Raw genomic sequence first — 55542 nt, forward strand, 5'->3', positions numbered from 1 at the left:
TATTGGTTTTCGCCATGTTGCGGCTGTGGATTTGCGCGGCTTTGAGCAAAGGGGCCTGTGTGTGCAGCGGTTGTTTGCTTGCGATGCAGCGTTCAAAGTTGACGGCGATTAAGAGTGCCTCTGTGAACAGGGATTGATCCGGTGTTTCCGGGATGGGTTGCAAGAAACGCGGGGCGAAAACAGGCGGCGTACAGGTTTGCGCCTGCATGGGGGAGGCTGCGAGGGCGAGGAACATCAACAGGGCTTTCATCCTGTTATGATGGCCTGCGGCGCGGTAAAGCGCAAAGGATTATCATGTGGTTAACCTGTTTAGCGCCGCTACAGGTTGTCTTGTGCTGTTCTGGGGGGTAGATGCCTTGGTATCACAGGCGAGGGTGTGGCATGACGGACGAGACATCATTGGCATTTGAAGCGCCAGAAGCGCGGGCCATTGCGACGGCGGAAACCGGGGCAGGCGCTGCGCCGCTGGATCGTATTTCGGTGCGCGATTACACGACATCTGTGGAAATCGGTGCGTTTCAGGCGGAACGGGATGTGGAACAGCGCATCCGGTTCAATGTGGTGTTGGAAGTGGCGCGCCACGGGGCTGCGGATACTGATGATGTGGATCAGGTGCTGTCCTATGACACCATCATCGAGGCGATCCAGTTCGAGTTGGCAGCAGAGCGGTTGAACCTGTTGGAAACTTTGGCTGAACGGATTGCCGAGCGGATTTTAGGTCATGCCAAGGCGGTTCGGGTGTTTGTGCGGATTGAAAAGCTGGATCGGATACCAGGCACGCTGGGCATTGAAATTGTGCGCAGTCGGTCTGATGCTGGTGCCAATGTAGATGCGCTGGTGGCGCGGCCTTTGGTGGTGTTTATCCCGAACCCTGTGCTGGCGTCGTCAGAATTGCCTGATTGGCTGGACGCGATTGCAGGGCATGACCAGCCTGCGCTGATTTGTTTGCAAGAGGTTGCGCGCGCGGTGGCTGACACGGGCAATGCCAAGGTGGATCGCCGCTTGGGGCTATTATCCATTGAGCAAAACGCTTGGGTCTTGTCGGGAGTGGACAAGCGTTGCGTGGTGGTTGGCAGCCGGACCGAGTTGGATTGGGCGATGAAAAACGGGCAGTTGTCGGTTTGGGCGCCGTCAAAGATGGTATTGGATGCCGTGAATGCGCCGATTGCAGATAGCCGCGATCCCCTAGCGTTGGCGCAGTGGATTGCGCAGGAATTCGGCGCGGATCATCTGACGGTTGCAGGTGGGTTCGACGGGGGAATGGTCGATGCGACTTGTGTCGTGGTGCAAACGCCGAACGCGCTTTAGTCGGTTTCGGATCGGAATAAGGCTCCCCCTCCATGCGATTTGATCCCGTCAGCTCTGAACGCAGCCTGCTTGTGTTGTTGGCAGTGGTTGTGATGTTGGCGCCGTTTGCTGTGGATGCCTATTTGCCAGCGCTTGGGTTGATTGCAAGGGATTTGCAGGCCTCCGAGGCGATGGTGCAATATTCTATCGGTGCGTTTTTGTTTGGCACGGCCTTGGGACCGTTGTTTGCCGGACCGCTTTCGGATGCTATCGGGCGTCGGCCTGTCTTGGTCTGGGGGCTGGCAGGGTTCACCGTATTTTCAATTTCTTGTGCGCTGGTCAGCAGTGCACAGACGCTGGTGGTGTTTCGGTTTTTTCAAGCGGTGACGGGCAGTGCGTCCCTTTTGGCTGGGCGGGCGTTGTTAGCGGATCTTTATGCGGGCGATAAGCTGTCACAGCGCCAGTCTGCCATTATGATGGTGATGGTTATTGCGCCGATGGTGGCCCCTGTCTTTGGCGGTTGGGTGTCCGAGGGGTGGGGCTGGCGTTGGATTTTCTGGGGGTTGGCCGCAGGGGCGGTTGCGGCCTTTGCTGTAAGTGCGGTGAAGCTGCCTGAAACTTTAGTGCCGGAAAAGCGGCAGTCCTTGCATCTGGGGCGGGTTTTATCCGGCTATTTCGGGCTGCTGCGCAATCCGGTTGCGATGATGTACACGGTGGCACTGTCGTCCATGTCGGGTATGTTTTTTGTCTTCGTTTCAGCCACGCCGTTTTTGTACATCCAAACCTATGGGCTGTCGCTGTCAGCCTATGCGTGGATGTTTACGGCGGGGGCGGCAATTGCGGGGGCGGCGAATTTCGTCAATATTTATCTGGTGGGGCGGATCGGCTATCGCACGGCGTTGATGGGACAGGGAATCGCGGCGCTGGCTTGCGGTGTGCTGTTGTTTTGCGGCACCTTTGGGCTGTTGGGACGCTGGGCGGTCTATGCGCCGGGATTGGCGATGATGGCCTTGTTGCATGTGATCGGATCAAATGCTTTGACAGGGATTATGGATCAGTTTGATGCGCGCAAGGGCATTGCCTCGGCCTTTGCAATGGCGGCGCGCTTTGGCGTCGGCATGATCGGTGTCGCCATTGTCGGGCTGTTCCACGGGTCAGAAGAAACGCGCTACGGCTTGATTTTCTTTGTATTTGCTGCTTTTGCAGGGGTAAGTGCACAGATGGCCGTGCGCTGGGACAGAAGCGGATAATATTTTTGGATTTGGATGTAACAATCAGGGAAATGCGCGGGCTGGATCAAGAGGTCTGGCTGGGCATGTACCGTAAATTATGGCCGAAATTTTCCAACGAGGCTTTGTTGGCGGAAATCAACCGGATTAACAAATCGTCCAAACGCTCGGCCTTTCTGGCAGAGGCGAACGGGCAGGCGGTTGGCTTTGCAGAATACGGATTGCGGGATTATGCCAATGGCTGCAATTCGCAGCCTGTTCCGTTTCTTGAGGGTGTTTGGGTAGATGAGGCCTATCGTGGCGAAGGGATTGCGCGGGCGTTGATTGAATTCCTGTTGATGCGGGCAAAGCGGGCGGGGTTTGTGGAGTTCGGGTCGGATGTGGAGCTGTCGAATTATTCTTCGCAGTTGATGCATGAACGCCTTGGGTTTGAGCAGACCGAGAAGGTGATTTATTATCGAAAGGTTCTGGAGCCATGACGCAGGCCAGCTATTATCGCCCGATTGTGCAAACCGACCGGCACCGCCCCAACGGGGCTTTGACGCTGGCGGGCGGCTGGTCTTGGTTTACCCATGTAGAAAAGCTGTCTCGCGGTGCGCCGCCCGAGGTTATTCCTGCGGCTTTGGTGCCAGAAGCGGAGTTGCGCAATTTTGTAGCACCGCGGGGTTTGATTTGCGGGTTGGCGATGGATAAGCCCCGGATTATGGGGATTTTAAACACCACGCCCGACAGTTTTTCCGATGGCGGGCTGCACAGCGGGTTTGACAGTGCGGTGGCCCGTGGTTTTGACATGGCTGCGAAAGGTGCTGATATTTTTGATATTGGCGGGGAAAGCACGCGGCCGGGGGCGGCTTTTGTTCCGGCGGAGGATGAAATTGCGCGCACGGTTCCTGTGATTGCGGCCTTGCGGGCGGGTGGGTTTGACCTGCCGATTTCCATTGATACCCGCAAATCAGAGGTGGCCGAGGCCGCTTTGACTGCGGGGGCGTCCATGTTCAACGATGTGACGGCGTTTTGTTATGACCCCAAAAGTGCGGATGTGGCTGCAAGCCATAATGTATCGGTTTGTTTGATGCATGCGCAGGGGGATCCCAAGACTATGCAGGATGATCCGTGCTATGATGATGTGTTGCTGGATGTCTATGATCATCTGGCCGAACGGGTTGCCTATGCTGAAAACCACGGCATTGCGCGGGGTCAGATCGTGGTGGATGTGGGTATTGGTTTTGGCAAGACCATCGAACACAATCTGGCGCTGATCCGGGGCATGTCGCTGTTTCACGGTCTGGGATGTGTCATTTTACTGGGTGTTTCGCGCAAAGGTTTCATTGGCGTGATCGGAAATGCGCCAGAAGCCGCCGAGCGGGGGGCGGGTTCCATTGCGCTGGGGCTTGAGGCTTTGCGTCAAGGTGTGCAGATACTACGGGTTCATGATATTCAAGACACCAAGCAAGCAATCGCTTTGTGGCAAGCGACGCTGTAAACGGCGTATTGGGGGACAGATGACACGGAAACTATTTGGCACCGATGGTGTGCGCGGGCGGGCGAACAGCTATCCGATGACGGCCGATATGGCGTTAAAGCTGGGGGCTGCGGCGGGGCGATATTTTCGGCGGGACCAAAAAGAGCATCGCGTGGTGATCGGCAAGGACACGCGGCGGTCCAGTTACATGTTTGAATATGCGATGACGGGGGGGTTTACCTCTACGGGGATGAACGTGTTTTTGCTGGGGCCTGTGCCGACTCCTGCTGTGGGGATGCTGACGCGCTCCATGCGGGCGGATGTGGGGGTGATGATTTCGGCGTCACACAATCCACACCACGACAATGGGATCAAATTCTTTGGCCCTGACGGATATAAACTGTCGGATGCGGCGGAGGCCGAGATCGAAGAGATGGTCATGGGCGAGGTTGATCTGGCGCGACCTGAAAACATCGGCAGTGCCAAGCGGATCGACGATGCGTTGGGGCGGTATATGGAATTCGCCAAGACCGCCTTTCCCCGTCAACGGTTGTTGAACGGGTTAAAGGTGGTTGTGGATTGCGCAAACGGGGCGGCTTATAAGGCGGCGCCGATTGTATTGTGGGAATTGGGCGCAGAGGTGATCCCGATTGGGGTGTCCCCGAACGGGTTCAATATCAATGACGGCTGTGGGTCTACCCATCCTGAAACAGCGGCGCAGGCTGTGTTAAAGCACGGCGCAGATGTGGGGATTTGTCTGGACGGGGATGCGGATCGTGTGATGCTGATCGACGAAAAAGGTCGTGTGGCGGATGGCGATCAGATCATGGGGTTGATTGCGCAGCAGTGGTCGGCATCCGGCCGTTTGGCCCATGATACTTTGGTGGCGACTGTGATGTCCAATATGGGATTGGAAAAACATCTGACCGGCAAGGGCATGAATATGCTGCGCACCAATGTGGGGGATCGTTACGTGGTAGAGGCCATGCGCAAGGGCGGGTTTAACCTTGGCGGGGAGCAATCGGGGCATATTGTGATGCGCGATTATGTGACCACGGGGGATGGTTTGATCGCGGCTTTGCAGTTTCTGGGTGCGTTGGTGCAAAGCGGGAAACCTGCCAGTGAACTGGCGCGGGTGTTTGAACCCTATCCCCAGTTGTTGGAAAACGTGCGCTACGGGGACGGGCCTGATCCGATGTTGTCTGGCTCTGTGAAGCAGGCAATCGCCGAGGGCGAGGCGGCTTTGGCGGGGAACGGGCGGTTGTTGATCCGCAAGTCTGGCACGGAACCTTTGGTGCGTGTCATGGGCGAGTGCGAGGACGCGGGATTGCTGAAGCAGGTTGTCGGGGATATTTCGGCGGCTGTGCGTGCGGCGGCCTAAACCGGCTTGCTGACGCTGCTTTTGGGGCAGCGTCAGGATTTGGATATTTGACCCAAAAAGAGACTTGGGGTGGGCGCGTAGATTAGAGCGCGCGCCAGCCGATGTCTTTGCGGTGGAAGCCTTCGGGCCAGTCGATATCTTTGATCATGGCATAGGCGTTGTCGCGGGCCTGTTGCAGGGTGTCGCCGCGCGCCGTGACGTTCAGGACGCGGCCCCCTGTGGCAAGGATTGCATCGCCGCTTTGGGCTGTGCCTGCGTGAAAAACGTGGGATTTCGAGGTTTGCTCGATGGTGTCGAGGCCTTTGATTTCCGTGTTCTTTTGATATTCGCCCGGGTAGCCTTTGGCGGCGAGCACCACTGTGAGTGCGTGGTCATCTGCCCAGTTGAGGCGGGCTTTTTCAAGGCGTTGTTCGGCGCAGGCGAGCAGCGCGTCGAGGGCTTGGGCCCCTAGGCGCATCATGATGACCTGACATTCCGGATCGCCAAAGCGGGCGTTATATTCCACAAGGCGGGGTTGGCCGTCTTTGATCATGAAGCCTGCGTAGAGCACGCCTTCATAGGGGGTGCCGCGAATGGCCATTTCGTCGATGGTGGGCTGGATGATTTCGTCGATGGCTTTTTGTTGCAGCGCGGCTGTCAGCACAGGGGCGGGGGAATAAGCGCCCATACCGCCTGTGTTTGGGCCTTCGTCGCCGTCGTAGGCGCGTTTGTGGTCTTGGGCGGTGCCAATGGGCAGAATGGATGTGCCGTCAGACAGGATAAAGAAGGAGGCTTCTTCGCCTTCCATGAATTCCTCGATCACCACTTCTGCGCCGGCTTCGCCGAAGGATCCGTCGAACATATCGTCTACGGCAGCGAGGGCTTCGGAGACTGTCATGGCGACGATGACGCCTTTGCCAGCGGCAAGACCATCTGCTTTGACCACAATGGGTGCGCCTTGTTCGGTGATATAGGTTTTGGCGGCATCGGCATCGGTGAAATGGGCGTAGGCGGCGGTTGGGGCGCCGCAAGCATCGCAGATTTCTTTGGTGAAGGCTTTGGAGGCTTCGAGCCGTGCAGCCGCAGCCGATGGGCCGAAGGTCAAGATGTCTGCGGCGCGCAGGGCGTCAGCGACCCCAGCGGCGAGGGGGGCTTCGGGGCCGATGATGCAAAAGTCGATTTTATGGGTTCGGCAAAAGGCGACAACAGCCGCGCCGTCTAGGATGTCGAGGGGCATGCAGGTTGCGACCTCGGCCATTCCGGCGTTGCCCGGGGCGCAGATCAGGTGATCGCATTTGGGGTTTTGCTTTACGGCCCAAGCGATGCTGTGCTCGCGCCCACCGCTGCCTAAAATAAGGATGTTCATGGCTGCTCTCCGCTCTTGCCCCTTGGGTTGCGGTTCTTTTATTGTTGCCTGATGCGAACCGCAAGAGAAGCTGACAATGTCTGACCTGATTGATGATCCCGAGCCGGGGCAAAACGCCCCTGAATTCAGTGTTTCCGAAATTTCGGGGGCTGTGAAGCGCACAATTGAAGGGCAGTTTTCCTATGTGCGGGTACGTGGAGAGATCGGGCGGGTGAATCGGTATAGTTCAGGGCATATTTATTATGACCTGAAAGACGATGGCGCGGTGCTGAATGCGGTCACTTGGAAGGGGCAGGCGGGTAAATTGTCTGTCCAGCCCGAGGAAGGCATGGAGGTTGTGGCCGTTGGCAAGCTGACCAGCTTTCCAAAGCAGTCGAAATACCAGATGAACGTGATGGAATTGCGTGTGGCGGGTGTGGGCGCGTTGATGGCCATGCTGGAAAAACGCAAGAAGGCCTTGGCAGCGGAGGGGTTGTTTGACGGGGATCGCAAGCAGCCGATTCCCTATCTGCCAGAGGTGATCGGGGTTGTGACCTCTCCGTCCGGTGCGGTGATCAGGGATATTCTGCACAGGTTAAGGGATCGGTTTCCGCGAAAGGTTCTGATCTGGCCTGTGGCTGTACAGGGGGATCGCTGTGCGCCCGAAGTGGCCGCAGCGATTGACGGATTTAATCGAATGGAGCCGGGCGGGGCGATGCCACGGCCTGATTTGTTGATCGTGGCGCGGGGCGGCGGATCTATTGAGGATTTATGGGGGTTTAACGAGGAAGCGGTTGTGCGTGCGGCAGCGGCGTCGAAAATTCCGCTGATTTCGGCTGTTGGGCATGAAACGGATACCACGCTGATTGATTATGCGTCAGACCAGCGCGCGCCAACCCCAACGGCGGCGGCGGAACTGGCGGTTCCTGTGCGCAGTGAGTTGATGGCTTGGCTGGCATCCATGGAGCAGCGGCGGGTGCGGGCGTTGAGCGATGGATTGGCGCGGCGGCAACAGCGGCTGCGCGATCTGTCTCGGGCTTTGCCGAATCCGGCGGATTTGCTGACGATGCAGGCGCAGCGGTTGGATATGCTGGGCAGTCGATTGCCCCGAGCGTTGCAAGCGGTAACGGAGCGCCGCCGTGCGCGGTTGGTGGAACAGGGCGCTGGATTGCGCCCGCAGGTTCTGGTGCGCGCGGTTGAGGTGAAACGGGATCGTCTGGCCAGTGTCAGCCGCAGTTTTGCGCGCGCAGCAGATACGCAGGGCAGGCAATGGCGCAACAAGCTGGACGGGTTGGAACGCTTGCGCGAAACGCTTGGCTATCAGGCCACGCTGGAGCGCGGCTATGCGGTGGTGCGCGACAATTCCGGTGTGTTGGTGTCGGACGCTGTGGCGGCTGGGGCGTCGGAAAGTTTAGAGATACAATTCAAGGATGGGCGGGTTTCTACAAAGCTGAGTGGCGCGGTGAGGGAGGCCGATCAAAAGCCTGAGGCACCAAAGCCAGCGAAGAAGAAGCCCGCACAGAAAAAGATCGACAAAACGCCTGAAGGTGGGCAGGGCAGTTTGTTTTAAGCGCCGTAGGCAGGCCCTTTGCAATCAAGGGGTTTGGTGTCGATGTTGTTCATTAAGATATCAAACTGGGCAGTGGAGCCTTCGGCGCGGGCGGAATAGTTGCCGGATTTCTTGATGAAATGCCAGCATTGCGGGTCAAGTTCTGTGTTGTAGTCAAAGCAGATCAGGTCACCTTTGGCGAACCACTCGCCGTCCTGACATTGGTTTGCGCCGTTCATCCAAAGGGATCGGCGGCGGGTGTAGAATTGCTCTGCCCCGAAAAAGCGGCCATCCCGTTCAAAATAGAGCGTTTTTCCAGTCGAAAGGGTTTCGAATTCTTGCGGGGTGACGATGGTTTCCCCTGTAGATTGCGCCTGTGCCGTCGTGGTGAGGAACACGGACAGGCAGGACGATAAAAGGGCTGTTTTGAACATGGGATTACTGCCGACAGATTGGGATAATAGTTTTGCCAGAGTATGCGAAATGCCGGGCTAATTGGCAATTCCCCAAACCTGTCACCCAAGTTTTCGGTGGCGCATAGCCCATTCAGCGACTTTGGGGTTCATGATGCGCCGCCAGTGGATCGGGTTCAGGGCAATGATCGACATGATACCGGGACTGTAGGGCAGTTGGGGTGCAACCTCGGCCGGGTGGTTTTGCAGTTCAGTATAGGGGCGTGCGGGCTTTGCGTGGTGATCGGAATGCAAAGGAGCGTTCAGTGTAAGGTTGCGGGTGAACCAATGGGGGGCGTTCCAGCTGTGGTGCGGCGCGATCGGATCAAAGCGGCCGTCTTGCCCCTCGGATCGGGTCAGGCCGTAGTGTTGGACGTAATCCGTTAACAAAAGCCCGCTTTGGGCCATAAAAGCAAGGCCGAGGTAGACGAGGAAGCCCTTCCAGCCGCCAAATGCTGTTGCAAGACCCAGAAAGATAACGCCGCCGAGTATATAAGTGAAATAGGGGTTGGAGAAATCCACCTCGCGGCTGTGGGGGGGGAATCCACGGCGGGTGTTTTCAGCGCTGAGCCCCATAAGGAAAGACCCCCGCCAAGCGCGTGCAAAGAAGGTGTAGAAACTTTCGTTGTAGCGGGCGGTGTTCGGGTCATAGCGCGTGGCCACATAGGGGTGGTGGACAAGGCGGTGCGCAGAAGTGTGATGACCAAAGAGATGAGAGATGAAGATCCATTTGCCCAGTGTAAAGGCAAGGCGGCTGCGGCGGTGGATCAGTTCATGACCGTTTGCGTTGGATACTGTTGCAAAATAGAGGCCGAAGGCGAGAAAGAGGGGGATTTTCGCGGTCAGGGGATCGGGTTTGAGGGCCAGTGACCAGACCGCCAGTCCCAGTAGGGCGAAGTGGCAAAAGGCTAGGATGGCCGGCAGGATGGTTGCGAGGTTTCGTTCCGACGGGCTGTCGGGGCGGTTTTCAAACAGGCCGTCGATCAGGTGATTGAGGCCGCCAAGCAGAAACAACGGGAGAAGCGGCCAGAGCCCGCCTTTGACTGCGGCCAAAGCAAGCAGGAAGGTCGGGAGCAGAGTGATGAACGCGAAAGCGCTAAGATAGCGGGGCATAGGGCGATTTTCGTTAGACTGTGGGGGTAAGCATAAATTGGTTTGGGTCAGACACAAGTTTTACACCTGCAACAGCGTTATTACCTTGAAACCTGTCGCTTTTCGGTTTCGCATGGGAATGGCTTTCGGCATATGATCGGGGCGAATTCAGGGAGATATGGGCATGGCACTCGACGAGCGTAAAGGCGTTTGGAAATCCGGTAAGGGTAAGGGGCGGCATACGCCCAAAGGGCGTCAGGTTCAGGACGGGGCGCTGGAAACGGTGAAATCCCTGCTGGGCACACGGCCCCGGCGTCGGGACTTGCTGATTGAGCATTTGCATTTGATTCAGGATGAATTTGGCTGTTTATCGGCTGAAAACCTTGCAGCTTTGGCGGATGAAATGCAGTTGGCGCAGTCCGAGGTTTACGAAGTTGCAACCTTTTACGCCCATTTTGATGTGGTCAAGGAAGGCGAGTCGGCACCACCTGATCTGACTATTCGGGTTTGTGATTCCCTGTCTTGTGAATTGGCGGGATCAGAAGCGTTGTTGCGTGAATTGGCCGGTAAATACGCAGGCGGGGCTGACGTGCGGGTGCTGCGTGCGCCTTGTATGGGGCGGTGTGATACGGCCCCGGTGTTAGAGTTGGGGCATCATCATATAGATCATGCCACGGTCGAAAAGGTCGAGGCTGCTGTTTTAGCTGGGAACACCCATGCGCATGTGCCCGAGTATGAGGCATTTGACGCCTATCGCGGAGCTGGTGGCTATCAGACGTTGGAAGCTTTGCGAGGTGGGGCAAAGACGCCCGATGCCTTGCAAGCGGAAGTGTTGGAAAGTGGTCTGCGTGGAATGGGTGGTGCTGGGTTTCCGTCTGGCAAGAAGTGGTCGTTCGTGCGGATGAACGAAGGGCCGCGGTATTTGGCGGTGAACGGGGATGAAGGGGAACCCGGGACGTTTAAAGACCGGTATTTTCTGGAGCGGGATCCTCATGTGTTTCTGGAAGGGATGCTGATCGCGGCTTGGGCGGTCGAGGCGGAGACTTGTTTCATCTATATGCGGGACGAATATCCTGCGGTTTTGGAAATTTTGGCCCGTGAAATCGCTGCTTTGGTTTCTGCTGGCATTGTGGACGAGGGCTATATTGATCTGCGCCGCGGGGCGGGGGCGTATATCTGTGGCGAAGAAAGCGCGATGATCGAATCCATTGAGGGGAAACGGGGGATGCCACGGCATCGGCCGCCGTTTGTCGCCTCGGTCGGGATCTTTAACAGGCCGACTTTGGTCCATAACGTGGAAACTCTGTACTGGATTGCCAAGGTCGCGCGGTCTGGTCCTGCGGTTTTTGGCGAGCACGGGGTGAACGGGCGTAAAGGGATGCGGAGCTATTCTGTATCTGGGCGCGTTCGCAATCCGGGGGTGAAAATCGCGCCAGCGGGGACGACGATCAAGGAATTGATTGACGACCATTGCGGCGGGATGTTGGAGGGGCATGTGTTTAAGGCCTATCAACCCGGGGGGCCGTCTTCGGGGCTGTTGCCTGCAAGTCTGGATGATATTCCGCTCGATTTTGATACGTTGCAGGACTACGGCACGTTTATCGGGTCTGCGGCAGTGGTGGTTCTAAGTGATCAAGACAGCGCGCGGGGGGCGGCTTTGAATATGCTGAAGTTCTTTGAGGACGAAAGCTGTGGTCAATGTACGCCGTGCCGCGTGGGCTGTGAAAAGGCTGTGAAGCTGATGCAGAAGGATCGCTGGGACCAAGGGCTGCTGGAAGAGCTGTCAGTGGCGATGGTGGATGCGTCTATTTGCGGTCTGGGGCAGGCGGCACCCAATCCGATCCGTTCGGTTATGAAGCACTTCCCTGACGAGATTTAATCGGCTTGCCCCTTACAGGGGGGGCGGATTTTGGTGAATGACAGGTGATTTTATCATATTTTCCGCGCTGTTTGCGACGGCGTGGGTGTTTGGCCTGATCTATTGGGTGGGCTTTTGCTATCGCGCGGCCAGCCTGTCTAAATCTGTTGTGAAAACGGCGAGTGTTTTACTGCTGGCGCTTGCTGCATTGGTGGTTGCAGCCCCTTGGGCGCTGATAGGTGCTTTGGTGTTGTGTGCGCTGGGCGATTACTTGTTGTCGCTTGACAGGGAAAGCGCCTTTTTGGCGGGCGTTGGGGCCTTTGCGCTGGGCCATGTCCTTTATATTGCAGCGTTTTGGGGGCATCCGTTTTCGGATATTACCATACTGTTGCAGGGGGGCAGACTGATCACCGCAGGGGGGCTGTTGGTGCTTGCAGTGGTTATGGCTTTTGTGCTGTTTCGCACGGCAGGCGCGTTGCGTTTTGCAGTTTTGGGTTATGTTCCGGTCATTGTTTTTATGGGCATATCAGCATTGACCCTGCCGCTTGTGGGCCTCCTTGAACTGGCGGTGTTCGGGGCCTTGGTCTTTGTATTTTCGGACTTTGTTCTGGCGCTTGAACTGTTTGTGCTGCCGAAAGACAGTGGATTGCGCAGGATAACGCCATTTTTGGTCTGGGGCAGCTATTGGGGAGCGCAGGGCTTGTTGTTGATAGGGCTGGCATTGTCTGTCTGAGGCTAGACGGCAGTTTTAATAACCTCGAGACGGTAAGGGCTGCCGCGTGTGAAAATCCGGCTTACATGAAACCGCCCGACGACCTGTCCGTTCAGGCGGTAGGTTTGGATGAAGGTCCAGCCTATTCCGCGCCGCAATGCTTCATCCGTGAACCAGAACACTAGATTGCGTTGGCCTGATAAGCCGTTGCCGCCGTGAAAATCAAAGAAAGTTGCATTCTCTTCGACTTTGAAACGTCCGGCTCGTCCGGTTTCCATGCGGGAACAAACATAGCTGGCGCTGCCCCGGTGGGCGGTTTCGAATTGGGGATCCAGGTCGGAATCGCGCAATCTGTTACGATAGATTCGCGGGCGGCCAAAGCTTTCAACAACACGGCTGCCAGCCAGTTGCGTGGCATCCGAGCCGTCATCGTTGCATAAGAGCATGGTATATTTCCATTCAAATGCATTGGTTCGTTGGCGATTGGTTATGTCTAAATAAGGCATTGCAGGCTCACACTTTTGAAAATGGCCGAATTTGGCGGCTGGAACATTAGAAATTGGGTGACCTTGGGGAAGTTTATCCGATTTTTTGTTTTGAAGCAAAGTGGCTGTGGATTGAGGGCATTTATGGTGGTGCGCGAAAATGGGTGGGAGACATCTGTGCTGGTGATTCCCGTTGTGTTGTCTTTTAGCTTGGGGTTGGTGGAAAAATATTTGGCAAGGGCGACCTGTCCTTGGGTTCGCGATTGTCGTTTTCGGGCCGACAAGGGTGTTTAACGGATTGCAGAAATGGAAAAAATCCTCGAATATCCCCCGACTGCCGAGCGCAATAGCTGCTATTGGAAACCATTTGCGTACAGAGTAACTTATGGTATAGCGCGGCACGAGTTAACCGGTGAACGTGGGCCATGTGGCTTCGTGATCATCTTTTGTGGTGCCTGCTTGCGGGCCAAAGGCGGAAGCGGCGCTTTCGCGTAATATGAGGATAGAAAACATGAGCGACATCTCAGATCGCGTGAAGAAAATCGTTGTCGAGCACCTGAGCGTTGACGAAGACAAAGTTGTTGAAGGTGCGTCCTTCATTGACGATCTGGGCGCAGACAGCCTTGACACTGTTGAGCTGGTTATGGCGTTTGAAGAAGAATTCGGTATCGAAATTCCTGACGACGCTGCAGAAACCATCCAGTCTTTTGGCGATGCGGTTAAGTTCATCACAGAAGCTTCCTAAGACCGAATTTTCGGTTTTACAGAGTTAGAGAACGCGGTTCCAATCGGGGCCGCGTTTTTCGTTTTGGAACTGTGATGTCGGTGCTGTGTTAGGGAAGACGGGCCATTTCTGGTACTATGATTCTTGTGAATGCTGGAATTGGGAGGTTACGACATGATCATTTATCCAACGATTGAATTGAAGAATGGCAAATGTGTCAGCCTGACTCGCGGGCGTATGGACGAGTCGGCGGTTTGGCATGTGGACCCTTTAGAGTTTGCCCGTGGATTTGCGCAGGCTGGTGCGTCCTGGATGCAGATCACGGATTTTAATGCCATTGACGGGGATAACAGTAATGTCGCGCTGGTTGAGGAAATCATCCGCGCGGTCGGTATTCCGGTTCAAGTGGGCGGCGGTATTCGCAGTATTGAGGCGGCGGAGCGTTGGATAGATCGCGGGGCGGGGCGTGTTGTGATTGGCACCGCTGCGGTGAAACAGCCTGACATGGTTCGCAAGATGGCCGAACTGCACCCCGATCAGATTGTCGTGGCGGTGGATGTTTGGCGCGGGCGGGTTCTGACGGATGGCTGGCGTGAAGAAAGCATGTTTGCGCCGATTCCCTTTCTGCGCAGTTATGCGGATACGCCTTTGGCGGCATTTGTGGTGACGGATGTGGACGCGGATGTCGAGGATATCGAAGTGGGCGCGTCAGAGATGTCTGTTCTGGCGGCGAGCACGCGGCATCCGGTTATTGCCAGTGGATTGGTGCGCAGTCTGGACGATGTTTCTACGCTGAAATACGCGGGCCACTGCGATGGTGTCATTATCGGGCGGGCTTTGTTCAATAAATCGGTGGATTTGCGTAAGGCGCTTGCGATTGCTGTACCCCAAGTTGAGGAGATCGCCGCCTTTGTTTAAAGGCTTTTGGCTTTGATGTGATAGGCCGTTGCCTTGATTTATCTGTTAGGGGGGCCGTTTGGAGGCCCCAATTACTTGCCCAGACTGGCGTGACGCTGTACAGAGACTGAGAATTAAATAACCAAGAAACGAGGGCTAATATGCGTCGGGTTGTTGTCACAGGTTTGGGTATGGTTTCACCACTGGCATGTGGTGTGGAAGAAACGTGGAAACGGCTGCTGGCGGCCGAAAGTGCTGCGGGTACAATTACGCGGTTTGACGCGGATCATTTGGCTACGAACTATGCTTGCGAAATTCCTCGTGGTGATGGGACCAACGGCACGTTTAATCCTGATGATTGGATGGAGCCCAAGGAACAGCGCAAGGTTGACGATTTCATCTTGTACGGGATCGCTGCGGCGACGCAGGCGGTTTCTGACAGTGGATGGGCCCCTGCGACCGATGAAGAGTTTTATCGCACAGGTGTTTTGATCGGGTCCGGGATCGGTGGGCTTGATTCCATTGCCAAGACCGCGATCACGCTTAAGGAAAAGGGGCCGCGGCGGGTGTCTCCGTTCTTTATTCCCGGGGCTTTGATCAATCTGGTGTCTGGTCAGGTTTCGATCAAATACGGCTTTAAGGGGCCGAACCATTCGGTTGTGACAGCCTGTTCTACAGGCGCCCATGCGATTGGGGATGCAGCGCGGATTATTGCGCTGGATGATGCGGATGTGATGGTTGCCGGTGGGGCCGAGGGTGCGATTTGTGAAATCGGCATGGCCGGGTTCAACGCCTGTAAAGCGCTGAGCACCAAACGGCGGGATGATCCGAAAAGCGCGAGCCGCCCTTATGATAACGACCGTGACGGGTTCGTTATGGGCGAGGGTGCGGGGATTGTTGTGTTGGAAGAATACGAGCACGCCAAAGCACGGGGTGCCAAGATTTACGCCGAGATTCTAGGCTATGGCATGTCGGGCGATGCCTATCACATCACGGCACCATCCGAGGATGGTGAAGGCGGGTTCCGCGCCATGCAAGCTGCGCTGAAACGCGCAGGGCTAGAGCCGGATGCGGTGGATTACATCAACGCCCACGGCACCTCGACTATGGCGGATACTATTGAGTTGGGTGCGGTTGAGCGGTTGCTGGGCGATCATGCGAAATCTGCGACTATGTCTTCGACGAAATCGTCTATCGGGCATTTGTTGGGGGCTGCCGGTGCGGTTGAGGCGATTTTCTCGATCCTTGCGCTGCGGGATCAGATTGCGCCGCCAACAATCAATCTGGATAACCCTGCTGTGGATAGCCAGTTGGACCTTGCGCCGAATTCCGCGCGCAAACGTGAGATCAACGTGGCCTTGTCGAACTCTTTCGGGTTTGGTGGTACGAATGCCTGCCTGATTATGGGGCGCGCGTCCTAAGCGCGACCCTGACAGGTTCGGTAAAGATAACTTGCCGGTCTGGATCACCAGACCGCAGCAAAGCGGAAAGCGCATAAATGGCACGGCATATAGCGGCGAATTTCGTCAATTTGTTGATTGTATTGTTGGTGATTGCCGGCGGTGTGTTCTATTGGGCGAAGTCGGAATTTTCCAAGCCCGGACCGCTGGAAAATTCGATCTATATCGAAGTGCCGCGCGGTGGGACGGTTAAAGGTTTGTCCAATCAACTGGAAGAGCAGGGTGCTGTGTCTCATGGGCTGATTATGCGCATTGCTTCGGATTATAACGGGCAAGCCAGCCAGTTAAAGTTCGGGAACTATGAGATTCCGGCCCATGCCTCGATGGCGGATATTTTGAATATCGTGACCAAAGGCGGGGCGGGGTCTTTCCGGTTTGTGGCCAATTATCGGGTTGGTATTCGCGGCGCAAAGATGATCCTGTCAGAGCGGGAAGCCGGATCTGGCGAGGTCACTAAACTGGCTGAATTTGACGAGGGCGGTGAACTTCCCAAAGCCTATACCGATCTGGTCGCGGCAAAGACCCCTATTGTTTACCGTATTACTGCGGCTGAAGGGGCGACCAGTTGGCAGATTGTCGAAAGTCTGAAACTGGCTGATTTTCTGGACGGCGCGTTTGAGAATATCCCCCCTGAGGGGATGCTCTCGCCCAATACCTATGAGGTGCGTCGGGGCACGTTGATTGCAGATGTAATCGAGCAGATGTTTGAGGCGCAGAAAAGGATTTTGGCCGAGGAATGGGAGAACCGTTCAGAGGGGCTGCCGTTTGATACGCCAGAGGATGCTTTGGCGCTTGCGTCGATCATTGAGAAGGAAACCGGAGTTGCCGAAGAACGGGCTGAAGTTGCGGCTGTCTTTGTGAACCGGTTGAACAAAGGTATGAAGCTGCAAATGGATTCCACTGTGGAATACGGGATCACCGAGGGGAAAGGCTTTTTGAATCGGGGTTTGCGGCGCAGTGAGATGTCAAAGACGACACCGTATAACACCTATATCATCGAAGGTCTGCCGCCCGGACCAATTGGAAATCCGGGGCGCGAGGCAATTCATGCAACCTTGCACCCCAATGTTTCCAACAATCTGTTCTTTGTGGCAGACGGGTCTGGTGGGCATTCTTTTGCGGAAACTCTGGTGGAACATAACGCAAATGTCGCGAAATGGCGTAAAATTGAGGCTGAAAAGCGGCGTCAGGATCAGCAGAACAGCGGAAACTGATCCGTTGCGTGCGGTGTATTGTTGTTTTTTATCAATGGCTTGATGTCCTTGTTGCGCCTTGGGTGTTGCGTGGGCATTGCGCGTTTGATTGACTTTGCGAACGCTCGCGGATATACCTTTGGACAAGATGGAAGAATTGGGTAACGATCCTAGCGGGTGATGCTGTGGGTCGTTTACTTTTTTCCACGGTGATGCCACCGTTAGGACCCCATACTATGACAGATATTGAGAATGCGGACGCGCAAGCGTTACCGCTGCTTTTGCATGCGGCACGCAGAGAAGTTGCCAACCTGCGTCACCTGATTATTCGCGATCTCTCGGGCGGGGAGTCGCCAACTGACCCGAGCACAACCGCGCAATTGTTGTCATATGTTGGCGACTATAGCGCGGCGGTTTTAAATGTAACGTCGCTTGAGGCCCAAATTGAAAAACACAGCAGTGCCATTCCAGACGGCGACGACAGTGTCGCAGTCAACCTTGAAGATGCCAGACGTGAAGTCCTTGCCCGAATTGCTCGGTTCCGCGAGCGAAACGGAGATTGACGGGTTTTTAGCTAGCCTCGGCGATCAGACGTTGATGGCTTTGCCGTTTCTTTTCGAATTCTGGGCGCTGCCCCATCAGCGGGAACCTGTCGGGGCGTGGGCAAGCTGGGTGATTATGGGCGGGCGCGGTGCGGGGAAAACCCGCGCAGGTGCGGAATGGGTGCGCCAGCAGGTTGAAGGAGCGGCGTCAATTGATGCGGGGGCTTGTCGGCGTGTGGCGTTGATTGGCGAAACGCTGGATCAGGTTCGCGAGGTGATGGTGTTTGGGGAAAGTGGTATCATGGCCTGTAGCCCGCCAGATCGAAAACCGGAATGGCAAGCGGCGCGGCGGGTTTTGGTTTGGCCAAACGGGGCAGAGGCTTGGGCCATGTCGGCCAGCAGCCCAGAGGCGTTGCGCGGCCCGCAGTTTGACTGTGCTTGGGCCGATGAATTGGGCAAGTGGCGGCGTGGGCGCGATACGTGGGATATGTTGCAGTTTGCTTTGCGTTTGGGCGATGCGCCAAAAACGCTGGTGACGACAACGCCCCGAAATATCGGGGTGCTGAAAGAGATTTTAGAGGCCGCCGACACGGTTGTGACCCATGCACCTACAGAGGCGAATAGGGCAAATTTGGCGCCCGGTTTTTTGAAGAAAGTTTATGCGGATTACAGTGGGTCTCGGCTGGGCCAGCAAGAATTGGACGGCAAGATGCTGGAAGATGTTGAGGGCGCGTTGTGGTCGTTGGAGTGCTTGGATGCTGTCAGACGGCCCGAAGCGCCCGAATTGGACCGGATTGTTGTTGCAGTTGATCCGCCTGCATCAAGCAAATCTACGGCGGATGCATGTGGGATTGTTGTGGCGGGCTTGCAGCAGATCGGCGAGGGGCCGCAGGATTGGCGGGCTTGGGTTTTAGAGGATGCAAGTGTGCGCGGGGCGAGCCCTGCCCAATGGGCGGGGCGGGTGGTGGATGCGGCCCGCAGTTGGCAGGCGGATCGGGTGGTGGCCGAGGTCAATCAGGGCGGTGACATGGTGGAAACCGTGCTGCGCCAGCAGGATCCGCTGCTGTCCTATCGCGGGGTACACGCATCGCGGGGCAAGGCGGTTCGGGCCGAGCCTGTGGCCGCGCTTTATGAACAGGGGCGGGTGTTTCATCTGCCGAGTTTGCGTGAATTAGAGGCGCAGATGGGGGAAATGACCATTGTGGGTTTTGAAGGAAAAGGGTCGCCAGACCGTGTGGATGCACTGGTTTGGGCCTTAACCGATTTGATGATTGAGCCCGCTGCCACCTTTCGAAGGCCCCAGATCAGGCGGTTGTAGCTGCGCTGATACTGAATTGAATTTAAACAATATTAGGAGCGATACCAGATGGTTCTGCAATTTTTACGCAGCGCGTCCCAAAGGGATGTGCCCGAAGAGAAAGCCTCGGCCACGGGGCCGGTGATTGCGTTTCATGGTGCGGGGCGGCCTGCCTGGTCTGCGCGGGATGTGGGCAGTTTGACACGCAGCGGCTTTATGGCCAATCCGGTGGGGTTTCGCTGTGTGAAAATGATCGCCGAGGCGGCTGCGGCGGTGCCGTTTGTTTTGAAAGACGCCGAGCGACGGTACGAGGTGCATCCGCTTGCCGATCTGATCGCGCGGCCCAATCCGATGCAAGGCGGGGCTGACCTGCTTGAGAGTTTTTACGGGCAGTTTTTGCTGTCTGGTGATGGTTATCTTGAGGCGGCGGGGGAAAAACCAAACGGTGGTCCGGCGGAACTATATGTGCTGCGGTCTGATCGTATGAAGGTTGTTCCCGGTGCGGATGGGTGGCCAATTGCCTATGAGTATAGCGTCGGGGCGCGCAAGGTGCGGTTTGATATGCGGGCCGATATTGCGCCGATCTGTCATGTTCGGGCGTTTCACCCGCAGGACGATCACTATGGCTTGTCGCCTATTCAGGCCGCGGCCACGGCGATTGATGTGCATAATTCGGCCTGTCGCTGGTCTAAGGCGTTGTTGGACAATGCGGCGCGGCCAAGTGGTGCGATTGTCTATCGCGGGGCGGACGGACAGGGCAGTTTGCAGGCGGATCAGTATGATCGTTTGGTCGAAGAAATTGAGGCAAACCATCAAGGTGCGCGCAATGCGGGGCGGCCGATGTTGCTGGAGGGCGGGTTGGATTGGAAGCCGATGGGGTTCTCTCCGTCTGATATGGAATTCCAGAAAACCAAAGAGAGTGCAGCGCGGGAAATTGCTTTGGCCTTTGGGGTGCCGCCCATGTTGTTGGGGCTGCCGGGGGATGCGACCTATGCCAATTACGCCGAGGCGAACCGTGCGTTTTATCGCCTGACGGTTTTGCCTTTGGTGCAGAAAGTTGCGGCGGCGCTGTCTGCTTGGTTGCCGGAGTATTATTCCGAAGATTTGCGTTTGTCGGCGGATTTGGACGGGATTCCAGCCCTTGCCATTGAACGCGAGGCGCAGTGGCGTCGTGTGGCTGAGGCGGGTTTCCTGTCTGATCGGGAAAAGCGGAGGCTGCTTGGTTTGCCGACAGAAGTGGATGAGTAGAGGTGTTGGATCACGCTATTTATACGAACCGTTCGAGGCCGCCGCAAAGTTAGAAACACATCGGCAGGTGACCGATGAACGCTGGATCGCGTTAGAGCGGCGTTTGGACATGATTGAAACCGCATTGGAACGGCTGGAACGGCGTTTGTGGCTGGCGGTTTACGGGGTTGTCGGGTTCGTTCTGACCCGCGGTGTGTTGGTTGTTCTGGAGATGACGCAACACGTTTGATGCTGGTTTCAGTATCCGAAATCAAAGGAAAAGAGAATGAGCTATGCAAACAGCGGCGTGTCGCTGGAGACGAAGTTTTGCCGTTTTGACGATGAAATTGATGTGAAGGGCGGGTGCGAAATCGCAGGGTATGCGTCTGTTTTTGGAACGTCGGATCAGGGCGGGGACGTGGTTCAAAACGGTGCTTATGGCGCAAGTTTAAAGGCGATGATGCAGGCTGGGCGGCGCGTGAAAATGTTGTGGCAGCATGACCCGACCAAGCCGATTGGGGTTTGGGACGAGGTGCGCGAGGACAAGAAAGGCCTGTTTGTTAAGGGGCGCATTCTGGCCGATGTACAGGCCGGCGCAGAGGCTTTGGCCTTGGTCAAGGCTGGGGCTATTGAAGGCCTTTCTATTGGATATCGAACAATTCGTGCGGAAAAATCGCAAAAAGGTACGCGATTGTTGCATGAACTTGATCTTTGGGAAGTTTCATTGGTGACGTTCCCAATGCTGCCCGAAGCGCGAGTTGAAACAGAGGCGAAGGCCTTGGATCAACTGGCACAAGAGCTGGTCGCGAAATTGCACGCGGCCCGAGAACAGTTGTTGGCCTGATGGCCTGCACGGAAATTTCAAAACAGTACAGGATTGGGCCATGAGCACATTAAAAACCAAATCCCGGGCAGGTGAGAGCGTGCCCGGAGACGCGACATCGCTGGAGGTGAAAACCGCCATGGATGAATTTTTGCATGACGTCACAAAAGTTAACACCGATTTGAAAACCCGACTTCAGGAACAGGACAAGAGATTGAACATGCTGGAACGTAAAAACATTGGAACCCGTCGCCCCGCACTTTCTGCCGTGGCGGAAATTGAAGTGCCTCATAAAAAGGCCTTTGGTGCCTATCTTCGCTGTGGTGATGATGACGGGATGCGCGCGTTGGAAGTTGAAGAAAAGGCGCTGTCTACGGCTGTGTCTGCGGATGGCGGTTATTTGGTTGATCCCCAAACGGCGAGCCAGATTGCTGGCGTGCTGCATGCGACGGCTTCTATTCGGTCTATTGCCAGTGTCGTGGCGGTGGAATCCACGGCCTATGATGTGCTGGTGGATCATACGGAACTGGGCGCGGGTTGGGCCACGGAAACCGGGTCGGCGTCAGAAACGGGCACACCGCAACTGGAGCGGATTTCTATTCCGCTGCACGAACTGTCGGCCCTGCCCAAAGCGTCACAGCGGTTGCTGGATGACAGTGCGTTTGATGTAGAAGGCTGGCTGGCCACGCGGATTGCGGATAAGTTTTCGCGCGCTGAAGGTGTGGCCTTTGTGTCTGGTGACGGGATTGATAAGCCGACGGGTTTTCTGACCTATACGTCGGTGGTTAACAACAGCTGGAGCTGGGGCAATCTGGGCTATGTGGCCACCGGTGCGGATGGTGATTTCGCGGCGACTGATCCTGCCGATGCCATCGTGGATCTGGTCTATTCACTGGGTGCCCGTTACCGCGCGAATGCGACCTTTGTGATGAATTCCAAAACAGCGGGTGCGGTTCGCAAGATGAAAGATGCGGATGGTCGTTTCCTGTGGTCTGACGGTTTGGCGGCGGGGGAGCCTGCGCGTTTGATGGGGTATGCGGTACTGGTTGCCGAGGACATGCCGGACATTGCAAGTGATGCGAATGCCATTGCTTTTGGCGATTTCAAGGCGGGCTATACTGTGGCCGAACGTCCTGACCTGCGTATCCTGCGTGATCCGTTCAGCGCCAAGCCCCATGTTCTGTTCTATGCCACGAAGCGGGTTGGCGGCGATGTTAGCGATTTTTCTGCAATCAAACTGCTGAAATTCGCGGCCTCTTAAGGCTGTGATCTTGGATCATCCCTTTTGGGGGGTGTGAGCAACGGTGTCACGTTGCTGGCGGGGCTTTGCCCCTGATGTTCCCCGAGCCTGTTCTGCTCTCCTCCGTCCGACTGGTTCGGGGGCATCGAAATTTATCCGTATTTGGAGACGTATCCCTATGATTTTGACAGAATTGACGACAATCCCAAGCGTTTCGTTGCCGCTGGGGCTTTTGAAACAGCATTTGCGCCTTGGGACCGGTTTTTCGTCTGATATGGAACAGGATGACTTGCTGGATGCCTATCTGCGCGCTGCGATTTCAGCGGTTGAGGGGCGTACCGGGCTTGTTTTGTTGGAAAAGACATTTCGCTGGGGGCTGACGTCCTGGCGGCATTATGACCGGCAAGTTTTGCCGGTGCGTCCCGTTCAGTCGGTGGGTGAATTGCGGTTGGTAGACCAATCTGGCGGTGAGACGGTTATGCCTGTTGAGCGTTACTTTCTGGAAAAAGACAGCCAGAACCCTGCTTTGGTTGCTGTTGGGTCGGCCTTGTCGGTGATCCCGCAGAACGGGACGGCAGAGGTTACGTTTACGGCGGGGTACGGGCCGGATTGGGCTGATATTCCGGACGATCTGGCGCGGGCTGTGTTGCTGTTGGCGGCGGATTTTTATGAGAACCGTGCGAGCCGTGAAGGGGCGTCTTTGCCCGCAGCAATTTTGTCGTTGCTGGAGCGGTTTCGCAAAGTGCGGCTGTTGGGGGGCGTGTGAATGGCGCGTCCTGTCTTATTGAATTGGCGGTTGTTGCTGGAGGAACGCCAGAGGGTGTCTGACGGTGCGGGCGGGTTTTCGGAAACTTGGGTGCAACTGGGTCAATTATGGGGTGAAATCCAGACCCGCAGCGTTCGGGCGACTGAGGTTTCTGCGGGGGGAACTGCGCTGGAACGGCATCGAATTTTGGTGCGCGGTGCGGTTGAAGGGGATCCCAGACGGCCTTCGGCGGGGCAGCGGTTTCGCAATGGAAGCAAGGCCTATACCATTGATTCCGTTTCTGAAAACGATGCTTCAGGCAAGTATCTTTTGTGTTGGACGCGGGAAGAGGTGCTGACATGACTTATGCGGTTTCTTATGCGTTGCAGCAGGCAATTTTTGGGGTTTTGTCAAATGACGCCGCTTTGGGCGCTTTGGTTGGTAGCAATGTTTTTGATGCGCCGCCAAGTGGCAGTATTCCGAACAACTACGTGGTTTTGGGCGATGAAATTGCGAAGGATAAATCAAGTAAAACCAGTGGCGGAGCGACCCATGAGTTGGACATCAAAGTGGTGTCTGATGCGGCTGGGTTTGCCACGGCGAAGCAAGTCTCGGCGGCGATTTGTGATGCTTTGATTGATGCGGATTTGACGCTGACGCGGGGTAATCTAGTGTCGTTGGCATTCAAATCGGCCCGTGCTTTGCGCGAAGACAGTCCCGGAATTCGGCAGATCAGTCTGAAGTTTCTTGCGTTTGTCGAGGATAGCTAAGCCAGCCGGTTGGCGCGGTTTGGCGAGAATATTTATTACTTACATTTTGGAGAAGAACATGGCGGCTCAGAACGGGAAAGACCTGCTGATCAAGGTGGATATGGATGATGGGGGGACGTTTGAAACCCTTGCGGGTCTTCGGGCTTCGCGGATTTCGTTTAACACGGAAACGGTGGATGTTACGGCACTGGATAGCGCGGGTGGCTGGCGCGAATTACTGTCGGGGGGCGGTGTGAAAACTGCCAGTATCAGCGGGTCAGGTGTGTTTCGCGATGACAGTACGGACGAACGGGCGCGGCAGATTTTCTTTGACGGGCATATCCCGAATTTTCAGGTGGTTATTCCTGATTTTGGCATCGTTGAAGGGGCGTTTCAGATCACATCGCTGGAATATGCAGGGAACTATGATGGGGAGGCCACCTATGAGATGTCGTTCTCTTCGGCTGGGTCTTTGGCGTTTTCGGCGATCTGATGGCGAATCCTTATCGGGGTGAAGTGTGCCTGACCGTCGATGGGGTGGACTGCGCAATGCGGTTGAGCCTTGGGGCGCTGGCGCAGTTGGAAGTTCGGTTGGGGGCGGAGGGGCTTCTGCCCTTGATCGAGCGGTTTGAAACGGGGCAATTCAAGGCCGATGATCTGATCGCCTTATTGTGGGCTGGCCTAAGCGCAGCAGGCTGGGCTGGGTCCGAGGCTGATTTGAGCAAGGCTGAAATTGCAGGTGGTCCAATGGTTGCGGCGCGCTGTGCGGCGCAATTGTTGCGTTTGACCTTTACCTTACCAGAGTCCGGCGATGATTGATTGGGCGGGGTTGATGCGGTTGGGATTGCACCAACTGCGTCTGACGCCGGATCAGTTTTGGGCGCTAACGCCTGTGGAATTAATGCTGATGGCGGGGATTTCACCTGGTGTGACGCCGACCCTGACCCGCGCGCGACTTGATGCGCTTTGTGCGCAATTTCCTGACATTTAAGATGAGAAATGAGGAGTGGTTATGACCGATTACGGGGCTGACTTGGACGCGTTGGAGAACCAGCTTGGGTCTTTGGAGAGCAATATTTCTGCGACAGCGCAAATGACAGCGGTGTTTCAGCAGGAATTAAACGGGATGCAGACGAGTATTTCCTTGGCTGAAAAAGAAGCGCGGGGGTTGTCTACGTCGTTGAGCAAAGGGCTGCGCGGGGCTTTTGGGGATGTGATCCTTGAGGGGGCCAAGTTTTCGGACGTGCTGGGGTCATTGGCGCAGCGGATGATCCGAAACTCTTTCAATCAGGCGGTGTCGCCTGTGACGGATGCGCTGGGTGGGTTCCTGACGGGGGGCGTTAATTCGATCCTTGGGAGTATTTTACCAAGCGCAAATGGCAATGCGTTTAGTGGTGGGCGGGTTAGGGCCTTTGCCAATGGTGGTGTTGTGGGTGGTCCGACCTTGTTTCCCATGCGCGGGGGCACCGGGCTGATGGGCGAGGCCGGGCCAGAGGCAATTATGCCGCTTAAGCGAGGTGCGGACGGGCGGCTTGGGGTTGAGGGTGCGGGGGGTGCTGGTGTGACGGTGACCATGAACATTACCACGCCGGATGCGGATAGTTTCAGGCGGTCTCAGACGCAGGTGGCGGCGGGGATCAGTCGGGCGATTTCCCGTGGCAGCAGAAATCAATAAGGGAAATAGTGATGAACTTTCATGAAGTTAGATTTCCTGCGGGGCTGTCCTTTGGGTCCACTGGCGGGCCTGAGCGGCGCACCGAAATTGTGACGTTGAACAGCGGTTTTGAAGAGCGCAACAGCCCTTGGGAGCATGCGCGGCGGCGCTATGATGCGGGGGTTGCGATGCGATCTACCGATGATCTGGAGGCTGTGATTGCGTTCTTTGAAGCGCGCAGCGGGCGGTTGTACGGGTTTCGTTGGAAGGACTGGACGGATTTTAAAAGCTGTCTGCCATCCCGTGAACCTGCGTTTGAGGATCAAGAAATTGCGGTGGGGGACAGTGTGACCCGTGTTGTGCCCCTGTGTAAGACCTATCGTTCTGGGGCCACGCGGTATTGCCGTATGATCACCAAGCCGAATGAGGGCACGGTATCTGTCGGGGTGGCGGGGGCTGAGGTGTTTGAGGGGGAACATTTTGATGTGGATTATGCAACCGGCCTGTTGACGCTTTATGAAGCGCCGCCAGAGGATGCTTTGGTGACGGCGGGGTTTGCGTTTGATGTGCCGGTTCGGTTTGACACGGATCGGTTGGAAATGAGCATGGCCAGTTTTGCGGCGGGGTCGGTTCCGAACATTCCAGTGGTGGAGGTGCGTGTCTGATGCGGGAAATTGATGCAAATTTACGCGAACATCTGGACAGCGGAGCAACAACGCTGTGCCGCGCCTGGATTGTGCGGCGCGGCGATGGTCAGACTTTGGGATTTACCGACCATGACAAGGCTTTGGTGGTGGACGGTGTTGTCTGCGAGGCGGCGTCGAGCATGGATGCAACGGCAGTTGAAAGCACCACTGGTTTGGCCGTTGATAATTCACAGGCGGTTGGGGCGCTCAGTTCTGCGGGGATCACTGATCTGGATGTGGAAACGGGCAAGTTTGACGGGGCCGAGGTGTGGCACTGGCTGGTGAACTGGCGCGATACAAGCCAAGTGATTTTGCAGTTTCGCGGTACTTTGGGGGAAATCCGTCGTGGTGGCGGCGGGTTTGAAGCCGAGCTGCGTGGTTTGAGCGAGGCTTTGAACAAACCGATTGGGCGCGCCTATTTGCGCCAGTGTGATCGGGTTTTGGGGGATAACAAATGTGGCGTGGACCTGTTTGCAGACGGGTTTGTGGCTGAAGATGTTGTGGATACCTCAAAAGGGCGGCGGGTGATTGAGCTGAAGCATCTGGGTGATTTTGCGCAGGACTGGTTTTTGCACGGCAAGGTCCGTTGGTTGACGGGGGCGAATGCGGGGGGCGAGGGGCTGGTGAAAGTGGATTACAAGCGCGGTTTGGTGCGGGTGATAGAGCTGTGGGAAGAAACCAAATTTCCCATTGAAAACGGCGATACACTGCGGCTGCATGCGGGCTGTGACAAACATGCGGAAACCTGCAAGGCGAAGTTTGCCAACTTTCTGAATTTCCGCGGGTTTCCCCATATGCCGGGTGAAGACTGGAGCCTTGCCTATCCGATCACGGGCAGCGCTATGGACGGCGCGAGCCGCGAATAGATGACATTGGATTTACGAGTAGAGATCCTGCGCGCGGCGCGGGGCTGGATTGGTACGCCCTATCGCCATCAAAGTAGCGTTCGGGGGCAGGGCGCCGATTGCTTGGGTCTGTTGCGCGGCGTTTGGCGTGAGGTTTTGGGGCAGGAACCCGAGGCGGTTCCAAGCTATACGGCGGATTGGTCCGAACCTTCGGGGCAGGAACGTTTGTGGCGTGCGGCGGGGCGGCATTTATGCCTTGTTCCTATAACGCCCGATGCTGCTGGGGATGTGGTTTTGTTTCGCATGCGCAGCCGCGCAGTGGCCAAACATCTGGCGATTTTGGGGGATGGTTCCCAAGGCTTTAAGACAATTATTCACGCCTATAGCGGCGCTGGTGTGGTGGAAACCGCGCTGACGGATGCTTGGGCACGCCGCATTGTGGCGCAATTTGAATTTCCCGACAGGAGGGGCTGATGGCGACAATACTGTTATCAACGGTAGGGGCTGCCATTGGCGGCACATTCGGGGGCACTGTACTGGGATTAACCGGTGCGGCTATTGGGAAGGCGGTTGGGGCAAGCCTCGGCGGGATGATCGATCAAAAGATCATGGGCAGTGGCAGCCGTGTGGTTGAAACGGGGCGGCTTGAGACGTTTCGCTTGCAGGGTGTGTCTGAGGGGACGCCCGTGCCTCGGGTGATGGGGCGTACACGGATTGCGGGGCATTTGATCTGGTCGAGCCGGTTTCAGGAACACGTCAGCTCTGCGTCTTCGGGGGGAGGCAAAGGGGCTGGTGGGCCAAGTGTGACCACCAACACCTATTCCTACACAGTGAATGTAGCTTTTGCGGTGGGCGAGGGCGTGGTTGATAAAATCGGGCGTATCTGGGCGGATGGTCAGGAAATCAGCCGCGACGGGCTGTCGATTGCGTTTTACCCCGGCGATGACGTGCAGTCCCCTGATCCGACCATTGCGGCGATCGAAGGGCTGGAAAATGCGCCAAGTTATCGGGGCACGGCCTATATTGTGTTTGAGAACCTTGATCTGGCGCCCTTTGGCAACCGGATTCCGCAGTTCAATTTTGAAGTGTTTCGCAAGGCGCAACCCGAGCATTACACGGTGGATGATCCGTCAAAAGACATCACTGGGGTTTGTCTGATTCCGGGAACGGGGGAATATTCCCTTGCCACAACTGTTGTCGAATACCCCGGTGATTTTGCCGACGGGCGAGTGGCGAATGTGAACTCCCCCCGTGGAGAGACCGATTTGGTTCATGCGCTGGAGGATTTGCGCAGTGAGGTGCCGAACATCGGATCTGTGTCCCTTGTTGTCAGTTGGTTCGGGGATGATCTGCGCTGCGGTGAATGTACCTTGTCGCCAAAGGTCGAGCAGGTTGAGGTGGATGGCGATCCGATGCCTTGGGTCGTGTCAGGTGTTTCGCGCGGGGCTGCGCAACTGGTCAGTACGTTGGAGGGACGGCCAGTGTTTGGCGGCACACCGGCAGATGCGTCTGTGGTTGAGGCAATTGCCGAGATTAAGAGTGGGGGGCAGGACGTTGTTTTTTATCCTTTTATTCTGATGGACGTGCAGGATGGGAATGGGTTGCCTGATCCGTATTCGTCTAATTTTGACCAGCCGATAATGCCGTGGCGCGGGCGGATCACAACCGCCAAAGTGGCTGGTTTGGCAGGAAGCACGGATCAAACCAGTGCGGCGGCTGATGAGGTTGCGGCCTTTTTTGGCAGTGCTGAAGTGGGGCACTTTGAAGTTGTTGACGGGGCTGTGGTCTATTCGGGGCCAGCGGAGTGGAGCTATCGCAGATTCATATTGCATTACGCCCATTTGTGCGTTGCTGCGGGCGGGGTTGAGGCATTCAACATCGGATCGGAAATGCGCGGTCTGACGCAAATTCGCGATGGTGTGGCCAGTTTCCCTGCGGTTCTGGCGTTTCAGCAACTGGCGGCTGATGTGCGCGCAGTTCTGGGGACAGAGACAAAAATCGGCTATGCAGCGGACTGGTCGGAGTATTTTGGTTTTCATCCGCAAGACGGGTCCGGGGATGTGTTCTTTCATCTTGATCCTTTATGGGCGCAGGCCGAGATCGACTATATCGGGATCGACAATTACATGCCGCTTTCGGATTGGCGCGATGAGCTGGGGCATTTGGACGAAGGCGAGGGGTCGATCTATTCCGTGGACTATCTGCGCAAAAATGTTGCAGGGGGCGAGGGGTTTGATTGGTACTATGCGGACCAATTGGGACGCGATGCACAGGCACGTTTGCCGATTACAGACGGGGCATACGGGGAGCCTTGGGTGTTTCGCTACAAGGATTTGGTCAGCTGGTGGAGTAAGGAACATTACAACCGCGTGGGGGGGCTGCGCCAAAGCGTGCCAACCCAGTGGCAACGAAAGTCAAAGCCGATCCGCTTTACCGAATTGGGTTGTCCTGCGGTGGACAAAGGGGCGAACCAGCCGAATGTGTTTTTCGATCCGAAATCGTCTGAATCTGCGTTGCCGTATTATTCGAACGGGTCGGTTGATACGCTGATGCAGGCGCAATATTTGCGTGCGATCTATGGCCATTGGATGGGCGGGGCGAATAATCCGCAGTCGGATGTGTATTTCGCCCCGATGGTGGATATTGCGAACAGTCATGTCTGGGCGTGGGACGCGCGGCCTTGGCCGGATTTCCCGAACCGTTTGGATGTGTGGAGCGACGGCGACAACCACGGGCGTGGGCATTGGATCACGGGGCGATTTGCCGAGCAATCCTTGGCAGCGATTGTATCTGAAGTCTGTGAAATTGCTGGATTGCGCGATATTGATGTGTCGCAGCTTTATGGTTCTACCATCGGATTTGCGATGAAATCGGTTGAAACGGGGCGGCAGAGTTTGCAGCCGTTGATGTTGGCATATGATTTTTCCTGTGTTGAGGTTGATGGAAAATTGACCTTTAAGAACCGCAGTGAACGTATTGAATATACTGCACTTCCTGCTGATTTGGTTGTGCTGGGGGCTGATCCGGTAGTCGGTAAAACCCGCGCGCCCGAGGCGGAAACGGTTGGTCGCGTGCGGGTGTCTTATTGGGATGAAACACGGGATTATCAGACCGGAACGTCAGAGTTTATTTTGGCGGATGATACCAGCAAGGCCACGTCACATGTGGAATTGCCGATTGCATTGCGCCCCGGTGCGGGGGCAAATCTGGCAAGCCGTTGGCTGGTTTCAGCACGGGTGGCACAGGATGAACTGAAGCTGGCTCTGCCGCCAAGTTTGCAGCAGATCGTTCCTGGCGATGTGATCAAGCTGGAGGATGGCGCAACGGGGGCGACCTATCGTGTGGAGCGGATCGAGGAGCAGGGCGCGCGGGCGATCGAGGCTGTTCGGGTTGAGCAGGCGGTTTACAAACAAAAAGATGTTAGTTCGATCATTGGGACAAGTCGTGCGGTCAATCCCGCGCGGGCTGTTGCGGTACGCTTTCTGGATTTGCCGGTTCTGAAGTCGGATCAAACCTCGGGCGCGCCTTATGTGGTGGCGACGGCGCAGCCTTGGCCGGGTGGGGTGGCGGTCTATCACTCGGCCAGCGATGAGGGCTATGTGTTGAACAAGGTGATCGAAACGCCCTCAAAATTTGGTAAATCCTTAAGCCCGTTGCCTGAAGCAGCGATTGGGCTGTGGGATGAAGTGAACAGTTTGACCGTTAAAATTTCTGGCGGGGCCCTTGAAAGCCGGTCTGCGATAGATGTTTTGAACGGCGCGAATGCCATTGCCATTGGCGATGGTGCTAGTGCGGGCTGGGAAGTGTTCCAGTTCCGCACGGCGAACCTGCAAGGGGATGGCAGTTATGAATTGCGCGGGCTGTTGCGCGGACAGTTGGGCAGTGATGCGGATATACCATCTGTATGGCCAATTGGGTCAGAGGTTGTGTTTCTGGAGACTGTTCCAACGCAGATTGCCTTTTCAGACGGGGATCGCGGGTTGAAACGGTATTACCGCAGCGGTCCGTCGGCCAAGCCCGTGAGCGATCCATCTTATAAGACAGCAACGCAATCCTTTGATTTAATTGCCTTTCGCCCGCTTTCCCCTGTGCATGTAAATGCGCAACTTGGGGGGGGCGGGGTTTTGAATGTCGATTGGATCAGGCGTACGCGTCTTGATGGAGACAGTTGGCAAGGGCTGGAAGTGCCGCTGGCTGAAACTGTCGAGCAATATCGGGTTCGTGTTTTGGATGGTACAACGGAACTGCGCAGTGTGTTTGTTTCAACACCGCAGTGGGCTTATTCCGTTGCAGATCAGTCCGAAGATGGGGCGGCTGGTGCTCTTTCCCTAGAGGTCGCGCAGGTTTCCGATAAATTCGGAATCGGTGCCATCGCACGCATAGATTTTACATTGTAAATCAGTGCAGTAACGGGGGAAGTTGATGCGGGCAGTCTTACATCAAGATGTGGTTGCGCTGGCGCGGTGCTTGTTGCCGCTTGCGCCAGCGGATCGTCGTAGATTTGCTGATTTGCAGATCGTGCTGTCAAATCAAGCAGATGTCTTTCGCGCGGAATTTGGCCGAATACATCCGTTTTTTGGGAATGGCACGCTGATGTCCTGTTGTAGCGGGCATCAACAGGATGCGGAAAGGCGGATTGATGATCCAGACTATGCTGATTGTATGATCAAGGCGTTGGAGGCAATCTTGGCTTTTCGCTCGAATACGCCACAGCAGTGATCCGCTCGGCAGATCCCGTCATGTTGCATCAAGTAATAGGATTTTTCTACGCGGGGAAGGCTGCTGAGTTCAGTATTTGTGATCGCGTTCATCAAAACTCCAAAATTGTATTCTGCGCGTCAATCGCGTAAACCTTGACCAACCAATCTATTCATGAGGTCACGTGATGACACTAAAAGCCAACAAAATTGCGGAATTGGATCCGGTCTGGTCGCGTATTCGCACCGATGCAGCACAGATGGTGGAAGAAGAGCCGATTCTGGGGGGGCTGGTCCATTCGGGCGTGCTGCACCACAGTTCGCTTGAGAAAGTTTTAAGCTATCGTATGGCGTTCAAAATCTCCTCCGAAGAGATGCCGACGCAAATCCTGCGCGAGCTGATTGACGAAGCCTATGCCAGCGATCCGTCATTGGGAGAGGCGGCACGGGCCGATCTAACAGCGGTTTTTGAACGGGACCCGGCCTGCCACCGCCTGATCCAGCCGATCCTGTTTTTCAAAGGATTTCAAGCGGTTCAGGTCTACCGAGTGGCCCATTGGCTGTGGATCAACGGGCGCAAGGGCATGGCGCAGTTTTTCCAAATGCGGTCTTCCGAGGTTTTTGGCGTTGATATTCACCCAGGGGCGGTTGTGGGCCGTGGGATCATGATTGACCACGCCCATTCTATCGTCATTGGCGAAACAGCGGTTGTGGGGGACAATGTGTCCATGCTGCATTCCGTGACTTTGGGCGGGACAGGTAAGGCTGATGGCGACCGTCATCCCAAGATTGAAAACGGTGTGTTGATCGGGGCGGGTGCCAAGGTTCTTGGCAATATCCGTATCGGCTATTGCAGCCGTATTGCTGCGGGTTCAGTGGTCTTGCAGGAAATCCCACCATGTAAAACAGTTGCAGGGGTTCCAGCCAAGATTGTGGGCGAGGCGGGGTGTTCCCAGCCATCGCAATCCATGGATCAATTGCTAAGTTACCAGTGAGTTTAGTCTTTTAACTTGTTGAAATCACTGTGGGAAATCAATCCGAACTCCTCCGCTGTGGATAGTGCCACAATGGGGGAGTCTACATCCAGTTTGCGCTGGTACAGCTTGACGGCAATATTGGTTTGCTCGTCCATCCAGCCGGTCAAAGCCCCGGAATAAAAGCCGCGCGCCTTTAGGGCCCGCTGCAGGCTTTGCACAAAATCCTCTGTATATTTATGCGGACACACGGCCGGGAACCACTGTTCCTGGCGGGGTGTCACAATGCGCTGCATGGTCACGGTTTTAAACGTGGCTTCGCGGATTACCGTGGTTTTTCCTGTTTCCAGATCTACGGCCAGACGTGCGGGTTTCAGGGGTGTTTTCTCGGTGATCGTTTCAATCACGGCTGGCGTGAATTCATGAGCGAAACAATCGGTTAGCTCGGCATCTGCGGGCAGTCTCGGGTCGTCCGGATGGGTGAGTTTTGATAAAATCTGTCCGCCCTGTGCAACGGGCGCACAGGTTAAAAGCGCCATAACGGCGAGGGAGAATATGTGCCTGTTTGATGCCATTTTTGGTCTCGTTTTGCTAGAAGCTAGACCTTGGCCCTTATAAAACAAGTGGTTTCTGTTTCGAGCGGTGTTTTGGGCGGATTATGTTGCGGTGTTGTCTTGCGGTACAACCAGCTGATCCAGCATGTAGGAAATATCCTCGACCTGTTGTGCGATCACATGTACCACTGTGTCGTCCCGCTGAACCTTGCCCGTCACCCGCAATAACCGCCCCGAAATCACCGCGCGGCGATACTGTTGATAGACGTTCTGCCAGACGATAATATTGGAAATTCCCGTTTCATCTTCGAGGGTTAGGAAAATTACGCCTTTGGCTGTACCTGGCCTTTGACGCACCAAAACCAGCCCCGCCACCGTGATGCGCGCACCCTGCGGCGGCTCTGTCAGGCGGTTGTGGGGCAGGGCGTGGGGCGGTCTGGGCCATGGTGTGTGTTTGGGCATGGGAACAAATGTAGAACGAAATCGCCCAAATATCAAGAAACCTTATCGAATTCTGACAAAAAGCACTGGCCCTCAAATCTCTCACTGTTACAAAAGACGGCAACAGACTCTGACCAGCCAAGGGACCGATAGCATGGCCAAGATCACATATGTTGAACACAACGGAACAAAGCACGAAGTTGACGTGGCCAATGGCCTGACCGTGATGGAAGGTGCGCGCGACAATAATATTCCCGGAATCGAAGCGGATTGCGGCGGGGCCTGTGCCTGTTCCACCTGCCACGTCTATGTGGATGCGGCTTGGACGGATAAGCTGCCAGCCAAAGATGCGATGGAAGAAGACATGCTCGATTTTGCATGGGAGCCTGACGCCGATCGCTCGCGTTTGACCTGCCAGTTGAAGGTAACGGATGAGCTGGATGGTTTGGTTGTCCAGATGCCAGAAAAACAGATTTGATAAAGGTTTGTTGCTGCGATCTTTCACAATAGCGACGGCCGTCCTTTTGGGCGGCCTTCCTGTTTTAGGTCAAGACCAAAGTCCAGAGGCAGAGAAATTCTGCGCTAACGGCCAAAACCGGTGTTTTGGAGCGTATGACGCCAGATTTATCGGCCCAACCGACCGCTACCGCCACGGCGTTCTGGGGGATGATCTGGAATGGAGCGGGCTGCTGTTAACAGGACCGCGAAAAAGCGACACATTTCTAATCGGCCTAACCGATGAGGTGTTTGAAGACGTCGCCCCAAGGCTCGCAGATTTTGACGGTGACGGCGTGCCAGAGGCGGTTGTGGTGCAATCCCACCCCGAAAAAGGCGCGCAACTGGCGATTTACAGTCGCCACGGGAAAATTGCAGCAACTCCTTATATTGGCACGCGCTATCGTTGGCTGGCCCCGATTGGGATTGCCGATTTCAACGGGGACGGGGATATGGACGTGGCCTATGTGGATCGCCCCCATTTGGCTAAAACCTTGCGGGTCTGGACCTTTCGCAAAGCCGCATTGATAGAGATTGCCGCGATGAAAGGGGTCACAAACCACAGGATTGGCGAAGAAACCATCACCAGCGCCATCCGCCATTGCAGCGGGCGCCCCGAAATGGTGCTCACCGACGGAAACCGCGAACATATCCTATCAGTGTATTTTGAAAACGGCGCGCTGACATGGGTAAATCTTGGCCCCTACAGCGACCCCAGATCAGTGACCCAGCCACCTGCCTGCTAAACGCTGCGCCGAAACCGAACTTGACTGACAGCCAGCCCTAGCAAAATCAGTACCAGCGCCCCAAGGAACTGGCCGGGCAGGTTTTCCCCCAACAGAACCACACCAAAAACCACAGCCCAGACAGGCACCTGATAATTCACCATAGACAGAAAGCTAGGTCCGGCGGAATTGATCACGCTCACCAGCATGATCGTCGCCAGCGCTGTGGGGAATACCCCCAGATAAATCACCGCCCAAATCGCCGTTGGCGCAACATCTACGGGCACCCCTTCGACCCAAAGTGCAGTTGGGATCATAACAAGGCTGGCCAACAATAACGCCCCCGCCGCAAACCCCATATTTGACACGGGCGGCGACAACCGCGTGATGATCGAGCCTATGGCATAACATCCAGCCGCTGCAACGCAGGCCAGCCGCGCCAACCCTTCAAGGTCAGTGCCGCGCGGATCAAATGCGTCCAGCCCGATCAGCACAACCGTTCCGGCAAATCCGATGCAAAACCCGATAACCTTGCGCGGGCTTAGAAGTTCACCCGGCACCAGCAAAAAGGCCAATGGCAGAACCAGCAACGGCACAACAGCCATCGTGATACCCGCGAACCCAGAGGTGACCCACAGTTGCCCCCAGCTAAGCAATGTGAAAGGAATAGCGTTTGAAAACAGCGCCATGCCCAAGCAATGCAGCCAGATGCGCTTGTCATTCGGACCACTCCACCCAGGCAAACGCCGCCCCAGCCCATAGGCCATAGCGGTCAGTGCAACCGCCCCCAAAGAAATCCGGATCGCTGCCACCGTAAACGGCCCAAACCCCTGCAAGGCAAATTTTGAGCCCATAAAAGAAGCGCCCCAAATCATCGCCAGCAAAAGCAATAAAATCCAGTTCTTCAAACCGGGGGATTGGGGCTGTGTCATGGGGGTATCCTCGCAAAAGTGATACCCCCTTAACCTGTTATTGATCACTCGGCAACGTGCAGTCAATACTGCATCAATGTTCCCCAAATACTCGGAATCTAAACCCGTTAATGGGACAGTTTACTTGCCAGATAATCTACAAACACCCGGATTTTCGGGGATAAGTTACGTTTCTCGGCGTAGATCACAGCCAAGTCCGCATGGGGCTGCACAAACTCTGGCAAAACCCGCACCAGACGGCCAATCTCAAAATCATTATCCACAATAAAATATGACAGACGGGAAATCCCCAAACCGTTTAGCGTGGCGCGGTAAATTACATCTGCGGAATTGCCAAAGAAATTGCCCGTTACGTCAATCTGCGCGGCCCCGTCCGGCCCCATCATATCCCAAGTGTTCCGGCGCCTGATTTTTGTCACTTGCAGACAATTGTGCTGGCTCAACTGTTCCAGACTGCTCGGCATTCCATGTTTTTCCAGATATTCGGGCGCGGCACACATCACCCGTTCATTGGTGAAGATCCGCCGTGCGATGACCTTTGGGTCGTCCATCTGCTCGGCAAAACGCACGGCGGCGTCAATATCCTCGGCCTCAATATCCGCACGTCGGTCGGACAGTTCCAATTGCAAGGTTAACTCGGGATACATCTCCAGAAACTCTGGCATCAGGGGGATCAACCGCGCCTTGCCAAAAGCGACCGAGCAGATCACCCGCAGCATTCCGCGCGGTTGGCCTTCAGCCAGATCAACATCTTCGGTGGCATTGCGCACCAGCAGCGCAATTTCAGCGCATTTTGAATGGAAATCCCGTCCCGTGTCAGTCAACAGGATGCCATCATTGGTGCGGTGCAGCAATCTTGTGTGCATCCGGTCTTCCAATTGGCTGATTTGTTTACTGATCGCCGAGGGCGTCCGCCCGAAACTGCGCGCAGCCGCAGAAAAGCTTCCGCTTTCAACGACTTTCGCAAAAACCACCATTAATCCTGCAGTATCCATGCCTCGTGACCCGTTTCCAAATTGGCATACCCCTTGTGAGCATAACTAGCGTTGTTTGCGCCGAAGTCCCACGCTAATGTTGCGGTGCAGCATGGAATACTGCGTTGCGGCATAAATAACAGGCAGTGCGTCTAGCACCGCCACATTAGATTGCAGAATACAAACACATCCACCTCCTCCCGGATGATGTTTGTGGTAAGTGGCCCTCCCGTATCCTCCTCCCACGGGAGGGCTATTTCTTCCAGAATGCCAGTAAAGCCCGACTTTGGCTGATGCCGATTCCCCCCAGAATCAATCCCATTCCAGCATACATAGGTGTCGTGATTGTTTCACCGATAAACACCATTCCAAAGATCACAGACCAGACTGGCACCATGTAGCTGGTCAAGCTCATGAAAACGGACCCCGCGGATTTGATGATTTTCACCCGTAGGATTGCGCCGATGGCTGTCGGTACTAAAGCTGCATAGATCAGGGCATATCCTGCGCTGCTGTTTAAAGATGCAGGCGTACCTTCAAACCAAAAGGCGAGGGGGAGCAGAATGATCACCCCGACCCAAAGTGTAGCAGCGGCAAAGGCAAGTTGGGGCATTGTCGGGCTGCGTCGCGTCAGAATGGACCCGATGGCATACATGCAGCCCGTGCCGATACAGGCCAGTTGGCCCAATGTTTCCAGATCGCGCCCGCTGGATGAAAACGCACGGGGGCCAACCAGCACCAACAAGCCGATGAACCCCACAACAAACCCCGCAATACGGCGCGGGCCGATGCCTTCATCTTTGGAAAAAATCGCGGCCAATGGCAGGATCAGCAGCGGCACCGCCCCCATGGAAATCCCAGCAAAGGCCGACAGTACATGCTGCTGTCCCCATGTCAGCAGCGCCATACCCATCGCCACCGAAGTCAGCCCGAAGGCGCAGACATAGGTCCAACTGTGCAAGCCGGTGATCCGGTGCATGCCTTGCCCCATACTTGCCCCCAGCACGGTAATCGCCAAAGCAGCAATACCCACGCGCCCCGTGGCCACCCACCACGGCCCAAACCCGCCCAAGGCAAGTTTGGTGGACAGGAAAGCCCCGCCCCAGATTGCCCCCAAGACGATGATTAATAGCCAGTTTTTCAGGCCCGGATGTTCAGGAGATGCTGTCATAGCGTTACGCTAAACAAAAAGGGCATCGCTGACGATGCCCTTTTCACATACTTCGGTCTTTACCGAAGTGCGTTTAGTTTTTGGTTTTATCAACCATTTTACCAGCAGAAATCCAAGGCATCATGCCGCGCAGGGTTTCACCCACTTTTTCGATCTGGTGCTCGTCGTTGATCCGGCGTGTCGCTTTGAACGACGGCTGGCCAACAGCGTTTTCCAGCATGAAGTCACGCACGAATTTACCCGTTTGAATGTCTGTCAGAACGTCTTTCATGCGTTGTTTTGTTTCAGCGTAGGGCAGAATGCGCGGGCCGGAAACATATTCGCCATATTCCGCAGTATTAGAGATGGAATAGTTCATGTTGGCGATACCGCCTTCATAGATCAGGTCCACGATCAGCTTGGTTTCGTGCAGGCACTCGAAATAGGCCATTTCAGGCTCGTAACCGGCTTCAACCAGCGTTTCAAAGCCCATGCGGATCAATTCAACGATACCGCCACACAGAACCGCTTGTTCACCGAACAGATCGGTTTCGCATTCTTCGCGGAAGTTGGTCTCAATAACACCGGACCGGCCGCCACCGATTGCGGAACAGTAGGACAAGCCGATTTCCAGCGCTTTGCCGGATGCGTTTTGATCCACAGCCACCAGACAAGGCACACCGCCACCTTTGGTGAATTCGCCGCGTACCGTGTGACCCGGGCCTTTTGGCGCCATCATGATCACGTCAACACCAGCTTTTGGTTCGATCAGGCCGAAGTGTACGTTCAAACCGTGGGCAAACGCGATGGCTGCGCCGTCTTTCAGGTTGTCGTGAACGTATTTTTTATATGTTTCTGCCTGCAATTCGTCGGGCATTGTGAACATGATCAGGTCACACCAAGCAGCGGCTTCGGCGATACCCATAACGGTCAGGCCTTCGCCTTCAGCTTTGGCAGCCGAGGCAGAGCCTTCGCGCAGCGCCACAACAAGGTTCTTCGCGCCAGAATCACGCAGGTTCAGCGCATGGGCATGCCCTTGCGAGCCATAGCCCAGAATAGCGACCTTCATGTCCTTGATCAGGTTGATGTCGCAATCGCGATCGTAATATACACGCATGATATTCTCCTTAGGGTGCAGTATCTGGCCACAGATTACGGGAAACCACACGAGAGAGGGTTCAAAACATCACAAATTCCCGTGCTTTCTGCAATTGTTATTCGTCATGCGTGCTGATACTGAGTAATTCATGCAAACACTCGACGATACAGACAGAAGATTGCTGCGCCTGATGCAGCATGACCCCTCTGCCAGCACCGCCCAATTGGCAGAGCAGGCAGGCCTGACTGCGGCTTCTTGCTGGCGGCGGATTGAACGGCTTGAAACATCGGGCATCATCCAAGGGCGTGATATCCGCATCGACCCCAAAGCATTGGGATATGAAGTCGAGGTCTCTTTGCGTATCACCTTGGATAAAACCCAGTCCAACGCCTTTGATGCCTTTATCGCAGACGCCCGTAAAATCCCCGAAGTCAATGAAATTCAAACCTTTTTAGGCCGTGTCGATGTGCGCCTGAACGTATTGGCCCGTGACATGGCCCATTACCAAGACATCTACCGCACCCGCATTCTCGCCTTGCCCCATATTGACGATATCGAAGCCTTGATGCTGATCTCCAACCTCAAAAACTCTGACATTTTGCCGTTATGATAGATCTGGATGACACCGACCGTGCGATTCTGCGGGCCTTGCAAAAAGACGGCTCTTTAAATGCGGCGGCCGTGGCCAAGCGGGTCGGCCTGTCGCAACCCGCCTGTTGGCGCCGCATCCGTAAACTGGAAGAGGGCGGCGTCATCACAGGCCGTAGCATCCGCCTCAACCAAGAGGCTTTAGGCTTCGGCGTCACCGTCTTCCTCGGCATCAAACTCGCTACCAAAGGCCGCGTCAGCGTCGAAGACTTTGAACGGGCCGTGACCGCCATCCCCGAGGTCCAAGTGGTGCAACACGTGCTTGGACTTTACGATTACCGACTCAAAGTGGTCGCCCGCGACATCGCCGATTTCGAACGTGTGCTGCGCCGCCGCATCATGACCCTGCCGGGCGCTGGTAACGTCGACGCCAATGTCCTGCTCAGCGAAGAAACCAGCCCAATTCTGCTCTGATCATCTTCTTTCGAGCCAAAAATACCTGCGGGGGAGCCAAAGGCGGGGGCCGGCGAGGCCCCTAAACCAAGCCTCATGCGCCGCGTTTGGCGATAAAATAGACCTGCGGTGCGGCGTCTACATCGCTTGCCACCAAAACATGCCCTTGTTCCGCGCAAAAATGCGGCATGTCGATGACCGCAGCAGGGTCATCTGCCGTTACACGCAAAATCTGCCCCGCGGCCAAAGCCTGCAAGCGTTTTCGCGCCTTTAAAACGGGCAAGGGGCATAACAAACCCGTGGCATCAAGATCAGCATCATAGTCCATACCCGCCAGTTAATCGGCTTTGTTGCAAGAGTCCACGCAAGCGTGATCGCTTCTGGGATGACGGGGGTGCGCGCTTGCAGTAAGGCTGTGTCATGTTTGGAATTGACGTCATAGATGCAGCCCTGCTGCCCTCGCTGCTGGTCGCTTTGCTGGCTGGCGTTATTTCCTTTCTCAGCCCCTGCGTGCTGCCGATTGTGCCCCCCTATATTGCCTATATGGGCGGCATCACCATGGCGGATATGACCGAAGGTAAACAATCGAACCGCCCTGCGATCATCGCGGCCATCTTCTTCGCGCTTGGCCTGTCTACGGTGTTTATTTTCCTCGGCTTTACATCTTCCTTGCTGGGCCAGATTTTCCTGCAAAACCAACGGGTTTTCGGAATGGTTGCAGGCGGGATCATTATTCTGTTCGGCCTGCATTTCATCGGCCTGATCCGCATTCCCTTCCTGTACCGTGAAGCCCGCATCGACGCAGGCGATCAAGGCGGCAGCGCCTTTGGGGCCTATGTTCTTGGGCTGGCTTTCGCCTTTGGCTGGACCCCCTGCATCGGCCCGATCCTCGGCGCGATCCTGTCTGTGGCCGCCCAAGAGGGTTCTATCGCGCGGGGCACAATCCTGATGGGGTTCTACGCGCTTGGCCTTGGCCTGCCGTTCATTCTCGCCGCTGTTTTCATCAACCGCGCCGTGACCATCATGAACCGCTTCAAACGCCATATGGCTTTGATCGAAAAGATCATGGGTGTCCTGTTGATCTGCGTCGGCCTGATGCTGGTGTTTGATCTGTTCTCGCGGTTTTCCTACTGGCTGCTGGAAATGTTCCCCGCTTTGGCCTTGGTGGGTTAACCGCCTTACTTTCGCTAGAATTCCTGCCTATAGTGACAGGGATTTAGCAGTATCAGGTCCGAATAATGCCCGAAGAGGCAAGACACACCGTCAAAACCCGCCAGATGTTCTATATTCCTGGTTACGATCCGGTGCCCCCGCGCCGGTATCGCGAGTTGTATCGTAAGGAAGGCGCAGAGCAGGCTGAAATTTCGGGCTACCAATTGAAACTTGTCCCCAAAGCCAGAGGTGTTGAATATTTCGGCTGGGGGGTTGAGTCTGAAATCGACGGGAAATTCACCAAAACCGAGGCTCAAGTGCTGTTTTGGGCTGATATTGTGCAAACCTCGATGGATCAGAACATCGCCCGCACCTATCTTTTGCTGCTGACCACGGCATGGGAATACATCGGTTCCGGTGCGCTGTTTGGCCTGATGAAACTGCGCATTGGTCCGGTTCTGGCCGCGCTTTATCCCGTTGCAATGCTGTTGGTTCAACTTTTTCTGGCCCTTGGGTTGGCGGCGGCGGCCTATTTTCTGTCGGTTCAATATCTCCACTGGTTGTCAGGCCTGATTGCTGCGCCGCTGATACTCATCGGCCTGTTGACCTGGTTCAAACGCAAAGACGCCCATCTGTTTGCCTATTACCTGATGCATGATTACGGCTATTCCGCCCGCTTCAAAGGGGAAAATCCGCCCGAATTGGAACTGCGCATGGCTGGCTTTGCCGACCGCATTGCGCACGCCCTGCAATCTGATGTGGATGAGGTTCTGGTGGTCGGCCATTCATCGGGCGCGCATCTGGCGGTCAGTATTCTGGCCGATCTGATCCGTCAGGGCAGGGTGCCGGACCACGGCCCGCGGCTGGCCCTTTTGACCCTTGGGCAGGTGATCCCCATGGTCAGTTTTTTGCGCAATGCCAGTCGCTTACGCGGCGATCTGAATTTCCTGTGCCAACAAAAGTGCCTGTCTTGGGTAGATGTGTCCGCCCCCAGTGACGGCGCCACCTTTGCACTTTGTGATCCGGTTTCTGTGTCAGGCGTGGCCCCCGAAAACGGAAAAATCCACCCGCTGGTGCTGTCAGCGGCCTTTACCCAAACCCTGTCAGAGGCCCGACAGAAAGAAATCAAAAACAAATTCTTCCGCCTGCACTTTCAGTATCTTTGCGCCTTTGATCTGCCCAAAGAATACGATTATTTCAAAATCACTGCCGGACCCGAGTTTTTGGCGGATCGTTTTGCCCGCCGCAACCACTCTCCCTCGCGGATCAGCCGCGCCGTGAACCCACATACGAGCATGTCTGGATGAGTGATTTCACCCCGCCCAAACCAGCCTCACGCCCTGACAAAGTATCCCTGTGGCAGCATATCCAATTGTTCCGTAAAGACATTTTTGCCAGTCAACCCGAACGGCTGTACCGCGCTTGGATGGCTGAATTCCGCATGCCTTTTTTTCGCAGTTATTTTGTAAACCAACCCGAACTGGTTAAAACCGTCCTAAACGAACGCCCCGATGATTTCCCTAAATCCGAAATTATCCGTGGCGCGCTGTTTTCCTTGCTGGGGGACGGGGTTTTTGTGTCAAACGGCGAAAAATGGAAACATCAGCGCCGTATCATTGATCCCGCTTTTGAGGGCGGGCGTCTGCGCGATGTGTTTCCATCCATGCTAGACGCTGGCCATGCAGCGGTTGAACGGTTGACCCCGCTTGCCACAGGGGCCTCGCTTGAAATCGAAGAACAAACCTCGCAACTGGCCGCCGACGTTATCTTTCGCACACTGTTTTCCATCCCGATCACCGATAATGACGCCAAAGGTGTATTCGAAAATTTCCGCAATTATCAACGTACCCAGCCTTTGATGAATGTGGCAAGTTTCTTTAAAATGCCCCGTTGGATGCCTGCGTTTCAACGGACCAGCACCAAAGACACCAGCGCCAAAATTCGGGCTTTGCTGACCAAACTGACCGACGACCGCGCGGCGGAAATTGCCGCTGGCACAGCGCCCGACGATCTGGCCACCAAAATCATGACCACTGCCGATCCTCTGACGGGGGAAAAATTTACTGGTGCGGATATGGTGGATCAGGTGGCGATTTTCTTTCTGGCTGGCCATGAAACATCCGCCTCGGCGCTGGCTTGGACGCTGTATTTGCTGGCAGTAGACCAATCCGCACAGGCCCGCGTCGCAGCCGAGGCCCGTACCGCCAGTGCTGATGGGGATTTCAGCTTTAAAAACCTTTCAAAAATGCCTTTCACCCGCAATGTCTTTCGCGAAGCCTTGCGCCTGTATCCCCCCGTGCCCATGATGGTACGTGAGAACCTGAAACAGGAAACCTTTCGCAAACGTAAGATCAAAGTGGGCAGTCAGATCGTGATTTCGCCTTGGCATATGGGCCGACATCAGCGGTTTTGGGACAAACCCGATGTGTTTGATCCGGATCGCTGGGACCGCCCCGAAACCAAGAAGCCCGCGCGCGAGGCGTATATCCCGTTTTCCACTGGCCCGCGGGTCTGTACTGGCGCCGGGTTCGCCATGGTGGAAGGCGTGCTGCTGCTGGCTATTCTAGCAAAATCGTTTGAATTCAGGGTGGTGGATGGTAAAGTGCCTGTTCCCGCTGCTCATTTGACAGTGCGGGCCAAAGACGGAATTCACCTTAGCTTGCGGCCCCGTGGTCCCGATACCAGCGAAACACAAACAGTCGAATAGCAGAGGCCAGGCCGCAATCAATTCCCCGTTCCGCATCAATACGCGCCGCTAAAGCGTTCAGTGCGGTGCCCTCTGCTTTGGCAATTTCGCGAAAGCCATCCCAAAATTCCTGCTCTAGGGATACGCTGGTGCGATGACCTTTTAGGGAAAGTGAATGTTTGCTGGGCCGATCATATCCCATCATGCCGCCTTAAACTGCGATAAATCCACTGGCAAGACAGGCCGCGCGCAGGGGCCGTAGCTTAGCGGGTGGGATTCAAGATGCGGCATCAGGGAAAACACCAACCTGCGATCCTCGGGTGTCAGGGACATCAGCGAACTGGGGCAGGGATAAAAGCTTTCGGTTGGGATGCCGTCGGCAAAGATGATCTGGTGATCGTCGAACAGCAGGTGGATATAGCGGGTGTCTTTGGCGACGGGGTCCAACTGGATATTGCCGTCATTCACCAGAATTGCGGCGGGGGCTAGAATGCCGCTAGTGCCATAAACTTGCAGGATTTCATCGGTTTCCAGAACCATCCGATGCTTTTGGGAAACACGCATGTCGCTGATTGGCAGGCCTGGTCCAAAAGTATCACGACGAATAACCACAGGGCGTAAATGGGGGGCAAGATTGATGCGGGTTTGTGTCACCTCACGGGAGCCGATCCAGCGGATTGGTTGCAGCCCGTTGTCAGCTGTATGCACCAGATCACCCACCCGCAGGTTCTGAATTGGCAGATCGCCAAATGCGGTCAGGATGTTGCAGCCTTGGGTGAAACAAACCAGCCCGTCGTGATCCAGCGTGACCGAATTCTGGCTTGCGGTGACGTTTAAAATGGCTTCACCGCGGGCTAATTTGCCTTTGATCAATACAATCCGTGTTGGGCAGCGTTGTCCGTCGATGCGGCGCAATTGGGCGAATTGAACGCGGCGTTGGCGGCGGGTGTTGGGATTGACCACACCTGACCAGACTGCCCCTTGGGCAGGGCCGGATAGTAGGTATTCAACGCCGTCTATCTGGCAGCGGCTTTGATCCGCGCCTAAATTCATCAATGTGTCAGGGGCCACAGCCAGTTCGGCAAGACCCTCACGCAGAGTCGTGCATTCCCCGTCTACCTCGGGTTTTCCTAAGGTTTCGTAAAAGGTGATGTTCACATCACACCTATATGTTCTGGATGCCGCCCCCGCCTCGTCGCGGGGGCGTAATCGCCTGCCTCATGTCTGTCCAGCTTGTGCCAGATCATTTTATGTTTTTATCTTGCGCCAAGGTTTGGGTTCGTTCAATTCCCTGTGCGCAATGTATTTCTAATTTTGCTGGATTGAGTCTTTCGCGTCACAACCCCAGCCCCATGCCAGCAAAAGCACCGCGCCGCATCAGTGAACGGGTTTCCTGTACCTTCAGGCTTAGTCGGGCGGTGGGGCCGTATTCGGTTGGTTTTTGTTCCAGCTCTGGGAAGATTTCAAACAATTCACTGCGAGCGTCGTCTTCGATGGTGTCGAGCGCATGATGCCCGGGGTGAAAGCTTTCGGTCGGGGTGGCATTGGCAAAAATCACCTCATGTCGGTCAAACAGGATGTGGACGTATTCGGTTTCGCGCAAGCCATAGTCGATTGTAACCGATAAATCGTTAAGCAATCCCTTCGCAGGCACCAAGGCCTCGGTCTCGCCGTAATCAAGCGCTGTCCGTTCAGAGCGTACTAACATGCGATGTTGTGGCGAAACCCACATATCCCGTTCTGGCAGACCGTTTCCAAAGGCGTCTTTGCGGATGCGTACGGGGCGCAGTTCGGGATAGGCCTGCAATCGCGCACCAGTCATGCGTTTGCGGCCAACCCAGCGAATGGCCTGTAAACCGTTATCTGCCGTAATCACCAGATCGCCTACCCGCAGGTTTTCCACCGCAACTTGCCCCCGTGGTGTTGTGATCATAGCACCCGGCGTGAAGCAGATGATGGACGGGATAGAGTTATAGGGAATATCCGAGTTGCCGTCTTTCAAGCGGATATTGCGCAGGCGCATACCTGGGTAGAATTCCGGACCAGAAAGCTGCACCAGTCTGTCTACACGGTCATCCACGCCATCGTTTTCGGCAGTAAGATAGGCGAAGGTTACGGTTTGATTGTACCAACCGTGCCGGATGGTGGCGCTGAAAATTTCAACATTGTCACCGGTGGATTCATAGTCAGGCCAGGCTGAAGATTCAAAATCCACCCCGTTGATGGAAAACTGTATGCCCGTATCGTCGGCACCAGATTGAAGAAAACCGTCATTATCCTCAACCACGGCCTGCCCGCTGGAACCCAGCGTTAGGCTACTGTAGTTCAACGGATCGCCGTTCACTTCAAAAAAGGTAAATTGTCCCAATCACCCGCCCGATACCCTAGGGCAGATAGACCCTCACCTTATGCTGGTGATGTTATCCGCTGCCCGCCTCTTGACCTTTGACCTCTCTGACGGAGGTTCTGGTTCTTGCCTAAATATTAGGTCAGGAGGGGGAATCAGACAAGGTTTTTTCCCAAAACAGCGGCTATATAGTGGTGTTATGTCGTTATTTTACTATATACCTGCTATTTTAGCTGCATCTTGTGGTGCATGTGTCCACCTTAGGTAGTTGAACGTCATACCTGAAGTTTTTTCCAAACCCTGTTGGGGGATTGCGACAGGCTATGTGTTGACCCATTTATCGTTCCAGTGTTCGGGCCGTTTGGATGTCTGTCAGCGGCCTGTTTGGCGAAAGAGGCGCTCATCTCTGTGAATTCAAGCCTGAGGGTGCCATTGCCCAACCAATCGACCCCAGCGCGCTGTTTGACAAAGCTCTGACACTTTGGTGGCGCTGGAAAGCCCTTACCCCCGTGTCGTTTTGGATAAACCGCCGCGCCAGCGGTTTCGCTGCCAATTGCCCCTATAGCACCCAAGTGTTTGGTCCAGCTGCCAAAGCTGTGTTTCATCAAACTACCCCCGTAATTTTAAAGTCGTAAGTTATTCAGCGTGAAAACTGACTGCGCCCAGTCTTACAGGGAAGTGGCGTGGATGCGGTTAATCGGCAATTCGAAAATACTTAGGTTTTGAGTCAAAAAGAGCCGCACCTGCGGGGCAGGGCGGCTCTTATCGGGGTGAAATACAGCTTATTTAGGGCCGATCATATCCGCTGGCTGTACCACTTCGTCAAAGCGTTCTGCGGTGACAAAGCCCAGTTTCACGGCTTCTTCTTTCAGGGTGGTGCGGTTCTTATGGGCGGTCTTGGCAACCTTCGTGGCATTATCATAACCGATTTCAGGCGCCAGCGCTGTGACCAGCATCAGGCTTTCCCACATCAGGGTTGAAATCCGTTCCTCGTCAGCCTCAATGCCCACAACACAATTGTCGGTAAACGCAACTGACGCATCGCCCAGCAATTGCATGGATTGCAGCACGTTATAAGCCATCATCGGTTTATAGACGTTCAGTTCAAAATGCCCTTGCGAGCCTGCAAAGCCAACGGCGGCGTCATTGCCAAACACATGGGCGCAAACCTGTGTCAGCGCCTCACACTGGGTGGGGTTCACTTTGCCCGGCATAATGCTGGAACCTGGTTCGTTTTCAGGCAACATCAATTCGCCCAAGCCGCAGCGCGGACCGGAACCCAGCAAGCGAATATCATTGGCAATTTTGAACAGGGACGCGGCGACAGTTTTCAACGCGCCTGACATTTCCACATGGGCGTCATGGGCGGCCAGAGCCTCAAACTTATTCGGGGCGGTGATGAACGGCAGGCCGGTGATCTCTGCCATGTTCTTGGCAACCATTTCCCCCCAACCGATTGGCGTGTTCAGACCAGTGCCCACAGCCGTACCACCTTGGGCCAGTGGATAGATGTTTTCCAGCGCGTGTTTCACCCGCTTGATGCCTTGTTCCACCTGATAAGCATAGCCGCCAAATTCCTGACCCAGTGTCAGGGGCGTTGCATCCTGTGTGTGGGTGCGGCCGATTTTAATGATGTCTTTGAAGGCTTCGGCCTTGGCTGCCAGTGCGGCGTGCAGTTTTTCCAGACCGGGGATCAGCACGTCATGGGCTGTCATAGCCGCGGAAATATGCATGGCGGTGGGGAAGGTATCGTTCGAGGACTGACCCATGTTGCAATGGTCGTTGGGGTGAACGGGTGTCTTGGTGCCCAATGCGCCGCCCAGCATTTCGATGGCACGGTTGGACACAACTTCATTTGCGTTCATGTTGGACTGGGTGCCAGACCCTGTTTGCCAAACCACCAGCGGGAAATGATCGTCCAGCTTGCCTTCAACCACTTCACCAGCGGCCGCAATCATCGCATCAGCCAGTTCAGCGGGGATTTTACCCAATTCTTTATTCGCCTGCGCACAGGCTTTCTTGATCACACCAAGGGCGCGTACCACCGCAACCGGTTGTTTTTCCCATCCAATCGGAAAGTTCTTCAGGCTGCGCTGGGTTTGTGCGCCCCAATATTTGTCGGAAGGAACCTCCAACGGGCCAAAACTGTCGGTTTCTGTGCGGGTATCGGTCATCTCGGGCTCCAATGTAAAAAACTTGGCTACCATATACTGCTGCCAATGATGCTTGCCAACGTCCAAAAGTCATATCACTGTCACAGGATGAACACCTATTATAATCTGGGCGGGCACAGCCGCGCCATTACCACCCCATCCCCGCAAGCCCAGCTTTGGTTTGATCGGGGATTGAACTGGACTTTCGGCTTTAATCACAACGAGGCGATAGCCTGTTTTGAAAAAGCACTGGCCGCTGATCCCGCCTGCGTCATGGCCCATTGGGGCATCTGTTATGCCATCGGGCCAAACTATAATTATACTTGGCCCGACTATCCCTACCGTGAGAAACAAAAGGCGGTTGCCGTCTTTGGAGAACATTATGCTGGGGCGCTGAAAGGTCTGGACGGTGCCACCCCGATGGAACAAGCCTTGATCCGCGCCCTTGCAGCCCGCAATATTACTGCCGCTGAGGAAGAGGATTTCCAACCCTATACCGAGGCATACGCCCAAGCGATGCGCAGCGTTTACCGCGATCACCCCACTGATCTGGACATCTGTGCGCTGACAGCCGAGGCCTTGATGAGCCGTTCCCCTTGGGCCTTGTGGGATCTGCAATCAGGTGCGCCTGCCCAAAATGCCAGTACCGCCGAGGCGATGACCCTGATGGAAACCGCTTTTGCCAATGACCCCGCCGCCATGACGCACCCCGGTCTGCTGCACATGTATATCCACCTGATGGAAATGTCGCCGCACCCTGAAAAAGCACTGAAAGCGGGCGATGCGTTAACCGGATTAGTGCCAGACGCTGGGCATCTGCAACATATGGCCACCCATATTGATGTGCTGTGCGGGCAATATCAAAACGTGGTCACCCGCAATGGGGTGGCGTGGAAAGCGGATCAGAAGTATCTGGCAGAAAACGGCCCGTTTACCTTTTACACCACCTATATGTGCCACAACCTGCATTTCCAGCTGTATGGTGCCATGTTTCTAGGCCAGATTGGCCCCGCGTTACAGGCGGCGGATTTTCTGGAAAACCTGTTGACCCCTGACGTGATTGAACCCGCGGCCGACTGGATCGAAAGCTATTTTCCCATGCGCCTGCATGCGCTGATCCGCTTTGGCCAGTGGGATGCGATCAAAGCCTATGTACCACCTGAAAACGCAGAATTATTTGCCTTTACCCACGCAGTTTCCGCCTATGCCAAGGCGGTTGCATGTGCGGCCAGCGGTGATGTGGCACAGGCTGAAATCCACCGCGCGGCGTTTTATCCCGCCAAAGCCGCCGTGCCCGAAACGCGGGTTTTGTTTAACAATCTATGTTCGGACATCCTGAATATCGGCACCCAAATGCTGGAAGGCGAGCTGGCCTACCGCAAAGGCGATTATGATCTGGCTTTTGATCATCTGCGCAAATCTGTCGAACTGGATGATACACTGCCTTACGAGGAACCTTGGGGCTGGATGCAGCCCAGCCGTCACGCGCTGGGGGCGCTGTTGCTGGAGCAGGGCAGGGTCGCCGAAGCCGAGGCGGTCTACCGCGCCGATCTGGGTCTGGATGGAAAGCTGGCACGCGCCTGTCAAAACCCTGATAACGTCTGGGCTTTGCACGGGCTGCATGAATGTCTGATGAAAACGGGGCAGGTCGGGGAGGCGCGGTTGATCAAGCAGCGTCTTGATATTGCCAATGCCCGCGCGGATGCACCGATTAAGGCGTCCTGCTTTTGTCGGTTGACCCATTAGGGGCTGTTAGCGGGGGCGCTGCCCCCACACCCCCGAGGTACTTCAACTCAAAAGAAGTCAGTGTTTGCGGAAACTATCAAGCGAGACAACTTCAGCGTCGCCTTTTGGTGTGGGCTCGTCGTCTTCTTCGTCTTCGATCACCATCATCGGGCTTTCGGGAACGTCGTCGAGTTCCATTTCGTCTTCATCTTCATGGGAATCAAACCGCAGCCCGAATTCGACCGATGGGTCCACAAAGGTGCGGATTGCATCAAACGGAATGACCAATGGTTCGGGTTGGTCGCCGAAATTCAGGGTAACGGCGAAACGGTCTTCGCTGACCACCAGATTGTCGAACCAGTGCTGCATCACAACGGTCATGTCTTCTGGATAGCGCGCGCGCAGCCAGTCGGCGATGTCGACACCGGGGTGTGTGGTGTCAAATGTGATAAAGAAATGATGCTCGCCCGGCAGATGTCCGATCTTTGAAATATCGATCAATAGCTCGCGCATCAGCCCGCGCATGGCGCGGTGCATTAGCTGGCCGTAGGGAATTGTGTCAGTCATAGTTCTTGTTAACCGTTTCTAGGGGCTTTCCAGTACAATAGCCTGTTCCGCATTTATGGAAAGCGCAAGTTGTTAAGAAGTTACCTGCAAGGCGGTTGAATGATGTAGAATCACTGTTTTGAATTCTGCTTGAAATTGGGAAAATCGCTGCTCGGATATTCTGCAAAAACGCCCATTTTTGTTAAAAATCTTCAAAAAATGCACAGAAAATGATAAATACTGGGGGTTTTTAAATTTTCAAAAGTGGTGAGTTAGGCGGAGTCGGACCGATATAGTCTGCCCATTCTTTCATTTTATGCTGTTAAATCAATTGTATAAAACGATGCCTGAAAATCGTGGGTTGATCAAACAAAGCCCTGTTTTCCAATTTTTCAAAATAAGGCGAAAATGTGGAAAAAATTGGACAAAAAGTTCAAAAATTGTTAATTTTGTGGCATAATCTGTTTCAGTGCTGAACGCGAAACCTGATTTGCAGCGTTCAAATTTTGTGAAGGAAACACATAATGGCTCTTGGCTCCTCAACCACAACGTCTTCGAACAGCGGTACTTTTGACGGGCTGGACGCGACAATCGAATTAACCACACCCACATGGACAGATGAAACGCTGCCTGTGGACGTTTCGATCACAACAGATGGTCTGTCACCTGATATCAATGTTGCACTGGTGGTGGATACATCTGGATCAACGGGGTTTAATTCCGGCTCGGATGTGGATGGGGATGGTGATTTTGATACATTCCTTGAAGCCGAACAAATCGCCGCCAAGGCGCTGTTTCAAAGCTTTCTGGATGCGGGATATGATCCATCCACAGTGGAGATTACGCTGGTTGAATATAATTCGGGCGGCAACACGTTGGGGACGTTTACTCTGGACCAGCAGGCTGAATTTGAAGCGGCGGTCGATGGTTTGAACGCAGGGGGCAATACCAACTTTGAGGCCGGTTTGGATGAGGTCCTAGATACCTGGCAGGCGGCAGGTGATGTGGATGGAACAGACACCAACGCAGTGGTTTTCCTGTCTGACGGTGAACGCAATCGCGGCGATAATGCCGCTGATGAGCTGGCGCAGCTTGAATCCACCTATAACGCTAAAGTAACCGCAATTGGGGTCGGCGCGAATTCGGACTTGGGGGATTTGAACGTCATCGACAATACAGGCGGTGCGGATAAGGTTGTGAATGTGTCCGAACTGGTGGACGTGATCACTGCACCTCCGCCACTGCCGGCACTGGATTCAGTTGATTTGTTGGTGGACGGAGTGGTCTATGACACGTTTACCCCTGGTGATGGCACTTTGGTGCAGACACCGCTGGGGTACAGTATTTCGGCCCATGATATTGTCGGCTGGCCCTATGCGCCCGGTGACAATATCGAAGTAACAGCTGTTGCGAATTTTTCCAGTGGCGCCACCTTGTCCACAACCAGTTTGCTTATTCCTGTGACCATCTGTTTTGCGACGGGAACAAAAATCCTAACGAATTCGGGATATAAAACAGTTGAAACCTTGCAAAAAGGTGATGCTATTCTGACTCGTGACAACGGGTTGCAGGAAATCCGCTGGATCGGCTCGACCCAAGTGTCGGCTGCTGCCATGGTGCAAAATCCTAACATGCGTCCGGTGAAAATTGCGGCCCATGCCTTTGGTGAAAACATGCCAGAGCAGGATCTGACGGTATCCCGTCAGCACAGAATTCTGGTCGAAGACTGGCGCGCAGAGTTGTTGTTTGACAGTGACAAAGTCTTGGTGCCCGCCCATGCGCTGGTCAATGACATCACCGTCACCAACCAAAGTCCGGCAGAAGGTGTGACCTATTTCCACATCGTCTTTGACGAACATGAAGTGATCGACGCACAGGGCCTGATGACCGAGAGCTTCCATCCCTGCCGCGCCACCGTTCTGGGCATGAAATCAGAGGCCCGTGCCGAACTCTTCGCTCTGTTCCCGGAACTTTCACCTGAAAATGGCAACATAGAAGCGGCTGCATTTGCACCAGCTTACCCTATGTTGAAAGGCTTTGAAGGCCGCTTGTTGGCCGACAAAATGGCAAGCTAGTCAATAGCTTACCCTCCAACTTAAAAACGCCGCCTCGTCCGCGGCGTTTTTTTGTGGCCGAAGAATAGGGGATGCTTCGTCATCTTTAGTCAGGTGCTTGCGGGGTGCTTTGCAAAGCAGAGCAGCTAAAAAGCAAAAGTCGGCAAGACGGAGCCTGTGCCCGCCATAAGTCGTACTATCTAAGTGTGTTGAAAGTGCAGGCTTCTGTTGCCAGGTGCCTGCGGACCCCGCCTAGGCTGCAAAGCCTAGGACTAAGTTTTCAGTATTCCGGACTGCTTACGCAGCCAGGGCAACTGGAGCTCTGTTGTCATTTGCAACTAGCTTAAATGTACCGATAACGGTGGTAACTCACCGAGCAAAAGCAAACATCTTTAGACGTCCGTCGATCCTATTTCGACCCCATACCCCCTGCAAAGACAGGTGTTTTGGTGGAGTCGCCGGGTACCGCCCCCGGGTCCGATCCGTTTATTACATGCGCGTTTATCACCATAGTCCCGCAAGCGAGACATTTCTGATATAGGGCCACGGGGGCAGGGTTTCAAGGGGTTTCAGCAGAGGCTTCACGATTTGGGGCAGAGTTCTGATGCTCCCCCAGTCAGTCTAGAAAATCTGCTGCGGCATCGGTAATTTGCTGATCAAAGGCTGCGTGGCGCTGCACAAGTTCGGTGCCAAACGGAGTCAGCTTTGTGCCACCACCCGTGCCGCCCCGTTCACTGATCAAAACGGGCTGGTCGAAAATGCGCTGGATGGTTTCGATCAGAAACCACGCCCGCCGATAGCCAAGTCCCATGGATTTTGCCGCCGCACTGATAGAGCCAGTGTCGGCTATCAACCGCAACAGTTCGATTTTACCGCCGCCAATCATGTCGTTTTGCACCAGAACCTTGGTACGCAACTGCGGTGTCAGGGCGATGCGCTCGGCTTTGCGGTTGTTTTTCTTACGGTTCATCAGGGTTCGCTCTTGTTCCGTTTTCGCGCGCGGGCTAGGCATAGACACAATATGCTAAATTTAGCACATTGAGTTTCCAACCGGAGGACCCCCATGCGTTTGTTCAGATTTCTTGGCATTTTCGCGGCCTTTGCTGCTCTTAGCAACCCCGCTGTGGCGGATGCGGATCGGGTACTGGTGCAATCCACCACGTCTACCGAAAACTCCGGACTGTATTCCTATTTGTTGCCTTTGTTTCAGGCTGAAACCGGTCTGCGGGTCGATGTGGTTGCGGTTGGTACAGGTCAGGCGATCAAAAACGCGCGCAACGGGGATGCGGATGTGCTGCTGGTCCACGCGAAAACCGCCGAGGAGAAGTTCGTTGCTGACGGAATGGGCGTGAAACGCTTCGATCTGATGTATAATGATTTCGTCTTGATCGGCCCAAAGACGGATCCGGACGGGGTCGGCAATACCAAAACACTGCCCGAGGTTCTGGGTCTTTTATCCCAAGGCAAAGCGCCATTTTTCTCTCGCGGGGATGACAGTGGCACCCATAAGAAAGAGCGGGCCTTGTGGCAGGATGCAGGGATCAAACTCGATCCATCCGGGGCAGGGTGGTACCGCGAAACCGGCGCAGGCATGGGCGCAACCCTGCGGATTGCGGTTGAATCCCAAGGTTATACTCTGTCAGACCGCGCCACTTGGATCGCTTTTGCCGGCAAAGACCAGCATGAAATCCTATTTGCAGGGGATGCAAATTTATTCAATCAATACGGAATCATAGCGGTGAACCCAGAAAAACATCCCCATGTGAATACGGCAGGGGCGCAGATGTTTATCAACTGGATGTTGTCCAAACACGGGCAGGATTTGATCGCGGCCTATACGCGAGAGGGGCAGCAGTTGTTTTTCCCGAATGCGGTGGGCGGAGCCCAAACCCACTGACACATATCACGGTGTCAGGGCCGCAAATCTTGGCACCAATTCCCGCAGTAATTTACGTTTCATAGCGCGGGGATAATCAGCATAACTGTTGGCAACTTCAACAAAAGGAAACGGCCCGCGGATCACCCGTTTGATGTAAAAGTTCACCGGATCAGGGGTCGCCCCACTCACAACCAGCCCGTTGATCGTCACACCTTTTCGACCAATCGCCACAGAGACAGGCACCACTTGCGGGCCGTCATTGGAAATTCCGTCGCCGGAAACATCAATCACGCGGCGGCGGCATAAGGCGGCTTTTTGCCCGAATAAAGTGTCGGCGTGGATCAACGCCTCAGAGACCGAAGTGGCGGCCTTGTCAAAACCACGGCTCACTTGGATCAGCTTTTCCACAAAGCGCACAACGCTGCTTTTATCTTGCAGCAAAAGCCAGTCCACAACCTGCCGCTGCTGCCCCGCACCGCCCCATTGGGTGACAGTGACCATCACGCCGCCAGGCATCCATTCGATCAATTCCAGAACCTCATCATCCACAAAGGCACTGGCGATCCCGTCGCGCATTAACTGATATTCCTGTGCATCCACCGAGCGGGACACATCCAGCGCCACCACCAAAGCCACCTCGCAAGCAGCAACGGCTCGCGTGGTGCACAACGTCAGCCAAAGGATCAACAGAGGCAGGGCAATCTGTTTCATAATCAAAACCTACAGCAGATTGTCCTTTGTACAAATCACAATCCCCAAGCTTCTAGCGCTGTAACGCTGCAAGCCCCGGGACCAACTCTCGCAACATCTTGCGCTTGATGGCGCGGGCATAGTCTTCAAAACCACCAGCGGTTTCGATGAAGCTATTGGGGCCAAGGATCACCTCGGCTTGAAAATAGGCAGTCAGTTCTGCCACATCGCGGGTGGCCACGACCAGTGCGTTCACAGTGACGCCCTCTGCTTCAAGACGGGCATGTACATCGCGGGGACGGGGGCCGACGTTGT

At 55.2% G+C, this 55542-nt stretch carries 61 protein-coding genes and 1 other RNA gene (2 of these 62 running past the window's edge); 41 read left to right on the top strand and 21 right to left on the bottom strand.

The window, feature by feature from the left end:
• Positions 1-235, bottom strand: partial view of a CAP domain-containing protein gene (locus tag GGE09_RS15975; RefSeq protein ID WP_309747163.1) — the start only. Its footprint begins 371 nt before the window's first position; 235 of the gene's 606 nt are visible here — the first part of the coding sequence; it begins with the start codon at positions 233-235; the stop codon falls past the left edge of the window.
• Positions 236-381: 146 nt separating this feature from the next.
• On the opposite strand from GGE09_RS15975, the gene GGE09_RS15980 reads away from it, so the two are divergent.
• The 5 genes from GGE09_RS15980 to glmM are packed head-to-tail and all read left to right on the top strand — an operon-like array spanning position 382 to position 5359.
• Positions 382-1308, top strand: coding sequence for a dihydroneopterin aldolase (locus tag GGE09_RS15980; RefSeq protein ID WP_309747164.1), 927 nt, complete (start codon positions 382-384; stop codon positions 1306-1308).
• Between the two features lie 32 nt (positions 1309-1340).
• On the top strand, positions 1341-2537 hold the full coding sequence (locus GGE09_RS15985) for a multidrug effflux MFS transporter (RefSeq protein WP_309747165.1): 1197 nt from the start codon (positions 1341-1343) through the stop codon (positions 2535-2537).
• A gap of 5 nt (positions 2538-2542) precedes the next feature.
• A complete protein-coding gene (locus GGE09_RS15990) occupies positions 2543-2995 on the top strand; it encodes a GNAT family N-acetyltransferase (protein ID WP_309747166.1) in 453 nt (150 codons plus the stop codon).
• Positions 2992-3999 (top strand): dihydropteroate synthase, encoded by a 1008-nt coding sequence (gene folP, locus GGE09_RS15995; protein ID WP_309747167.1) that lies wholly within the window; start codon positions 2992-2994, stop codon positions 3997-3999. The genes GGE09_RS15990 and folP overlap by 4 nt, the downstream gene beginning before the upstream one ends.
• Before the next feature lie 19 nt (positions 4000-4018).
• Entirely contained in the window at positions 4019-5359 is a 1341-nt protein-coding gene (gene glmM, locus GGE09_RS16000; protein ID WP_309747168.1) for a phosphoglucosamine mutase, read from the top strand.
• A gap of 82 nt (positions 5360-5441) precedes the next feature.
• Here the strand turns inward: glmM and purD are convergent, their stop codons facing one another.
• Positions 5442-6704 carry a phosphoribosylamine--glycine ligase gene (purD, locus tag GGE09_RS16005; RefSeq protein WP_309747169.1) on the bottom strand — a complete coding sequence of 421 codons (1263 nt, stop codon included), beginning with the start codon at positions 6702-6704 and terminating at the stop codon, positions 5442-5444.
• Between the two features lie 76 nt (positions 6705-6780).
• Between purD and xseA the strand changes: the two genes are divergently transcribed.
• Positions 6781-8253: an exodeoxyribonuclease VII large subunit gene (xseA, locus tag GGE09_RS16010; protein WP_309747170.1), complete on the top strand. Its 1473-nt coding sequence runs from the start codon at positions 6781-6783 to the stop codon at positions 8251-8253.
• Here the strand turns inward: xseA and GGE09_RS16015 are convergent.
• Both GGE09_RS16015 and GGE09_RS16020 read right to left on the bottom strand, forming a co-directional pair.
• Positions 8250-8666 carry a hypothetical protein gene (locus tag GGE09_RS16015; protein WP_309747171.1) on the bottom strand — a complete coding sequence of 139 codons (417 nt, stop codon included), beginning with the start codon at positions 8664-8666 and terminating at the stop codon, positions 8250-8252. The two genes, xseA and GGE09_RS16015, sit on opposite strands and share 4 nt — an antisense overlap.
• Before the next feature lie 81 nt (positions 8667-8747).
• Positions 8748-9797 carry an alkane 1-monooxygenase gene (locus tag GGE09_RS16020; RefSeq protein ID WP_309747172.1) on the bottom strand — a complete coding sequence of 350 codons (1050 nt, stop codon included), beginning with the start codon at positions 9795-9797 and terminating at the stop codon, positions 8748-8750.
• Positions 9798-9960: 163 nt separating this feature from the next.
• Between GGE09_RS16020 and GGE09_RS16025 the strand changes: the two genes are divergently transcribed.
• Both GGE09_RS16025 and GGE09_RS16030 read left to right on the top strand, forming a co-directional pair.
• Entirely contained in the window at positions 9961-11655 is a 1695-nt protein-coding gene (locus GGE09_RS16025; protein WP_309747173.1) for an NAD(P)H-dependent oxidoreductase subunit E, read from the top strand.
• A 37-nt stretch (positions 11656-11692) separates the two neighbouring features.
• Positions 11693-12367 carry a lysoplasmalogenase gene (locus tag GGE09_RS16030; protein ID WP_309747174.1) on the top strand — a complete coding sequence of 225 codons (675 nt, stop codon included), beginning with the start codon at positions 11693-11695 and terminating at the stop codon, positions 12365-12367.
• Positions 12368-12369: 2 nt separating this feature from the next.
• Here the strand turns inward: GGE09_RS16030 and GGE09_RS16035 are convergent, their stop codons facing one another.
• Positions 12370-12792 (bottom strand): hypothetical protein, encoded by a 423-nt coding sequence (locus tag GGE09_RS16035; RefSeq protein WP_309747175.1) that lies wholly within the window; start codon positions 12790-12792, stop codon positions 12370-12372.
• A gap of 75 nt (positions 12793-12867) precedes the next feature.
• On the opposite strand from GGE09_RS16035, the gene GGE09_RS16040 reads away from it, so the two are divergent.
• From GGE09_RS16040 to cysE, 23 genes are all read left to right on the top strand, one after another.
• Complete coding sequence (locus GGE09_RS16040) at positions 12868-13125, top strand: hypothetical protein (RefSeq protein ID WP_309747176.1); 258 nt, start codon at positions 12868-12870, stop codon at positions 13123-13125.
• 217 nt (positions 13126-13342) lie between these two features.
• Positions 13343-13576, top strand: a complete 234-nt coding sequence (locus GGE09_RS16045; RefSeq protein ID WP_309747177.1) for an acyl carrier protein — start codon at positions 13343-13345, stop codon at positions 13574-13576.
• 153 nt (positions 13577-13729) lie between these two features.
• Entirely contained in the window at positions 13730-14473 is a 744-nt protein-coding gene (locus GGE09_RS16050; protein WP_309747178.1) for a 1-(5-phosphoribosyl)-5-[(5-phosphoribosylamino)methylideneamino] imidazole-4-carboxamide isomerase, read from the top strand.
• Between the two features lie 140 nt (positions 14474-14613).
• On the top strand, positions 14614-15873 hold the full coding sequence (gene fabF, locus GGE09_RS16055; protein ID WP_309747179.1) for a beta-ketoacyl-ACP synthase II: 1260 nt from the start codon (positions 14614-14616) through the stop codon (positions 15871-15873).
• A 77-nt stretch (positions 15874-15950) separates the two neighbouring features.
• On the top strand, positions 15951-17126 hold the full coding sequence (gene mltG, locus GGE09_RS16060; protein ID WP_309747180.1) for an endolytic transglycosylase MltG: 1176 nt from the start codon (positions 15951-15953) through the stop codon (positions 17124-17126).
• Between the two features lie 215 nt (positions 17127-17341).
• Positions 17342-17668 (top strand): hypothetical protein, encoded by a 327-nt coding sequence (locus tag GGE09_RS16065; protein ID WP_309747181.1) that lies wholly within the window; start codon positions 17342-17344, stop codon positions 17666-17668.
• Positions 17610-18965: a terminase large subunit domain-containing protein gene (locus GGE09_RS16070; protein WP_309747320.1), complete on the top strand. Its 1356-nt coding sequence runs from the start codon at positions 17610-17612 to the stop codon at positions 18963-18965. The genes GGE09_RS16065 and GGE09_RS16070 overlap by 59 nt, the downstream gene beginning before the upstream one ends.
• 48 nt (positions 18966-19013) lie before the next feature.
• Positions 19014-20192, top strand: coding sequence for a phage portal protein (locus GGE09_RS16075; protein WP_309747182.1), 1179 nt, complete (start codon positions 19014-19016; stop codon positions 20190-20192).
• Positions 20185-20421 carry a hypothetical protein gene (locus GGE09_RS16080; protein WP_309747183.1) on the top strand — a complete coding sequence of 79 codons (237 nt, stop codon included), beginning with the start codon at positions 20185-20187 and terminating at the stop codon, positions 20419-20421. Before GGE09_RS16075 ends, GGE09_RS16080 begins: the two co-directional genes overlap by 8 nt.
• A gap of 36 nt (positions 20422-20457) precedes the next feature.
• Positions 20458-21015 carry an HK97 family phage prohead protease gene (locus GGE09_RS16085; RefSeq protein WP_309747184.1) on the top strand — a complete coding sequence of 186 codons (558 nt, stop codon included), beginning with the start codon at positions 20458-20460 and terminating at the stop codon, positions 21013-21015.
• 40 nt (positions 21016-21055) lie between these two features.
• Positions 21056-22255 carry a phage major capsid protein gene (locus GGE09_RS16090; protein ID WP_309747185.1) on the top strand — a complete coding sequence of 400 codons (1200 nt, stop codon included), beginning with the start codon at positions 21056-21058 and terminating at the stop codon, positions 22253-22255.
• Between the two features lie 157 nt (positions 22256-22412).
• On the top strand, positions 22413-23000 hold the full coding sequence (locus GGE09_RS16095; protein WP_309747186.1) for a hypothetical protein: 588 nt from the start codon (positions 22413-22415) through the stop codon (positions 22998-23000).
• Positions 23001-23342 (top strand): head-tail adaptor protein, encoded by a 342-nt coding sequence (locus tag GGE09_RS16100; RefSeq protein ID WP_309747187.1) that lies wholly within the window; start codon positions 23001-23003, stop codon positions 23340-23342.
• Complete coding sequence (locus GGE09_RS16105) at positions 23339-23749, top strand: DUF3168 domain-containing protein (protein WP_309747188.1); 411 nt, start codon at positions 23339-23341, stop codon at positions 23747-23749. Before GGE09_RS16100 ends, GGE09_RS16105 begins: the two co-directional genes overlap by 4 nt.
• Positions 23750-23807: 58 nt before the next feature.
• Complete coding sequence (locus GGE09_RS16110) at positions 23808-24221, top strand: phage major tail protein, TP901-1 family (RefSeq protein WP_309747189.1); 414 nt, start codon at positions 23808-23810, stop codon at positions 24219-24221.
• Positions 24221-24547 (top strand): gene transfer agent family protein, encoded by a 327-nt coding sequence (locus tag GGE09_RS16115; protein WP_309747190.1) that lies wholly within the window; start codon positions 24221-24223, stop codon positions 24545-24547. The genes GGE09_RS16110 and GGE09_RS16115 overlap by 1 nt, the downstream gene beginning before the upstream one ends.
• Positions 24540-24719, top strand: a complete 180-nt coding sequence (locus tag GGE09_RS16120) for a rcc01693 family protein (RefSeq protein ID WP_309747191.1) — start codon at positions 24540-24542, stop codon at positions 24717-24719. Before GGE09_RS16115 ends, GGE09_RS16120 begins: the two co-directional genes overlap by 8 nt.
• Before the next feature lie 21 nt (positions 24720-24740).
• A complete protein-coding gene (locus tag GGE09_RS16125; protein WP_309747192.1) occupies positions 24741-25403 on the top strand; it encodes a phage tail tape measure protein in 663 nt (220 codons plus the stop codon).
• 11 nt (positions 25404-25414) lie between these two features.
• The gene (locus GGE09_RS16130) at positions 25415-26047 is read left to right on the top strand and encodes a DUF2460 domain-containing protein (protein WP_309747193.1); all 633 of its coding nucleotides are present in this window, start codon (positions 25415-25417) and stop codon (positions 26045-26047) included.
• A complete protein-coding gene (locus tag GGE09_RS16135; RefSeq protein ID WP_309747194.1) occupies positions 26047-26934 on the top strand; it encodes a DUF2163 domain-containing protein in 888 nt (295 codons plus the stop codon). The genes GGE09_RS16130 and GGE09_RS16135 overlap by 1 nt, the downstream gene beginning before the upstream one ends.
• Positions 26935-27387, top strand: coding sequence for a peptidase (locus GGE09_RS16140; RefSeq protein ID WP_309747195.1), 453 nt, complete (start codon positions 26935-26937; stop codon positions 27385-27387).
• Positions 27387-31310 (top strand): glycoside hydrolase TIM-barrel-like domain-containing protein, encoded by a 3924-nt coding sequence (locus tag GGE09_RS16145; protein ID WP_309747196.1) that lies wholly within the window; start codon positions 27387-27389, stop codon positions 31308-31310. The genes GGE09_RS16140 and GGE09_RS16145 overlap by 1 nt, the downstream gene beginning before the upstream one ends.
• A 488-nt stretch (positions 31311-31798) precedes the next feature.
• Positions 31799-32605 (top strand): serine O-acetyltransferase, encoded by an 807-nt coding sequence (gene cysE, locus GGE09_RS16150; RefSeq protein ID WP_309747197.1) that lies wholly within the window; start codon positions 31799-31801, stop codon positions 32603-32605.
• 2 nt (positions 32606-32607) lie between these two features.
• Here cysE and GGE09_RS16155 read toward each other — a convergent pair whose 3' ends face one another.
• Both GGE09_RS16155 and GGE09_RS16160 read right to left on the bottom strand, forming a co-directional pair.
• Positions 32608-33159, bottom strand: coding sequence for a peptidoglycan-binding domain-containing protein (locus GGE09_RS16155; protein WP_309747198.1), 552 nt, complete (start codon positions 33157-33159; stop codon positions 32608-32610).
• 81 nt (positions 33160-33240) lie between these two features.
• Positions 33241-33600, bottom strand: a complete 360-nt coding sequence (locus tag GGE09_RS16160; RefSeq protein WP_309747199.1) for an OB-fold nucleic acid binding domain-containing protein — start codon at positions 33598-33600, stop codon at positions 33241-33243.
• A gap of 133 nt (positions 33601-33733) precedes the next feature.
• Between GGE09_RS16160 and GGE09_RS16165 the strand changes: the two genes are divergently transcribed.
• Positions 33734-34057: a 2Fe-2S iron-sulfur cluster-binding protein gene (locus tag GGE09_RS16165; protein ID WP_309747200.1), complete on the top strand. Its 324-nt coding sequence runs from the start codon at positions 33734-33736 to the stop codon at positions 34055-34057.
• A gap of 46 nt (positions 34058-34103) precedes the next feature.
• Positions 34104-34820, top strand: coding sequence for a VCBS repeat-containing protein (locus GGE09_RS16170; RefSeq protein ID WP_309747201.1), 717 nt, complete (start codon positions 34104-34106; stop codon positions 34818-34820).
• Here the strand turns inward: GGE09_RS16170 and GGE09_RS16175 are convergent.
• The 4 genes from GGE09_RS16175 to ilvC form a co-directional block, all read right to left on the bottom strand.
• Positions 34817-35731 carry a DMT family transporter gene (locus GGE09_RS16175; protein WP_309747202.1) on the bottom strand — a complete coding sequence of 305 codons (915 nt, stop codon included), beginning with the start codon at positions 35729-35731 and terminating at the stop codon, positions 34817-34819. The genes GGE09_RS16170 and GGE09_RS16175 overlap by 4 nt on opposite strands.
• A gap of 107 nt (positions 35732-35838) precedes the next feature.
• Positions 35839-36726 (bottom strand): LysR family transcriptional regulator, encoded by an 888-nt coding sequence (locus GGE09_RS16180; protein WP_309747203.1) that lies wholly within the window; start codon positions 36724-36726, stop codon positions 35839-35841.
• A gap of 232 nt (positions 36727-36958) precedes the next feature.
• Positions 36959-37876, bottom strand: a complete 918-nt coding sequence (locus GGE09_RS16185) for a DMT family transporter (protein ID WP_309747204.1) — start codon at positions 37874-37876, stop codon at positions 36959-36961.
• Between the two features lie 73 nt (positions 37877-37949).
• On the bottom strand, positions 37950-38972 hold the full coding sequence (gene ilvC / locus GGE09_RS16190; protein ID WP_309747205.1) for a ketol-acid reductoisomerase: 1023 nt from the start codon (positions 38970-38972) through the stop codon (positions 37950-37952).
• 130 nt (positions 38973-39102) lie between these two features.
• Here ilvC and GGE09_RS16195 point away from each other — a divergent pair, with 130 nt between their 5' ends.
• Together GGE09_RS16195 and GGE09_RS16200 are read left to right on the top strand one after the other, a co-directional pair.
• Positions 39103-39564 carry an Lrp/AsnC family transcriptional regulator gene (locus tag GGE09_RS16195; protein ID WP_309747206.1) on the top strand — a complete coding sequence of 154 codons (462 nt, stop codon included), beginning with the start codon at positions 39103-39105 and terminating at the stop codon, positions 39562-39564.
• Positions 39561-40016 (top strand): Lrp/AsnC family transcriptional regulator, encoded by a 456-nt coding sequence (locus GGE09_RS16200; RefSeq protein ID WP_309747207.1) that lies wholly within the window; start codon positions 39561-39563, stop codon positions 40014-40016. Before GGE09_RS16195 ends, GGE09_RS16200 begins: the two co-directional genes overlap by 4 nt.
• 73 nt (positions 40017-40089) lie before the next feature.
• Here GGE09_RS16200 and GGE09_RS16205 read toward each other — a convergent pair whose 3' ends face one another.
• Positions 40090-40323 carry a sulfurtransferase TusA family protein gene (locus tag GGE09_RS16205; protein WP_309747208.1) on the bottom strand — a complete coding sequence of 78 codons (234 nt, stop codon included), beginning with the start codon at positions 40321-40323 and terminating at the stop codon, positions 40090-40092.
• 92 nt (positions 40324-40415) lie between these two features.
• On the opposite strand from GGE09_RS16205, the gene GGE09_RS16210 reads away from it, so the two are divergent.
• From GGE09_RS16210 to GGE09_RS16220, 3 genes are all read left to right on the top strand, one after another.
• Positions 40416-41168 carry a cytochrome c biogenesis protein CcdA gene (locus GGE09_RS16210; protein WP_309747209.1) on the top strand — a complete coding sequence of 251 codons (753 nt, stop codon included), beginning with the start codon at positions 40416-40418 and terminating at the stop codon, positions 41166-41168.
• A 65-nt stretch (positions 41169-41233) separates the two neighbouring features.
• On the top strand, positions 41234-42454 hold the full coding sequence (locus GGE09_RS16215) for a hypothetical protein (protein ID WP_309747210.1): 1221 nt from the start codon (positions 41234-41236) through the stop codon (positions 42452-42454).
• On the top strand, positions 42451-43854 hold the full coding sequence (locus GGE09_RS16220) for a cytochrome P450 (protein ID WP_309747211.1): 1404 nt from the start codon (positions 42451-42453) through the stop codon (positions 43852-43854). The genes GGE09_RS16215 and GGE09_RS16220 overlap by 4 nt, the downstream gene beginning before the upstream one ends.
• Here GGE09_RS16220 and GGE09_RS16225 read toward each other — a convergent pair.
• The 4 genes from GGE09_RS16225 to fumC all read right to left on the bottom strand — a co-directional run bounded on the left by GGE09_RS16225 (position 43802) and on the right by fumC (position 48354).
• Positions 43802-44038, bottom strand: coding sequence for a ribbon-helix-helix domain-containing protein (locus tag GGE09_RS16225; protein ID WP_309747212.1), 237 nt, complete (start codon positions 44036-44038; stop codon positions 43802-43804). The genes GGE09_RS16220 and GGE09_RS16225 overlap by 53 nt on opposite strands.
• Positions 44035-44991 (bottom strand): Hint domain-containing protein, encoded by a 957-nt coding sequence (locus tag GGE09_RS16230; RefSeq protein WP_309747213.1) that lies wholly within the window; start codon positions 44989-44991, stop codon positions 44035-44037. The genes GGE09_RS16225 and GGE09_RS16230 overlap by 4 nt, the downstream gene beginning before the upstream one ends.
• 178 nt (positions 44992-45169) lie before the next feature.
• The gene (locus GGE09_RS16235) at positions 45170-46201 is read right to left on the bottom strand and encodes a Hint domain-containing protein (RefSeq protein WP_309747214.1); all 1032 of its coding nucleotides are present in this window, start codon (positions 46199-46201) and stop codon (positions 45170-45172) included.
• A 761-nt stretch (positions 46202-46962) separates the two neighbouring features.
• Positions 46963-48354 (bottom strand): class II fumarate hydratase, encoded by a 1392-nt coding sequence (gene fumC / locus GGE09_RS16240; RefSeq protein WP_309747215.1) that lies wholly within the window; start codon positions 48352-48354, stop codon positions 46963-46965.
• 87 nt (positions 48355-48441) lie between these two features.
• On the opposite strand from fumC, the gene GGE09_RS16245 reads away from it, so the two are divergent.
• Positions 48442-50079 carry a hypothetical protein gene (locus tag GGE09_RS16245; protein ID WP_309747216.1) on the top strand — a complete coding sequence of 546 codons (1638 nt, stop codon included), beginning with the start codon at positions 48442-48444 and terminating at the stop codon, positions 50077-50079.
• 57 nt (positions 50080-50136) lie between these two features.
• Here GGE09_RS16245 and GGE09_RS16250 read toward each other — a convergent pair whose 3' ends face one another.
• The gene (locus GGE09_RS16250) at positions 50137-50625 is read right to left on the bottom strand and encodes a ClpXP protease specificity-enhancing factor SspB (protein WP_309747217.1); all 489 of its coding nucleotides are present in this window, start codon (positions 50623-50625) and stop codon (positions 50137-50139) included.
• A 503-nt stretch (positions 50626-51128) separates the two neighbouring features.
• On the opposite strand from GGE09_RS16250, the gene GGE09_RS16255 reads away from it, so the two are divergent.
• The gene (locus tag GGE09_RS16255; protein ID WP_309747218.1) at positions 51129-52679 is read left to right on the top strand and encodes a Hint domain-containing protein; all 1551 of its coding nucleotides are present in this window, start codon (positions 51129-51131) and stop codon (positions 52677-52679) included.
• Positions 52680-52872: 193 nt separating this feature from the next.
• Here the strand turns inward: GGE09_RS16255 and ssrA are convergent.
• Together ssrA and GGE09_RS16265 are read right to left on the bottom strand one after the other, a co-directional pair.
• Positions 52873-53225: a transfer-messenger RNA gene (gene ssrA, locus GGE09_RS16260) on the bottom strand.
• 49 nt (positions 53226-53274) lie between these two features.
• Positions 53275-53628 carry a LysR family transcriptional regulator gene (locus GGE09_RS16265; protein ID WP_309747219.1) on the bottom strand — a complete coding sequence of 118 codons (354 nt, stop codon included), beginning with the start codon at positions 53626-53628 and terminating at the stop codon, positions 53275-53277.
• Between the two features lie 93 nt (positions 53629-53721).
• On the opposite strand from GGE09_RS16265, the gene GGE09_RS16270 reads away from it, so the two are divergent.
• Positions 53722-54555 (top strand): substrate-binding domain-containing protein, encoded by an 834-nt coding sequence (locus tag GGE09_RS16270; RefSeq protein WP_309747220.1) that lies wholly within the window; start codon positions 53722-53724, stop codon positions 54553-54555.
• Between the two features lie 6 nt (positions 54556-54561).
• Here GGE09_RS16270 and GGE09_RS16275 read toward each other — a convergent pair whose 3' ends face one another.
• Positions 54562-55248 (bottom strand): DUF1194 domain-containing protein, encoded by a 687-nt coding sequence (locus tag GGE09_RS16275; protein WP_309747221.1) that lies wholly within the window; start codon positions 55246-55248, stop codon positions 54562-54564.
• Positions 55249-55300: 52 nt separating this feature from the next.
• On the bottom strand, positions 55301-55542 hold the final stretch of the coding sequence (locus GGE09_RS16280; RefSeq protein ID WP_309747222.1) for a DUF1194 domain-containing protein. 523 nt of this gene lie beyond the right edge of the window; only the last 242 of its 765 coding nucleotides appear in the window; the start codon falls outside the window, past its right edge; the stop codon is at positions 55301-55303.

Source organism: Roseobacter sp. N2S, assembly GCF_031454055.1.
Lineage (GTDB): Bacteria > Pseudomonadota > Alphaproteobacteria > Rhodobacterales > Rhodobacteraceae > Amylibacter.

Bases quoted from the DNA above. Each gene is read 5' to 3' on its own strand.
- GGE09_RS15980 (WP_309747164.1), top strand. From the start codon at position 382: ATGACGGACGAGACATCATTGGCATTTGAAGCGCCAGAAGCGCGGGCC.
- GGE09_RS15985 (WP_309747165.1), top strand. From the start codon at position 1,341: ATGCGATTTGATCCCGTCAGCTCTGAACGCAGCCTGCTTGTGTTGTTG.
- folP (WP_309747167.1), top strand. From the start codon at position 2,992: ATGACGCAGGCCAGCTATTATCGCCCGATTGTGCAAACCGACCGGCAC.
- glmM (WP_309747168.1), top strand. From the start codon at position 4,019: ATGACACGGAAACTATTTGGCACCGATGGTGTGCGCGGGCGGGCGAAC.
- purD (WP_309747169.1), bottom strand. From the start codon at position 6,704: ATGAACATCCTTATTTTAGGCAGCGGTGGGCGCGAGCACAGCATCGCT.
- xseA (WP_309747170.1), top strand. From the start codon at position 6,781: ATGTCTGACCTGATTGATGATCCCGAGCCGGGGCAAAACGCCCCTGAA.
- GGE09_RS16015 (WP_309747171.1), bottom strand. From the start codon at position 8,666: ATGTTCAAAACAGCCCTTTTATCGTCCTGCCTGTCCGTGTTCCTCACC.
- GGE09_RS16020 (WP_309747172.1), bottom strand. From the start codon at position 9,797: ATGCCCCGCTATCTTAGCGCTTTCGCGTTCATCACTCTGCTCCCGACC.
- GGE09_RS16025 (WP_309747173.1), top strand. From the start codon at position 9,961: ATGGCACTCGACGAGCGTAAAGGCGTTTGGAAATCCGGTAAGGGTAAG.
- GGE09_RS16030 (WP_309747174.1), top strand. From the start codon at position 11,693: ATGACAGGTGATTTTATCATATTTTCCGCGCTGTTTGCGACGGCGTGG.
- GGE09_RS16035 (WP_309747175.1), bottom strand. From the start codon at position 12,792: ATGCTCTTATGCAACGATGACGGCTCGGATGCCACGCAACTGGCTGGC.
- GGE09_RS16045 (WP_309747177.1), top strand. From the start codon at position 13,343: ATGAGCGACATCTCAGATCGCGTGAAGAAAATCGTTGTCGAGCACCTG.
- GGE09_RS16050 (WP_309747178.1), top strand. From the start codon at position 13,730: ATGATCATTTATCCAACGATTGAATTGAAGAATGGCAAATGTGTCAGC.
- fabF (WP_309747179.1), top strand. From the start codon at position 14,614: ATGCGTCGGGTTGTTGTCACAGGTTTGGGTATGGTTTCACCACTGGCA.
- mltG (WP_309747180.1), top strand. From the start codon at position 15,951: ATGGCACGGCATATAGCGGCGAATTTCGTCAATTTGTTGATTGTATTG.
- GGE09_RS16065 (WP_309747181.1), top strand. From the start codon at position 17,342: ATGACAGATATTGAGAATGCGGACGCGCAAGCGTTACCGCTGCTTTTG.
- GGE09_RS16070 (WP_309747320.1), top strand. From the start codon at position 17,610: ATGCCAGACGTGAAGTCCTTGCCCGAATTGCTCGGTTCCGCGAGCGAA.
- GGE09_RS16075 (WP_309747182.1), top strand. From the start codon at position 19,014: ATGGTTCTGCAATTTTTACGCAGCGCGTCCCAAAGGGATGTGCCCGAA.
- GGE09_RS16080 (WP_309747183.1), top strand. From the start codon at position 20,185: ATGAGTAGAGGTGTTGGATCACGCTATTTATACGAACCGTTCGAGGCC.
- GGE09_RS16085 (WP_309747184.1), top strand. From the start codon at position 20,458: ATGAGCTATGCAAACAGCGGCGTGTCGCTGGAGACGAAGTTTTGCCGT.
- GGE09_RS16090 (WP_309747185.1), top strand. From the start codon at position 21,056: ATGAGCACATTAAAAACCAAATCCCGGGCAGGTGAGAGCGTGCCCGGA.
- GGE09_RS16095 (WP_309747186.1), top strand. From the start codon at position 22,413: ATGATTTTGACAGAATTGACGACAATCCCAAGCGTTTCGTTGCCGCTG.
- GGE09_RS16100 (WP_309747187.1), top strand. From the start codon at position 23,001: ATGGCGCGTCCTGTCTTATTGAATTGGCGGTTGTTGCTGGAGGAACGC.
- GGE09_RS16105 (WP_309747188.1), top strand. From the start codon at position 23,339: ATGACTTATGCGGTTTCTTATGCGTTGCAGCAGGCAATTTTTGGGGTT.
- GGE09_RS16110 (WP_309747189.1), top strand. From the start codon at position 23,808: ATGGCGGCTCAGAACGGGAAAGACCTGCTGATCAAGGTGGATATGGAT.
- GGE09_RS16115 (WP_309747190.1), top strand. From the start codon at position 24,221: ATGGCGAATCCTTATCGGGGTGAAGTGTGCCTGACCGTCGATGGGGTG.
- GGE09_RS16120 (WP_309747191.1), top strand. From the start codon at position 24,540: ATGATTGATTGGGCGGGGTTGATGCGGTTGGGATTGCACCAACTGCGT.
- GGE09_RS16125 (WP_309747192.1), top strand. From the start codon at position 24,741: ATGACCGATTACGGGGCTGACTTGGACGCGTTGGAGAACCAGCTTGGG.
- GGE09_RS16130 (WP_309747193.1), top strand. From the start codon at position 25,415: ATGAACTTTCATGAAGTTAGATTTCCTGCGGGGCTGTCCTTTGGGTCC.
- GGE09_RS16135 (WP_309747194.1), top strand. From the start codon at position 26,047: ATGCGGGAAATTGATGCAAATTTACGCGAACATCTGGACAGCGGAGCA.
- GGE09_RS16140 (WP_309747195.1), top strand. From the start codon at position 26,935: ATGACATTGGATTTACGAGTAGAGATCCTGCGCGCGGCGCGGGGCTGG.
- GGE09_RS16145 (WP_309747196.1), top strand. From the start codon at position 27,387: ATGGCGACAATACTGTTATCAACGGTAGGGGCTGCCATTGGCGGCACA.
- cysE (WP_309747197.1), top strand. From the start codon at position 31,799: ATGACACTAAAAGCCAACAAAATTGCGGAATTGGATCCGGTCTGGTCG.
- GGE09_RS16155 (WP_309747198.1), bottom strand. From the start codon at position 33,159: ATGGCATCAAACAGGCACATATTCTCCCTCGCCGTTATGGCGCTTTTA.
- GGE09_RS16160 (WP_309747199.1), bottom strand. From the start codon at position 33,600: ATGCCCAAACACACACCATGGCCCAGACCGCCCCACGCCCTGCCCCAC.
- GGE09_RS16165 (WP_309747200.1), top strand. From the start codon at position 33,734: ATGGCCAAGATCACATATGTTGAACACAACGGAACAAAGCACGAAGTT.
- GGE09_RS16175 (WP_309747202.1), bottom strand. From the start codon at position 35,731: ATGACACAGCCCCAATCCCCCGGTTTGAAGAACTGGATTTTATTGCTT.
- GGE09_RS16180 (WP_309747203.1), bottom strand. From the start codon at position 36,726: ATGGATACTGCAGGATTAATGGTGGTTTTTGCGAAAGTCGTTGAAAGC.
- GGE09_RS16185 (WP_309747204.1), bottom strand. From the start codon at position 37,876: ATGACAGCATCTCCTGAACATCCGGGCCTGAAAAACTGGCTATTAATC.
- ilvC (WP_309747205.1), bottom strand. From the start codon at position 38,972: ATGCGTGTATATTACGATCGCGATTGCGACATCAACCTGATCAAGGAC.
- GGE09_RS16195 (WP_309747206.1), top strand. From the start codon at position 39,103: ATGCAAACACTCGACGATACAGACAGAAGATTGCTGCGCCTGATGCAG.
- GGE09_RS16200 (WP_309747207.1), top strand. From the start codon at position 39,561: ATGATAGATCTGGATGACACCGACCGTGCGATTCTGCGGGCCTTGCAA.
- GGE09_RS16205 (WP_309747208.1), bottom strand. From the start codon at position 40,323: ATGGACTATGATGCTGATCTTGATGCCACGGGTTTGTTATGCCCCTTG.
- GGE09_RS16210 (WP_309747209.1), top strand. From the start codon at position 40,416: ATGTTTGGAATTGACGTCATAGATGCAGCCCTGCTGCCCTCGCTGCTG.
- GGE09_RS16215 (WP_309747210.1), top strand. From the start codon at position 41,234: ATGCCCGAAGAGGCAAGACACACCGTCAAAACCCGCCAGATGTTCTAT.
- GGE09_RS16220 (WP_309747211.1), top strand. From the start codon at position 42,451: ATGAGTGATTTCACCCCGCCCAAACCAGCCTCACGCCCTGACAAAGTA.
- GGE09_RS16225 (WP_309747212.1), bottom strand. From the start codon at position 44,038: ATGATGGGATATGATCGGCCCAGCAAACATTCACTTTCCCTAAAAGGT.
- fumC (WP_309747215.1), bottom strand. From the start codon at position 48,354: ATGACCGATACCCGCACAGAAACCGACAGTTTTGGCCCGTTGGAGGTT.
- GGE09_RS16245 (WP_309747216.1), top strand. From the start codon at position 48,442: ATGAACACCTATTATAATCTGGGCGGGCACAGCCGCGCCATTACCACC.
- GGE09_RS16250 (WP_309747217.1), bottom strand. From the start codon at position 50,625: ATGACTGACACAATTCCCTACGGCCAGCTAATGCACCGCGCCATGCGC.
- GGE09_RS16255 (WP_309747218.1), top strand. From the start codon at position 51,129: ATGGCTCTTGGCTCCTCAACCACAACGTCTTCGAACAGCGGTACTTTT.
- GGE09_RS16265 (WP_309747219.1), bottom strand. From the start codon at position 53,628: ATGAACCGTAAGAAAAACAACCGCAAAGCCGAGCGCATCGCCCTGACA.
- GGE09_RS16270 (WP_309747220.1), top strand. From the start codon at position 53,722: ATGCGTTTGTTCAGATTTCTTGGCATTTTCGCGGCCTTTGCTGCTCTT.
- GGE09_RS16275 (WP_309747221.1), bottom strand. From the start codon at position 55,248: ATGAAACAGATTGCCCTGCCTCTGTTGATCCTTTGGCTGACGTTGTGC.